Source organism: Allorhizobium sp. DMC15, from assembly GCF_056314065.1.
In genome coordinates this window covers 1,616,798-1,673,008 of record NZ_JBQUZB010000001.1, presented here as the reverse complement: position 1 = coordinate 1,673,008, position 56,211 = coordinate 1,616,798, and the positions used below count along the sequence as shown (strand labels likewise).

Genomic DNA, 56,211 nt, shown 5'->3' with positions numbered 1-56,211 from the left:
CGCGGCCCTGGCGGCCGCAACGGCTCTGCTGGTGATCTCGCCCAACATCTGGTGGAACGCGACCCATGGTGCAGCGACGCTGAAGCACACGTCGGACAATGCCGACTGGAACGGATTGAACTTCCACATCGGCAAAGCGCTCGAGTTTTTTGTCAGCCAGTTTGCTGTCGTCGGACCGGTGATCTTCGGTGCGATGATCCTCGTCTTTCTGCGGCTCGTTCAGGGCCGGATCACGACGACGGAACGTCACCTGTTCCTCCTCTCTTGGCCCATCGTGCTCGCGATCGTCTTCCAGGCCCTGATGTCGCGTGCCTATGCCAACTGGGCCGCCACGGCCTATGCCGCCGGAACCATGCTCGCGGTCGTGCATCTGCTGGCACATGCGCCGCGTGCGTTGCGCGCTTCGCTGCTCATTAACGGCACCGCATCTGTTGTCTTCGCCGTGCTCACGGTCTTTCCGCAGCAGATCCAACTGCCCGACGGCAAGCCGGTTCTGGCGCGCTACCTCGGGCGGGCGGAGCTGAGCCGGGAAATCGCGGCAGCAGCACGCGCTGCACAGATCGATATCATCGTGGCCGAAAGTCGAGACGTTCTGGCCGATCTCTTCTACACGCTGCGGGATGAGAACTTCATCGTTAGAGCGAAGCGTCGCACCGCCTCGCCGCGAAACTACTATGAGCAGATGTTTCCCCTGACGGAGGGCTGGGCAAGCCAACGGGTGCTGTACGTGACCGGACGCCAGCCAGACTGTGAGGGGGGCGAGGTCGCGCGGGTCGCAGATCTTTCTGCCGACAGCGGCTATTATGCCGGCGCAAGGCTTGCGGCCTATGCCCTACCCGGTCGTTGCCTGCTGCCCTGACGCTCAATGCGGGGCGTAGAGATCGTCTTGTTGCGGCACCAGGATTTTGCGCATCCCGACCGTCTCCAGATCCCGGTCGAGCTTCGGATTGTAGACGATCGACAGCCATTGCACGGCAAAGCCGCGCGCCCGGAAGAAATCGACCGCGTCCTGATTACGGGCATGGGTTTCCAGAACCGCTTCGCCGAAACCGGCGTCGCGGATTTCTGCCTCGACGGCGCCCAGCAAGGCCGTTCCCAGCCCTTGCCCTTCGCTGTCGGGATCGATCCAGAAGTCGGTGATCGCCTCGTCCAGCTCCTCGCGGGCCGCCCAGCCGGAAGGATGACCAGACTTCTCGATCACGGTGATGCAGATCCAACCGTCACGGGTAAACCGGAGAAAGGCGTTGCGGGCGTTGTCGGCCATATCCGCAGTCCCGCCGACCGGGATCATTGCCTTCTGCCAGGCACGCAGGCCGATCTCAGCCAGGATATCTGCCTCTTCCTGTCGCGCCTTGCGGATCGTGACCATTCGTCCCTCATCGTTGTCGGCAGTAAAACACCTGCAGTGATTCGTGGCCAGAGCACGCCGAGCCTGCGACATGGACCTGCCGGACGCGGCGTGTTACGATGACCAGTCTACAGGAGTTTTGATGTTCGGTTTGTCCGAGACCCGGTAAAGGCCCTGCCCCGCAATCCGTGATGGACATTGCGGCCAGGGCCAGAAAACGAAGCCCCGACGCCTAAGGCGCCGGACCCGTTTTCATGCGCGCTACAAAGCGCGTTTCTCCGGACATCATCTCATGGACATTTCACGCTCAGACCAGCGTATCCTTCACCTCATGGCCCAAGGCGGCTGGATCGAAATCCACCGCGACGAAAGACGCAAGATCGAGAAGGCGCTGTGCTTTTCCCGCGACGGCTGGCTTTATCCCGGCTTCGATGTCGAACTCTTCCGCAGGCTCAAACGGCTGAAGGCGATCAGTTCGCGGGAGGGCAAGCCCTACAGGATCACCGAGCGGGGCTTGAGGCTTGTGAGGGCGGAGCTGGACAACCGGTAAGGTTGAGGCCAGCATCGCTCAAAGCGGTGCTGGCTGAATACTCCACGCAGTTGGCGCCGACACGACTTTGCGGTATCCTACCGCCATGGTTGGACCGAGAACAAAACCTTCCGACGAGATTGACTACGCACCCCCGGCTGCGGATGCGTCACCGGCGGAGTACGATGCTTGGAAGATCGAAAAGGTTACCAAGGCACTGAAGCAGTGCGAGGATCGTGACGCCATGATCCCGGACGCTGAGGTGTGGGAGCGCTTTGGCTTTGAACGTTAAGTTCTCACCCCAAGCGATAGCCGATCTTATTGCCATTCACACATACATTTCCGATCAAGATACGTTCGCTGCGGGGCGGATCCTGTCACGGTTGAGGCAGGTCACCGAAACGCTGGGCCAGTTTCCGCTTCTGGGCAGGCCAGGTGCAGTTGCTGGTACGCGTGAATTTGCCGTCCCCGGCCTTCCCTACACTGTAATTTATCAGGTGGTCTCAACCGCAGAACTGGACATCCTAACTATCCTTCACCAGCGCAAACTTTATCCGCCATCAGAGGACTGAAGCCTTGGCGCCGGCGCGGACAGAGGCTCAAAGCGCCTGCTGCATCTTCACCTTGTCGACCATCATGCCCATGGACGGCGAGTGCTGCATGCCGCGCCAGACCACCGTGAAACCCAGTTCCTCATAGAGCCGGATCGCGCCTTCGTTCGCCGCATGGGTGTCGATCCTCGCGCGCTTCAGGCCCTCGGCGCGCATGGTGCGCAGCGTGGCAGACAGGAGAGCCGAGCCGATGCCGAGACCCTGGTGGGCCGGATCCACCCAAAGGTCGGAGATGTAATCGCGGTCGCCCTCGCGGGCCGTCCAGCCGGCGATCTCGCCGCCGAGTTCCCCGACAGTGATGAGGTTGAAGTGGTTCTTGGCGAAGTCGTGGAAGCTCGCGCGGATGCGGATCACCATGTCCGCGCCGAAGGCGTTCAGCACCGGATTGGCCGCCCAGGCCTCGAAACCGACACGGCCGACGCTGTCAGCATCGGCCGCTCTCATGTCACGAATGCGGAAGTCGCTTACCACCACTTGGCCGGCGTGAACTTGCCGGCAGCCTGTTCGATGACATGGGCCGTCTTGAAGAGGGTTTCTTCTTCGAAGGGCTTGCCGATGATCTGCAGGCCGAGCGGCAGGCCCTTGCTGTCGATGCCGGCCGGCACCGAGATGCCTGGCAGACCGGCCATGTTCAGCGTGATGGTGAAGACGTCCTGCAGGTACATCTTGACCGGATCGGCGGCCAGTTCCTTGTCGCCGATGGCAAAGGCCGAGGTCGGGGTGATCGGAGCGAGGATCGCCTCGACGCCGGCCTCAAAAGCCAGTTCGAAGTCGCGCTTGATCAGGGTGCGAACCTTCTGAGCCTTCAGGTAATAGGCGTCGTAATAGCCGGCCGAGAGCACATAGGTGCCGATCATGATGCGGCGCTGGACTTCCTTGCCGAAGCCTTCGGCGCGGGTCTTCTCGTACATGTCGGCAATGTCCTTGCCGTCGACGCGCAGGCCGTAGCGGACGCCGTCGTAGCGGGCAAGGTTCGACGAGGCTTCGGCGGGGGCGACGATGTAATAGGCCGGCAGCGCGTATTTGGTGTGCGGCAGGGAGATGTCGACGATCTCGGCACCGGCTTCCTTGAGCCAGGCGATGCCCTGCTGCCAGAGTGCCAGGATTTCTTCCGACATGCCCTCGACGCGGTATTCCTTGGGAATACCGATCTTCATGCCCTTCACGGAGCCGCCGATGGCCTTTTCGTAATCCGGAACCGGCAGATCGACGGAGGTCGTGTCCTTCGCGTCGGTGCTGGCCATGGACTTCAGAAGGATCGCCGCATCACGCACATCGCGGGCGATCGGGCCGGCCTGATCGAGCGACGAGGCAAAGGCGACGATGCCCCAGCGCGAGCAGCGGCCGTAAGTCGGCTTGATTCCGACGGTGCCGGTGAAGGCGGCCGGCTGACGGATCGAGCCGCCGGTGTCGGTGGCGGTTGCACCGGCGCAGAGATGGGCGGCAACGGCTGCGGCCGAACCGCCGGACGAGCCACCGGGCACCAGCTTCTCGTCGGAGCCCTTGGCCTTCCACGGGTTGACGGCGGGGCCGTAGTACGAGCTCTCGTTCGACGAACCCATGGCGAATTCGTCCATGTTGAGCTTGCCGAGCATGACGGCACCGGCGTTCCACAGGTTGCTCGTCACCGTCGATTCATATTCCGGCTTGAAGCCGTCGAGAATGTGGCTGCAGGCCTGGGTGTGCACGCCCTTGGTGGCGAAGAGGTCCTTGACGCCAAGCGGAATGCCTTCGAGCACGCCGGCCTTGCCTTCCGCAATGCGCGCGTCGGAGGCCTTGGCCATATCGCGGGCAATCTCAGGCGTGACAGCGACATAGGCGTTCAGCGCACCATTGGCGGCCTCGATCGCTGAGAGATAGGCATCCGTCAGTTCGACGGCCTTGATCTCCTTGGCGGCGAGTTTCGCGCGGGCGTCGGCGATGGTGAGGCTGGTCAGTTCGCTCATGGCAGGTTCACTTCAGACTGTCTGCGCCCGGATGGGCGGGAAATGCGGGACTCGGCGGAGAAAGCGTCGGATCTTATTCGACGACCTTCGGCACCTGGAAGAAGTTGCGATCGGTCGCGGGAGCATTGGCAACGATGGCCTCAGCCTTGTTGCCGTCAGTGACGACGTCGGCGCGCTTCTTCATGGCCATGGGGGTCACCGATGTCATCGGCTCCACGCCAGTCACATCGACCTCATCGAGCTGCTCGACGAAGCCGAGGATGCCGTTCAACTCACCGGTCATGCGCTCGGCCTGCTCGTCGCTGACGGCGAGACGGGCAAGACGGGCAACGCGCTTGACGGTGGCGAGATCGACAGACATGGGCATTCTCCGGATGGACTGTTTTCTTCGCTATAATGGCCGTCAAGCGCTGAGGCAACGGGGTTTTGTCAGACCTCGACGGAGGAACCCGGCTGCGGCGTGAGCACACGCGTGCGCGTGCCTTCCATGCCGGCCACAAATTTCTCCGGCGTCTGGTCGATGATCGGGAAGGTTCCGTAGTGGCAGGGAATTGCGGTCTTGAAATCGAAGAAGCGCTGGCAGGCGAGTGCTGCCACCGCACCGCCCATGGTGAAGCGGTCGCCGATCGGCACCAGGCCGATATCCGGCTTGTGCAATTCGTTGATCAGTTGCATGTCCGAGAAAATGTCGGTGTCGCCCATGTGCAGAAGCGAGGCTTCGTCGTCGAAATGCAGCATCAGGCCGTTGGCATTGCCAAGGGCATGGGAGACGCCGTCCTCGGTGATCTGGGCCGAGGAATGCAGGGCGTTGGTGAAGGTGACGGAGAAGCCTTCGAAACCGATGGTGCCACCGGTGTTGCCCATTTCGATCTTATCGAGACCCTTGGATCCGAGCCAAGCCGCGAGATCGGCATTGGCAAGGACGGTTGCGCCGGTCTCCTTGGCAAGTTGAACCGTGTCGCCGACATGGTCGCCGTGGCCGTGGGTGAGAAGGATATGCGTGACGCCCTTGGTCTGGTCCTTCAGGTCCAGCCCCGCGAAGCTCGGGTTGTAGGACAGAAACGGATCGATCAGGATTGAAGCGGTGGCGCTGTCAAGGCGGAAGGCGGAATGGCCGAGCCAGGTAATCTTCATAGTCTCTCTCCGGTTTGCGGTGTTGCGGGGCAATATATGGCAAATGCCAAGCCCGGCAACTGCTGGAAGGGTGCGTCAGTTGCGCAAGGGTCAGCGCTGGTCTATGCGACCATCATGGCAGCCGTATTGCTGCGTGACAGGAAGGACCGACCATGGCCGATGACGATTATGTATATGACGAGGCCACCGGCGAGTGGCTGTCTGCAGCCGAGGCTGCGGCGAAGAATGCCAAGCCGGAAGCCCGCGATGCATCCGGCAACGTGCTGGCCGATGGCGATTCCGTCGTGCTGGTCAAGGATCTGAAGGTGAAGGGCGCTGGCCAGACACTGAAGCAGGGCACCGTGATCCGCTCGATCCGTCTGACCGACAATCCGGAAGAGATCGACTGCCGGCACGATGCGATCAAGGGACTGGTGCTCAGGACAGAATTCGTCCGCAAGCGCTGAACCATTCAAGGGGTAGAGACGTGGCGACACTGACGATCGAGGAACTGGCCGAGCGGCTGCAGCCGAACCAGGCGATTGCCGGTCTCGATCTCGGGACCAAGACGATCGGGCTTTCCGTATCGGATCTCGGGCGGCGTTTCTCCACCCCTCGCCCGGTCCTGAAGCGGGTGAAATTCACTCAGGATGCCGAACTGCTGCTGGCCTTTGCAGCCAAGGAGAAAGTCGCGGCCTTCGTGATCGGCCTGCCCGTCAACATGGACGGATCCTCGGGACCACGCGTTCAGGCCACGCGGGCTTTCGTGCGCGCCATGTCTGATAAAACCGACATTCCCTTTGTCTACTGGGACGAGCGGCTGTCTACCGTTGCCGCCGAACGGGCCCTTCTCGAAATGGATGTGTCTCGCGCCAAGCGCAGCGAGCGGATCGATTCGGCCGCCGCAAGCTTCATCCTTCAGGGCGCGCTCGACAGGCTCTCCGGGCTCGCGCGCCTTTCGGCCACCTCTGACGACGCCTCCTGACGGGCAGCCCACCAGGCCTTGATCTTCTTGCGGCGCCGGAAGGCCATGATGGCAAACAGAACCAGGCTGTCGACGACGACCGCGCGCATGACCAGCGGCGGAATGGTTTCGGGCGGAATGCCGAGCACATTTCCGTAGATCTGGAAGACCAGATCATGAGCCTGACGCGTCAACATGAAAATGCCGAAGCTCACGTCGTAATAGGACAGGCTGTACCAGGCGCCGAGAAGCGCAATGGGCATGGCCCACAAGAGCAGAAATGTCTTCATGCCGTCTCTGCCTTTCGCATCAGCGGCGAATCATTCGCCACCGGCCAGATCTCCACCAGCCATCTCAGTCCCGCCATCGTGGTCAATACGAGGGCCGGCACGGCGATATCCAGTGCCAACCCCGCAAAGAAGACCATCATCATGATGGTTATCGCCGGCTTCGCCGGAGCCACGACTCGCACTGCTTACGCCTTTCAACGCCTGTCCCAGGCAAAAGTTGTCCTGTTCGGCCGGCCGGCGCAACGTAAACCCTTTGTTAAGGTTAACGGCGGCTGGGGATAAGCCAGATCAAGGATTTGAGGCACGCGCACGGCCGCGGGTCGTTTCTCGTTGCCTGCCAAGGCGCGGGGCGTTAACGATCGCCCCCTCACCTCCGCAGCCGGACCTCCCATGCTGATCATTTTCGAAAGCATCCTGCCGATCTTCCTGCTCGTCGTGATCGGGGTCGGGCTTCGTCGCGCACCCGTCATTCAGGAGAGTTTCTGGAGCGGGCTGGAGCAGTTCGGCTATTACGTACTGTTCCCGGCGCTTCTCTTTCACACCATGGTGAAGATCGATTTTGCTGCACTCGACGGCGGACGGGTGAGCCTCGTGTCGCTTCTGGCCGTGGCGATCATGACCGGTGTGTCGCTGGCGCTCTGGCCGGTTCTCAGCCGCTCCGGCATGTCGTCGGCCTCCTACACCTCCGTCTTTCAGACGGCGACCCGATGGAACGGCTTCATGGCGCTCGCGATCGGCGAAAAGCTTGCGGGGCACGAAGGCCTCGCCGTCATCGCGGTCATCATGGCGGCGATCATCATTCCGCTGAACCTGATCAATGTCGGGGTCATGGTCTGGTTTTCCGGCCAGAGCCGCAGCTTCAAGACCTTTGCCATCCGCATCATCACCAACCCGATCATCCTCGGATCGGGCCTGGGGGTTAGCCTCAATCTCGCCGGTGTGTCCGTCTACGAGCCGGTGCTGACGACCATTGGCCTGCTGGCGGCGGCTTCCCTGCCGCTCGGTCTGGTCAATGTCGGAGCAGGACTGCGCGTTGAAGATGCGCTGCGGCCAAGCGGCGCGGTGATCCTGTCGGTCGCGCTGAAACTGCTGCTGTTTCCGATCGTTTCGGTCGGGATCGCGCTCGCCGCCGGGCTTACCGGCCAGACGGTGGTCATGATTGCGCTCGGGGCGGCCGTACCGACGGCGATGAACGGCTATGTGCTGGCGCGCCAGATGGGCGGGGACGCCGAACTCTATGCGGCAGCGGCCACCGTGCAGACGGTCGCCGCCTTCTTCACCATTCCCGTGGTGCTCTATCTCGTGGCTCAGGTCGCCGGCGGATAGAGCAGGTCGAGCACGTAGCGCGAATCGAAACGGGCATCGAGCACGCCATAGGTATGGCGCCAGCCGCCGGCGAGGCGCGATTCGAGGAAGGCGTCGGCGATCTTGCCGGCACCGAGGCGATAGAGTTCGGCGGCACCGGCTGCGAGCGCCAATTGTTCGATCAGAAGGCGCCCTGCCCCCTCGTCTCTGTCGGCGAGTGCCGTCGCTGCCCGCAGAACCTCGACCGTCTTCTTACCCGAGGGTCCGAGATCGCGCTCAAGGCCGGCAAACAATGTTTCAAAGAGATCCTTGCCGCGGCTCAGCACGCGCAAGACGTCGAGCGCCATGACATTGCCGGAGCCTTCCCAGATCGCGTTGACCGGGGCTTCGCGATAGTGGCGGGCAATGGGGCGTTCCTCGACGTAACCGCTGCCGCCGATGCATTCCATCGCCTCATAGATGAGGCCCGGAGCGATCTTGCAGATCCAGTATTTGGCGACCGGCGTCATGACACGGGCATAGGCCGCATCGACCGGGTTTTCGCGCGCCTTGTCAAAACTATCGGCGAGGCGGAAGGCGAGTGCGGTGGCGGCAGCGACATCGAGCGCCATGTCGGCGAGCACGCGGGTCATCAACGGCTGGTCGATGAGGTTCTTGCCGAAAACGGCCCGTCCGCGCACGTGATGCACGGCTTCGGCCATCGAGGCGCGCATGATGCCGGCCGAGGCGAGTGCGCAGTCGAGACGGGTCAGGGTGACCATATCGAGAATGGTGCGCACGCCGTCGCCGGGGGAACCGAGCAAAAAGCCGAAGGATTCGCCAAATTCGACTTCGGAAGACGCGTTGGAGCGGTTGCCGACCTTGTCCTTCAGGCGTTGGAATTCCAAGCCGTTGGCCGAGCCATCCTCCAGGAGGCGCGGAACGAGGAAGCAGCCCATGCCGTCCTTGGTCTGGGCGAGCATGACGAAGGCGTCGCTCATCGGCGCGGACATGAACCACTTGTGGCCCGAGAGACGGTAGATCCCCTCGCCCACCCGCTCGCCGGTCGTGGTGTTGGCGCGGACATCCGTGCCGCCCTGCTTTTCGGTCATGCCCATGCCGATGGTCACGGCCGTCTTCTGCATCGGCGGCTTGTTGCTGCTGTCGTATTTGCGCGACAGGATGCGCGGCGTCCATTCCTTCTGGACGGCGGGCGAGGCGACGAGGGCCGCGACCGAAGCACTGGTCATCGTCAACGGGCAGAGATGACCGGATTCGAGCTGGGCCGTCAGGAAGAAGCGGACGGCGCGGGCCTTGTGTTCGTGGCCACGCGCTTCCGACTGGTCCTCCCAGACCGAGGAATGCAGGCCCGATGCCATCGAGCGGCGCATGAGCGCATGCCAGGCCGGGTGAAACTCCACCACATCGAGCCGTTCACCGCGCACACCATGCGTGCGCAGTTGCGGGGGGCTGGCATTGGCCATGCGGGCCAGTTCCTGTGCTTCCGGCGACGTCACGTATTTGCCGATGACATCATACTCTTCGCGCAAAGGACGCGACAGCGAAGACGAGAGATCGACGAGCAGCGGATCGGCGCGATAGGCATTGATGCCGGACCAGGGCTTGGGCTGGTTCAGGGCGGCGAGTTTTTCTTCAGTCCGGTTCATCTAATCTTGCCGATCTCGTAAGCAGACGCACGTTGGTCCGCCAACGGTTCGCCTTGTCAATTCCATATGGGGTCGCTCTCATCCGCAGAATGCGGCCGCGCATCCGGGACACTGCATACCCGCAGTCGCCTCCTATTACATGGGGACCGCGCCGCAATCCACATAGCATATGCTTGCTCCCATGCATGGCAATCATTATAGACCGCGTGACATCTCAGGAGGACGTCCATGGTCTTCTTTCCCCATCGCCATCTCATCGGCATCAAGGGCCTTACCGAGCAGGACATCACGTTCCTCCTCGACAAGGCGGACGAAGCCGTCAAAATCAGCCGCCAGCGGGAGAAGAAGACTTCCACGCTCCGCGGCCTCACCCAGATCAACCTGTTCTTCGAAGCCTCGACGCGGACGCAGTCCTCGTTCGAGCTCGCGGGCAAGCGCCTTGGCGCCGACGTGATGAACATGTCTGTCGGCAATTCATCCGTGAAGAAGGGCGAGACGCTGATCGATACGGCCATGACGCTGAACGCCATGCGGCCGGACGTGCTGGTCGTGCGTCATTCGTCCGCGGGTGCGGCAGCGCTTCTTGCACAGAAGGTCGCCTGCTCGGTGGTCAATGCCGGTGACGGTCAGCATGAGCATCCGACCCAGGCACTGCTCGACGCACTCACCATTCGGCGCGCCAAGGGTAAGCTTTCGCGCATCATCGTTGCGATCTGCGGCGACGTGCTGCATTCGCGCGTCGCGCGCTCCAACATCCTGCTGCTCAATGCCATGGGGGCGCGCGTTCGCGTCGTGGCGCCCGCCACCCTTCTGCCCGCCGGGATCGCGGACATGGGCTGCGAAGTCTTCCACGACATGAAGGAAGGGCTGAAAGACGCCGACGTCGTGATGATGCTGCGGCTGCAGCGCGAGCGCATGTCCGGCTCCTTCGTGCCGTCGGTGCGCGAATACTTCCATTTCTACGGCCTCGACGCCGAAAAGCTGAAGGCCGCCAAGGAGGATGCGCTCGTCATGCATCCGGGTCCGATGAACCGCGGCGTCGAAATCGCCTCCGAAGTGGCCGATGGACCGCAGAGCGTGATCGAAAGCCAGGTCGAGATGGGGGTCGCGGTTCGCATGGCCGTCATGGAGACGCTGCTGGTGTCGCAGAACCAGGGGCCGCGTTCGGAGGGAATGGGCGCATGAGAAAGCCTCTTGTTCTCAAGAATGTCCGGATCGTTGATCCCTCGCGTACGCTCGACGAGGTCGGCACCATCATTGTCGGCCATGACGGGCTGATCGTCGCCTCTGGTGCGGATGCGCAGAACCAGGGCGCGCCTGAGGGCGCCGAAATCCGCGATGCACAGGGCCTCACCGCCGTTCCGGGTCTCGTCGATGCCCGCGTCTTCGTCGGAGAGCCGGGCGCGGAACATCGCGAGACGATCGCATCCGCCAGCCGGGCGGCAGCGGCCGGAGGCATCACCTCTTTCATCATGATGCCGGAAACCGATCCCGTGATCGACGACATCGCGCTGGTCGAATTCGTCAAGAAGACCGCCCGCGATACGGCTGATGTCAACGTTTATCCGGCAGCGGCCCTAACCAAGGGCATGACCAGCGCCGAAATGACCGAGATGGGCCTCTTGCAGCAGGCTGGCGCGGTCGCCTTTACCAATGGCCGCTACGGGCTCAACGATACGCAGGTGCTGCGCCGTGCGATGACCTATGCGCGCGAGTTCGATGCGGTCATCGCCTTGGAAACCCGGGAAAAATATCTGGCGGCCAACGGCGTGATGAACGAGGGGCTGCTGGCGAGTTGGCTCGGTCTGGCCGGTGTTCCCAAGGAAACCGAGATCATTCCGCTCGAGCGCGACCTGCGCATTGCGGGCCTCACCCGCGCGAAGTATCACGCGTCGCAGATCTCGGTGCCGGAATCGGTCGAGGCGATCGAAGTCGCGCGCAAGCGTGGCGCGAAGGTCACCTGCGGCATCTCGATCAATCACCTGAGCCTCAACGAAAACGACATCGGCGAGTACCGGACCTTCTTCAAGCTCTATCCGCCGCTGCGCTCCGAAGACGATCGCATGGCGATGGTGGATGCGCTCGCCAAGGGGCAGATCGACATCATCGTTTCCTCGCACGACCCGCAGGATGTCGACACCAAGCGCCTGCCCTTCGGCGAGGCAGCGGACGGCGCGATCGGGCTTGAGACCATGCTGTCGGCCGCCCTTCGCCTGCACCATGCCGGCCAGGTGCCGCTGATGCGGCTGATCGACGCCATGTCGACGCGGACGGCTGAGATCTTCGGACTTCCGGGCGGCACGCTGAAGCCTGGCGCGCCTGGCGATATCGCGCTCATCGATCTCGACGAGCCGTGGCTGGTGTCGCGCGACAGCCTGCTGGCGCGTTCGAAAAACACGCCGTTCGAAGATGCCCGCTTCTCGGGACGCGCTGTTGCGACCTATGTCGCCGGCCAGTGCGTCCATAGCCTTTAACGAACAGGGACACGGACACCCATGATCGACTTTTCCGCTCTCGGCTGGGGCAATCTCGCCATCGTTCTCGTATTCGGCTACCTGCTGGGCTCTATCCCCTTCGGTCTGGTGCTGACAAAGATGGCCGGTCTCGGTGACCTTCGTTCGATCGGTTCGGGCAATATCGGCGCAACCAATGTTCTGCGGACCGGCAACAAGAAGCTGGCCGCCGCCACACTGCTTCTGGACGCGCTAAAGGCCACCGCGGCAGCCCTGATTGCGCATGCGGTCTTCGGCCACAATGCCGGCCTGTTCGGCGGCTTTGCTGCCTTCATCGGCCACCTCTTCCCTGTCTGGCTCGGATTCAAGGGCGGAAAAGGTGTCGCGACCTATATCGGCACGCTGCTCGGTGTCGCCCCGCTGATGGTTCTCGTCTTTGCTGCCGCCTGGCTCTCGGTGGCCTTCATCACCCGTTACTCGTCTTTGTCGGCCCTTGTTGCCACACTTGTCATTCCGGTTGCATTGTGGATACTCGGGGTTGAAGAAGCCGCCCTCGTCACTGCCATCATGACCGTCATCACCTATTGGCGGCACAAGGCGAATATCGAGCGCCTGATTGCGGGCACGGAAGGCAAAATCGGCCAAAAAGGCTAAAGGGGAGCCATGGGGTCAGTCGGTGCAGGACGAAAAGGGATTGCGCTGACGGATCGACAGAGGATCGCCTGGCTGCGGCTGATCCGCAGCGACAATGTCGGCCCCGCCACATTCCGCGATCTGATCAATCATTTCGGGACGGCCGAGGCCGCACTCGACGCCCTCCCGGAACTTTCGCGGCGGGGCGGATCCTCCCGCTCCATCCGTATTGCGTCCGTGGCCGACGCCGAACGCGAGATCGATATCGCCCGGCGATTTGGTGCGCGGTTCATCGGCATCGGCGAGCCCGACTATCCGCCGGCGCTCCGGCAAATCGACGCCGCTCCTCCCCTCCTCGCGGTCAAAGGTGATCTTGCGGTTGCAACGCTGCCCGCCGTGGGCATCGTCGGCTCACGCAATGCCTCAATCAGCGGCGCCAAATTCGCCGCGATGATGGCGCGGGAGATCGGCAACTCCGGTTATGGGATCGTCTCCGGCCTCGCCCGCGGGATCGATGCCGCCGCGCATCGGGCAAGTGTCGAGACGGGCACAATCGCCGCAATGGCCGGTGGGCTCGACCAACCATACCCGCCGGAGAATATCGATCTGCTGAGGGCGATCTGCGACGGGCGGGGGCTCGCCGTCTCCGAAATGCCGTTCGGCTGGGAACCGCGCGCGCGCGATTTTCCCAGACGCAACCGGCTTATCGCCGGGATTGCACTGGGAATTGTGGTGATCGAGGCGGCGGCGCGATCTGGTTCTCTGATCACGGCACGGCTGGCGGGTGAGTTCGGCCGGCTGGTCTTCGCGGTCCCCGGCTCGCCGCTCGATCCGCGCTGCGAAGGCACCAACGGACTGCTGAAGGACGGAGCGACGGTGACGACACGGGCTCTCGACGTATTGCAGGCCCTGGCGCCGATTTCCGAAGTCGATCTCTTCACTCAGCCTGAGGCGGACGAACCTTTCGACGATGGGGCAGAGCGCATGCTGGCACCGCCCCCGAACGAAGACGAGCGGATGACGATCGTGCAGGCACTCGGGCCGACGCCGGTCGAGATCGACGACATCATCCGCCACACCAGTCTGCCCGCCTCGACGGTCTATCTCGTGCTTCTGGAACTGGATCTGGCCGGCCGGTTAGAACGGCATACGGGGGGATTTGTGTCTCTCTCCATGCAATAGAGACAGGGCGCGTCTTCCGGCGTGAACGTCACCGGCTTCGACATAAGCCATTTCGATGAGGTAGCAGAGCATGTCCGCCCCCTCGTTCTCCGCAACCGCGCGCAACTCCCCCAGCATCTGGCGGATGTAGGCGATGTTCTCCATTGTGCGGTTGCCGCGACCGTTCGTCTCGCCGTTTTCTCGTGCCATTTTCTGCGCCCGTCGCTGTGCAAGCCCGTGTTTCTCGGCCTCACAGTTTCTTCGTAAAATACAATACATCATTTATTATAGATTGCAATCCAACCTAACTCCCCCTTTGGTTGTGTTACGTTGCATTTCCGGAAAATCGGCCATACCTCTTGACCGCAGGCGTTTCGCCCTCCATGTCGGAGCGTCGGTTTTCCAAGGCGGTGGCGCGGTGCCACCGGTTGTGAGAGCTGTAAAGGTGCAGTGAAGTATGAACGTCGTAGTCGTAGAATCTCCGGCAAAGGCCAAGACGATCAACAAGTATCTGGGATCCGGATACAAGGTGCTCGCCTCGTTCGGCCATGTGCGCGATCTTCCGGCCAAGGACGGCTCCGTGCTTCCGGACCAGGATTTCGAAATGCTGTGGGAGGTCGACACCGCCTCGCAGAAGCGGATGAAGGACATCGCGGACGCGGTGAAATCCTCCGACGGCGTGTTCCTCGCGACTGACCCGGATCGTGAAGGGGAAGCGATTTCCTGGCACGTGCTCGACCTTTTGAAGAAGAAAAGGGTGATCGGCGACAAGCCGGTCAAGCGGGTTGTCTTCAACGCCATCACCAAGAAGGCCGTGCTCGACGCCATGGCCAATCCGCGTGACATCGACACGCCGCTGGTCGACGCCTATCTCGCGCGCCGCGCCCTCGACTATCTCGTCGGCTTCAATCTCTCACCGGTTCTATGGCGCAAGCTGCCAGGTGCACGGTCTGCCGGGCGCGTGCAGTCTGTTGCGCTGCGTCTCGTCTGCGACCGCGAGACCGAGATCGAGCGTTTCGTCGCGGAAGAATACTGGAACATCTCGGCGCTCCTGAAGACACCGCGCGGCGACGAATTCGAGGCGAAGCTCGTTTCGCACCAGGGCAAGCGCATGCAGCGCAACTCGGTGACCAATGGCGAGCAGGCGGCCGGCATCAAGGCACTGCTCGAAGGTGCTGCCTTCGCCGTCGACAGCGTGGAGGCAAAGCCGGTCAAGCGCAATCCTGGCCCTCCGTTCACAACCTCCACCCTGCAGCAGGCTGCGTCGTCGAAGCTCGGCTTCTCGGCCTCGCGCACCATGCAGGTGGCGCAGAAGCTTTATGAAGGCATCGACATCGGCGGCGAGACCGTCGGTCTCATTACCTATATGCGTACCGATGGCGTGCAGATGGCTCCCGAAGCAATCGAGGCTGCGCGCGGCGCCGTCGCCGACCAGTTCGGCCCGCGCTACGTGCCGGAGAAGCCGCGCTTCTACTCGACCAAGGCGAAAAACGCCCAGGAAGCGCATGAAGCCATTCGCCCGACCGACTTCAACCGCTCACCGGACAAGGTTCGTCGCTTCCTCGACGCCGATCAGCAGCGCCTCTACGACCTGATCTGGAAGCGCGGCATCGCCAGCCAGATGGCATCGGCCGAAATCGAGCGCACAACGGTCGAGATCCTGGCCGACAACAAGGGCGAAAAGGCCGGCCTGCGCGCCGTCGGTTCCGTCATCCGCTTCGACGGCTTCATTGCCGCCTATACCGACCAGCGCGAAGACGGCGAACCGGCCGAGGACGGTGACGACGAGGATGGCCGCCTGCCGGAGATCAATGCCCGCGAAGCACTGGCCAAGCAGAAGGTGAATGCGAGCCAGCATTTCACCGAGCCCCCGCCGCGTTATTCGGAAGCCTCTCTGATCAAGAAGATGGAAGAGCTCGGCATCGGCCGTCCCTCGACTTATGCCGCGACGCTGAAGACGCTCAGCGACCGCGAATACGTCATCACCGACAAGCGCAAGCTGGTGCCGCATTCGAAGGGCCGTCTGGTGACGGCGTTCTTGGAAAACTTCTTCACGAAGTATGTCGAATACGATTTCACAGCCGATCTCGAAGAGAAGCTCGACAAGATCTCGGCCGGCGAGCTCAACTGGAAGGACGTGCTGCGCGACTTCTGGAACGATTTCTTCTCGCAGATCGAAGACACCAAGGAACTGCGCGTCACCAATGTGCTCGACGCGCTGAACGAGGCCCTGGCGCCGCTGGTCTTCCCGAAGCGCGAAGACGGCTCGGATCCGCGTATCTGCCAGGTCTGCGGCACGGGCAACCTGTCGCTCAAACTCGGCAAATACGGCGCCTTCGTCGGCTGCTCGAATTATCCCGAGTGCAATTACACCCGGCAGCTGACGTCCGAAGGTGGCGCTGAAGCCGAGGCCAATGGCAACAACGAGCCCCGGGCGCTCGGCAAGGATCCGGTGACGGACGAGGAGATCACGCTGCGTTCCGGCCGGTTCGGGCCTTACGTTCAGCGGGGCGACGGCAAGGACGCCAAGCGTTCGTCGCTGCCGAAAGGCTGGGCACCTGCCGACATCGATTTCGAGAAGGCGCTGTCGCTCTTGTCGCTGCCGCGCGATGTCGGCCCGCATCCGGAAACCGGCAAGATGATCTCGGCGGGTCTCGGACGCTACGGACCCTTCGTGCTGCACGACGGAACCTATGCCAATCTCGAAGGCATCGAGGACGTGCTGTCGATCGGCATCAACCGCGCCGTGACCGTGCTGGCAGAGAAGAAGGCCAATCCGGGCGGCCGGGGCCGCACGGCAGCGGTTGCTCTGAAGGAACTCGGGGAACATCCCGACGGCGGCGCGATAACTGTTCGTGACGGCCGCTTCGGCCCCTATGTCAACTGGGGCAAGGTGAATGCCACCCTGCCCAAGGGCAAGGATCCGCAGACGGTCAGCGTCGAGGAAGCCCTTGTGCTGATCGCCGAGCGCGCGGCCAAGGACGGCGGCAAGACGAAGGCGAAGAAGGCTCCGGCCAAGGCTGCCAAGGCGAAGGCCGGCGATGCAACCGAGGCGAAGCCGAAGAAGGCCGCAGCCAAACCGAAGGCGAAGACCGCTGCAAAGGCGCCGGCCAAGGCGAAGACAACAACGAAGAAGAGTGCGACTTGAGCAGAAAATTCCGCGACCCCTCCGAGATACCCGGCTCCGGCAACCGCAAGAGCCGGCGTGCGGAAGGCGCGGCCAAGGCGAAGGCCGAAAATAGCAACGCCATCATCCACGGCGAGGTGCCGTCGCGCGAGGTGCTGCTGCAGTTCATCACCGACAATCCCGACCGCGCTTCCAAGCGCGAGATCGCCAAGGCCTTCGGGCTGAAGGGCGATACGCGGGTGGAGCTGAAGCAGGCGCTGCGCGATCTGGAGAATGACGGGCTCGTCAACAAGACCCGCAAGTCGCTGGCGCGGCCGGGTGCCCTGCCCCCGGTCACCGTTCTCGACATCACCACGCGCGACAAGGACGGCGAGCTGATCGGTCGGCCGGCGGAGTGGCCCGAAGACGCCGGTGCGGCACCGGCCGTCCTGATCCGGCAATCGAGTTCGGACCGCTCGAAGGGCAAGGCGCCCGTCGGTGGTCTCGGCGATCGGGTTCTCGCCAAGATCTTCGCCAACAAGGACCGGTCCGGCCCGGCTTACACGGCGCGCGTAATCAAGGTGATCGACCGCCAGCGCGGCGCCGTGCTCGGCGTGCTCAGGATGATGGGCGACGGTGGCGCACGCCTGATGCCGATCGAGCGGCGCGGCGAGGAAATGCAGGTCGATGCCGCCGATATCGGCGAGGCCAAGGACGGCGATCTCGTCGAGGTCGAGGTTTCACGCGCGGCCCGCTTCGGGCTGACCCGCGCGCGGGTGCTGAACATCGTCGGCTCCGTCGCTTCGGAGAAGGCGATCTCGATGATCGCCATCCATGCGCACGGCATCCCCTACGTCTTCCCGCAGTCGGTGATCGCAGAGGCCGAAGCCGCGGAGGCCGCCAGCATGTCGCACCGCGAGGACTGGCGTCAGGTGCCGCTCATCACCATCGATCCGCATGATGCCAAGGACCATGACGACGCGGTCTATGCCGAACCCGACGCTTCGCAAGACAATCCGGGCGGTGTGATTGTGACCGTCGCCATCGCCGATGTTTCCTATTACGTCCGACCGAAATCGGCTCTGGATCGCGAGGCCCTGAAGCGCGGCAATTCGGTCTATTTCCCGGACCGCGTCGTGCCGATGCTGCCGGAGCGGATTTCCAACGATCTCTGCTCGCTGCGCGAAGGCGTCGACCGACCGGCGCTTGCCGTGCGCATGGTCTTCTCGGCCGAGGGGCGCAAGGTGCGCCATACTTTCCATCGCATCATGATGAAGAGTGCGGCCAAGCTCTCCTACCAGCAGGCACAGGCGGCGATCGACGGCCAGCCGGACGAGAAGGCCGGGCCGCTGCTCGAGCCGATCCTGAAGCCGCTCTGGGCGGCTTACGCCATCCTCAAGCGTGGCCGCGACCGGCGACAGCCGCTTGAGCTCGACATGCCCGAGCGCAAGATCATCCTCAAGGAGGACGGCACAGTTGACCGCGTCTTCGTGCCTGAGCGCCTCGATGCGCACAAGCTGATCGAAGAAATGATGATCCAGGCGAATGTCGCCGCCGCCGAGACGCTGGAGGCCAAGCGGCAGAAGCTGGTCTACCGCATCCATGATGCGCCGACACTCGCCAAGCAGGAGGTGCTGCGGGAGTTCCTCGCAACGCTCGGCATGTCGCTGGTCAAGGGCGGCAACATGCGGTCCAACTCGTTCAACGGGATCCTCGCAAAGGCCGAGGGCACACCGCACCAGATCATCGTCAACGAGATGGTGTTGCGCAGCCAGAGCCAGGCGATCTACAGCCCTGAGAATATCGGCCATTTCGGCCTCAACCTGATGAAATACGCGCATTTCACCTCGCCCATCCGGCGTTATGCCGACTTGATCGTGCACCGCGCGCTGGTCGGTGCGCTGGGGCTCGGTGAAGGCGGGATCACGCAGGAGGAAGAGGCGAGCCTCGAGGATATCGCCGCCGAGATCTCGACCTTCGAGCGGCGCGCAATGGCGGCCGAGCGCGATACCGTCAACCGACTGGTGGCGCATCATCTCGCCGGCCGCATCGGCGAGGATTTCCAGGGCCAGATCGGTGGCGTCACCAAGTCGGGGCTTTTCATCAGCCTGCCGCAATTTGGCGCAGATGGCTTTATCCCGGTTTCAACTCTCGGACGGGACTACTATATCTACGACGAAGCTCACCAGGCCTTGACGGGCGAGAAGTCTGGATTGGGTTATCAGCTCGGCGACACCGTCGAGGTGCGGCTCGTGGAAGCCGTGCCGCTTGCCGGTGCGCTACGCTTCGAAATGCTGAGCGAAGGGCGCAAGATGCCAGTTGGCGCGCGCTCCTTCCACAAGGCTGGCGGGCGGGGCAGGAAACAGCCCGGCACACGGCCACCGCGTTCGAGACGGTGATATCGATACGCCCCGGAGAAACACGATGACGGTCAACCAGACTAACCTGACAGCGAAATTCGGTGGCGCAAGTGACGTGGAGCGCCCGCTGGGGCGTTCGATCAAGCGTGGCATGCTGAACCGCTGCCCGAACTGTGGCGAGGGCAGACTTTTCGGTCGGTATCTGAAGGTCGTCGACAACTGCGCCGCCTGCGGGGAAGATTACCACCACCATCGGGCCGACGATCTTCCCGCCTATCTCGTCATCCTGATCCTCGGCCATGTGCTGGTCGGCGGCTTCATGGCGACCGATCTGGTCTTCGTGCTGCCGGGCTGGGTCCATTTCGCGATCTGGGCGCCGATCGGCATCGTGGCTTCGCTCCTGAGCCTCCAACCGATCAAGGGCGGCGTTGTCGGGCTGCAATGGGCCCTGCGGATGCATGGCTTCGGCGGCGTGCAGGACGAGATCGACGAGCACTGAACAACCGATCCGAGGCGCGGCGATCGTCATGCCGGTGTGGCCATTTACGCTTAACTATCACTCTTCCTGCTATGCGTGATTCGGGGTGAAACCCGCTGGACAGGTTGACAGCCAGGCGATTTCCGGTGTGAACATGCCGCGCCCTCAAAACACGGTCGGGAGCTCGTACACTTCGATGCCATTCAAGATGCCGAACTTCTGTCTGCTGCGGCCCCGCCCGGCCCCGGCGCGTGGTCATTTTCGGATGGTGCATGATGGCTGAGTCGAAGGACTGCCTGAACGGCGACCGGGAAGAGATCCATTGGCCGTCCCTAATCGCGGCGATCTCGGCCATTTCGGCTGTGGGGATTGCCATCGGTCTCGGCCTTCCGCTGCTCAGCATTATCTTGGAAAAGCGCGGCATTTCGTCGACACTGATCGGGTTGAACTCGGCCATGGCCGGGATCGCCGCCATGGCAGCGGCCCCCGTCACCACCAAGATCGCGCACAAGCTGGGCGTCGTACCGACCATGCTCTGGGCCGTACTGCTGTCGGCGATCAGCGCTGTCGGCTTTTATTACGCCACGCAGTTCTGGATGTGGTTTCCCCTGCGCATCGTCTTCCATGGCGCGACGACCACACTCTTCATCCTGTCTGAATTCTGGATCAATGCGGCCGCTCCCTCGCGCAAGCGCGGGCTGGTCATGGGGATCTATGCGACAATGCTCGCCGTCGGCTTTGCCTCCGGACCGCTGATCTTCTCGGCGATTGGCAGCGAAGGCGTGTTGCCTTTCGCCGTCGGTGCCGCAGCCATCCTGGCGGCCGCGATCCCGATCTATATCGCGCGCTTCGAAAGCCCCGTGCTGAACGAAAAGCCGGAGATGCATTTCTTCCGCTACATCTTCCTCGTTCCGACCGCGACTGTTGCCGTCTTCGTCTTCGGAGCGGTCGAGGCCGGCGGGCTCTCGCTCTTCCCGATCTATGCCACCCGTACCGGCTTCTCCGAGACACAGGCCGCCTTGCTGCTGACGGTGATGGGCATCGGCAATATGGTCTTCCAGATCCCGCTGGGGCTGCTCTCCGACCGCATGAAGGACCGCAGGCTGCTGTTGTCCATCCTCGCCTTCATCGGACTGTGCGGCTCGCTGGCGCTGCCGCTGCTCACCGACCACTGGCAGTTGATGGCGGTCGTGCTGCTGTTCTGGGGCGGATGTGTATCGGGTCTCTATACGATCGGGCTCAGCCATCTCGGAGCACGACTCACGGGGGCGGATCTCGCCGCCGCCAATGCCGCCTTCATCTTCTGCTATGCGGTCGGCACGGTGGCCGGTCCACAGGCAATCGGCGCGGCCATCGATCTCACCGGAAACAACGGTTTTGCCTGGGCAATTGCGGGCTTCTTCGCCCTCTATGTCGTGCTTTCCTTGGGTCGCCTGCTTTTTAACCCGAAACGCACTTGACTTTTCGGGCGCGATTTGTAGTTTCGCGCCAGATTTGCCGTGGGCCACGTTCGGTCGTCCACGGCTTCGTTTATTAGAGGCAGGACGACCATGGCCAAGGCTACAACCATCAAGATCAAGCTTCTGTCGACGGCCGACACGGGTTTCTTCTACGTTACCACGAAGAACAGCCGTACGATGACGGACAAGATGACGAAGACCAAGTATGACCCGATTGCGAAGAAGCATGTCGAGTTCAAGGAAACCAAGATCAAGTAAGATTTGGTCCCATCGGTTCCACAAAAAAGGCGTGTCACTCTGTGACGCGCCTTTTTCTTTGGCAAATCCGAGCCAGTGCCCCCTTGAGCCCTCCCCTTCGCGCAAACAAAAACACCGGCCTCCCACGGGGAGACCGGTGTTTCGCTGATAGGGGGTCGGTCGGCATGCAAACACGGCACGAGGAACCGTTTTGACGTTGCACACCAACCGACCGACCCCACGACCCAGGAGATGCGGCGGACCTGAGCATCATGGGGTATCCAGAACCTCTTGGAGAGGTCTTTTTCGATGTGGTCAAACTCTCTTAAGTAGAGAAAAAAATCAACAGTTTATTAACTGCCCTACGTTGCATGCTCTTGATATGGTTAAATTCGGGACAGAAGACTTGTTCGACCAGACTTGCTACGCGCCAGGTAAACATTGTTCCGTGAACAATCCCACAGTCTAAGTTGCAAGCAACAGATTTAGTCCCGCAAGCCGCAGCATTTTCCGCGACCCGCGGCACACGCGGAGATTAAAGATAAATCTAATATAAAGATACAGCTTTATGTCGGGAAGCAACACGCCTCGATCGACGCCAGCCAACGGATTCTATTGAACAGCAATAGTGTCACCGGCAAAACGATACAGTTGAAACTGCCCAAAATCGGTGCAAAATGCATGAAAGGCGCCAACTTAAGCGGCACCACAAAAAGCTGTGAATGGTTAGATCACGCTGCGGCGGCAACCACACGATTGCGACCGGAATTCTTGGCTTCGTATAGCGCCCTGTCGGCCTGCTTGAGCAATTGCTCCGGCGTGTCGATGCCTGGCCCCAGTGTGGCGATCCCCATGGAGGCGGTCAGCATCAGCGGTGTCTCGCCCGAACGCAGCTGGAAGGGTCGCGCCTCGATCATCAGGCGCAGGCGTTCCGCCACGTTGGCGGCCACTTCCGCCGGCGTGTCGGGCATGACCACCACGAACTCCTCGCCTCCGTAGCGGCAGGCCAGATCGGCGCCGCGCACGGTCGACCTGATCCGTCCGGAAAACTCCTTCAGGACCTCGTCGCCGGCATCGTGGCCGAACTGGTCGTTGACCAGCTTGAAGCGGTCGATATCGGTGATGCAGATGGTGAGCGGACGACCTCGAACCTTGGCGCGGGCAAAGAGTGTGCGCAGCTGGGTATCGAGATAACGACGATTGTGGAGACCGGTCAGGCCGTCGGTGACGGCAAGCTCGATCGTCTGGCGCACGCTGTTGCGGAGGCGATCATTGTAGCGCTTGCGGCGCACCTGGGTCAGCGCGCGGGCGACGAGTTCGTTCGGATCGAGCGGACGCACGATGTAATCGTTCACGCCGAGATCAAGCGCGCGGATGATCATCTGTTCGTCACCCTGCTCCGTAATCAGCAAGATCGGGATGAAGCGTGTGCGCTCCAGGGAACGGAGCTGGGAGCAGAAGCGAAGCGGATCGTAATCTGCAAGGTTGCTGTTGACGATGACGAGGTCGTAGCCGTTCTCTGCGGCTTCGAACACGGCAGCCTGGGGATCGGACAGCGCGCTGACTTCGGCGATCGGCTTCAATGCCTTGACGATGCGCTCCTGAGAAGCGCCCCGGCTGTCGACGAGCAGGACCTGGGCCTGCTCCTCGAGCCGGCCGTCGGTCAGGCGCAGGGCGTCCTCGACGCCGGCCTGACGCGTTCCATCGTGGCGCAGACGCAATTCGTCGCTCAGCGTCTTCAACCGGACCAGGCTCTTCACCCGCGAAATGAGCTGCAGGTCGTTGACCGGTTTGGTCAGAAAGTCGTCGGCACCGGCCTTCAGGCCGCGGACGCGGTCGGAGGGCTGGTCGAGCGCGGTGACCATGACGACGGGGATATGGGCTGTACGCGGGTTGGATTTCAGCCGCTCACAGACCTCAAAGCCGTCCATTTCCGGCATCATGATATCGAGCAGGATCACATCGACCTGGGTGCGGTCACAGATATCGAGGGCATCGAAACCGTTGTTCGCCGTCAGGACGTCGAAATACTCCGCCATCAGCCGCGCTTCGAGCAGCTTCACATTGGCGGGTATATCGTCGACGACCAGTATGCGCGCAGTCATGTCCCTTAATCCTCACGCATCTCCGAGATAGGTCTTGATGGTCTCGATGAACTTCGGCACCGAGATTGGCTTGGAAACATAGGCTTCGCAACCACCCTGACGAATTCGCTCTTCGTCGCCCTTCATGGCGAAGGCGGTTACCGCAATCACGGGGATCACATGCAGGTCGGGGTCATCCTTCAGCCATTTCGTCACTTCCAGTCCGGACACTTCCGGCAACTGAATGTCCATGAGAATCAGATCCGGCTTGTGACGCCGCGCAAGGTCCATGGCCTCCATGCCATTGCGGGTCTGCACCGTCTCATAGCCGGACGCCTCGATAAGATCGCGGAAGAGCTTCATGTTGAGCTCGTTGTCTTCGACAATCATTACCTTTTTCGGCATCCACCCGATCCCTTGTCTCGCATCTTGCGGGGTTCCATTGCCGGACCCAGGCGCGAGTTCGCATCTTCCGTCACTCTACATGCTAGTGCTATTTGGTTTCGAAATCGGTAATTTGCCAGGAAAACAGGAAAAGACTTTATGAAAAACAGAGATATACCTGCAAGTGCCGATGATACGGCCATCGCCGTTCTCGGCTGGCTTGCCAGCGAGCCGGACATGCTGTCGCGATTTCTCGCCTTGTCCGGGGTGCAGCCGGGGCAGATGCGCGACGCGGTCAATGATCCGGGTTTTCTCGCCGGCATGCTCGAATTCCTGATGCAGCATGAACCGACGCTCTTGGCATTCTGCGAGGCCACCGCGACGAAACCCGAGGTGGTCGTTGCAGCCTATCACCACTATGTGCGACCCGGCCTCGATTCGGGCGAGTTCTGATGCTGACCGATCTCGCCCATATCAAGCTTGCTGACCGGCCGCTGATCGTCTGCGACGTGGACGACGTGGTGTTGCAATTTGCTACCCCCTTCGAGGCGTTTCTCCTGGAACGCGGCCTCACCCTGCTGCCACGTTCGTTCAAGCTGACCGGCAATATTGTCGATGCGACCGCGCGAGCACTCGATGCGGTGGCGGTCAAGGACCTGATCCACGACTTCTTCGTCGAGCAGGAACGCTGGCAGACACCCTTCGCAGAAGCCGTCGACAGCCTGAATGCGCTGGCAGTTGAAGCAGATCTGGTCTTCCTGACCGCGATGCCGCCACGCCATGCGGAGATCCGACGCCGGCTTCTCGATCGGTTGACACTCTCCTATCCGATGATTTCCAGCGAGGACGCCAAGGGACCCATCGTCGCGGCCCTGCACGAGAACCGGCCCCTGCCCGTCGCCTTCATCGACGACATGGTCAGCAATCTGCATTCGGTCCGCGAGCATGTGGCAGAGTGTGCGCTCGTTTACATGCCGCCCGATGTTGCAATCTTCCGCCACGCCCCCGAGCCGGAGCCGCCGGTCCAGAAGGCGCAGGACTGGACTGAGGCGCGCCGTCTGATCGAAGCCCATTTTCACCGCTGACTGCCTTTTCGGCTGTGGCATCCGGCATGGCCAAACGGCGGTCAGATCCCTCTTGCCAGGCAAGAAGGGGCGGCTTAGGGTGCAAACGTTCAACCTTTGTTCCCACATGTCCTCGATAGACCAACCTCGACCCGGCTTTTGCCGTGACTGCCTTGAGGAGCAGCCCGATGGGCTGCGGCGTTGCCGCGCCTGTGGCAGCCCTCGTCTGGTCTATCATGCGGAATTGCGTGAGCTGACGCTCGCGCATGTCGACTGCGACGCGTTTTATGCGGCGGTCGAGAAACGCGACAATCCCGACCTGATCGACAAGCCCGTGATCATCGGAGGCGGCAAACGCGGCGTCGTTTCAACCGCCTGCTATGTCGCGCGCATCCACGGCGTGCGCTCGGCCATGCCAATGTTCAAGGCGCTTGAGGCCTGTCCGCAGGCGGTGGTGATCAGACCGGACATGGAGAAATATGTTCGGGTCGGGCGGCAGGTGCGGGCGTTAATGGAGGAATTGACGCCGCTGGTGCAGCCGATCTCGATCGATGAGGCGTTCCTCGAACTGCGCGGCACGGAACTTTTGCATCACGATCCGCCGGCACGGGTTCTGGCGCGCTTTGCACGGCGCGTGGAACAGGAGATCGGCATCACCATTTCCGTCGGCCTCTCCTACTGCAAGTTCCTCGCGAAGGTCGCTTCCGACCTGCAGAAGCCGCGTGGTTTCTCCGTCATCGGCGCGGCCGAGGCTGTCGATTTCCTGGCTGACAAGCCCGTGACACTGATCTGGGGTGTGGGAAAAGCGCTGGCGGCAACGCTTCAGGCCGACGGGATCCGGACCATCGGCCAGTTGCAGGTCATGGATGAAGCAGACCTGATGCGGCGCTATGGGGTGATGGGGCAGCGGCTCGCCAGGCTGTCGCGCGGCATCGACGATCGCAGCGTGCATCCCAATGATCCGGCCAAGAGCGTTTCGGCCGAAACGACATTTTTCGACGACATCAACAAGCCGGAAGACCTGATCGTCCATCTGCGGGAACTGTCGGAAAAGGTCGCCTGGCGACTGAAACGGCATGGAATTGCCGGGCAGACCGTCGTGCTCAAGCTCAAGACCGCCGATTTCAAGGCGCGCACACGCAACCGGCGGCTGGACGACCCGACGCAACTGGCGGACCGCATTTTCCGCACCGGCATGGCGCTTTTGGAAAAGGAGGCAGACGGCACGCGTTTCCGGCTGATCGGCATCGGCGTGAGCGACCTGAAGGATGCGGCAACGGCCGATCCGCCTGATCTCGTCGACGCGCAGGCGACGCGGCGTGCGGCAGCGGAGGCGGCGATGGACAAATTACGCGACAAGTTCGGCAAAGGTACGGTACAAACCGGATATACCTTCCCCGCAAAGCGGTCCTGACATCCACATGGCCCTGCCTCAGCCCCATCCGACGCACTCTCCATCGCTGCGCCCGTCGCGGGCGGATCGGCGCTGGCGGCACATCCGGGTGGCGGCCTCCTATCACCGCCGGCGGGGCAACGATCTGTTGCTCGGCCTGATCCTCGCCTTCGTCGCCGGCGCCATGAATGCCGGCGGGTTCCTCGCCGTCGGACGCTACACGTCCCATATGACAGGCGTGGTCTCGTCGATCGCCGACGATCTCGCGCTCGGGCTGTTCGGCCTGGTCGGGGCGGGTCTCACTCTGCTCATCTCCTTCCTCTGCGGTGCGGCCTGTTCGGCAATCCTGATCAACTGGGCGCGGCGGCATGCGAGACGCCAGCAATATGCCTATCCGTTGGCGCTCGAATCGGGCCTGCTGATCCTCTTTGCCGGCCTGGGAACGCTGCATGACGCAGCCGTGGCACCGGCAACCGCCATGCTGCTCTGCATCATCATGGGATTGCAGAACGCGACAATCACCAAGATCTCCGGCGCCCGCATCCGCACGACGCACCTGACCGGCATGGTCACCGATATCGGCATCGAACTCGGCAAGGTCGCCTATCTCGGCATCGCCCGCCTGCTCTCCCATCCACCTGTCCCCGTCGACCGGCGCAAGCTGTCGATCCTGCTGCCGATCGTTTCGATGTTCTTCTTCGGTGGACTGGTCGGTGCGCTCGGTTTCAAGCATCTCGGCCATGCCTTCGCCCTGCCGATCGCGGCCCTTTTGCTGGCCGTCGCCTCGCCGCAGCTGCAGGGGCGGCGCAGGGCGGCAACGCCGGGTTCGTGATCGAGCAAGACTGGGGACAACCGATCAAACATCCGTGTAGAGCGCGGCTGCACAGGCGATCGCGAAACTTTTCTTAAACTTCGCCGGGTAGCATGGCGCCATCCTGTTTTGCGTCATCCCGGTCGTATCATGTTCCAGCGTTTCGCCCTCGCCTTCAGCCTCGGCCTCATGGCCAGCAGTGCCCTTTCCACCCCCTCACTCGCCGCCGATCGCGGCCCCTTGCAGATCTACGTCTCCAAGGCGACCCAGACGCTGACCGTTTATGACGGCCAAGAGTTGCTGGTGACCTCGAAGGTGTCGACGGGCAAGCCGGGACACACGACGCCATCTGGTATCTTCTCGATCCTGGAAAAGCGTAAGTACCACGAATCCAACATCTATTCGAACGCGCCGATGCCGTTCATGCAGAGGCTGACTTGGTCGGGTATCGCATTGCACGAGGGCAAGGTGCCCAACTATCCCGCCTCGCATGGCTGCGTGCGATTGCCGAACGGCTTTGCCAAAACGCTGTTTTCGATGACGGAACGCGGCGCCCATGTGATCATCACCGATGACCCGGTGACACCGGCGGTCGTCACGCATGCCAACCTGTTCACCCCCCGTCAGCCCGTTCCGGAAGGTGGCCTGCTGTCGGACGCCGAACTGCGGCCGACCAAGATCGAGGCATCGCTGGCCCCTGTCGAGGTGGCGATGAACGAGGTGCTGCCGAAGATGGGTGCCCAGGCCCAGCTCGTGCTGGAAGACGAGCCGCCGCTTCGCATCCTCATCACCCGGCGCAGCCAGCGCGACGAGGTTCGCGACGTGCAGGAAATGCTCACCGAACTCGGCTTCGACGCTGGTGCTGCCGACGGCGTCATGGGAAGTCAGACGCTTGCTGCGATCCACGGCTACAAGCGCTGGAAATCGATCGAGAAGGACGGGGAGATCCTGTCACCTCGCTTCATCGCAGCGCTCTCGGCTTCGGCCGGGCGCGAAAAGCCGCTCGATGGCCAGATCATGGTGCGGCAGAAGTTCAAGCCGGTGTTCGAGGCGGCCATCGGTATTCGCGAACCGGAAAAAGGCCTCGGAACGCATTTCCTCGAGGCGAGCCATGTCGACCGCTTCAAGGGCAAGGTGGAATGGCAGAGCGTCAGCATTGACAACCATCTGCCCGCTCCGACGCTGAAGCGCCTCGGCATCACCGAACCCGCCGAGGATCGGGCGGTATTTACTGCGGAAGCAGCGCTCTCCCGTCTCGACATTCCCGGCGACGTCAGGGCGAAGATCGAGATGATGCTGAGCGAAGGCTCTTCAATCACCATCTCCGATAGCGGCATCGGGCCGGAAACGGGCGACGGCACGGATTTTATTACGGTGACGCGGACGAAGGGCTGAGCGCCCTTACACCAGTTCGACATCCAGGACGCCCGGCGTCGAGCGCATGGCGGCGGCGATTTCCGGGGAGATTCGGAAACGTTCGGTGAGCTCCACCTCGATCTCGCGCTTGCCCTCGTCCTTGATGACGATGAAGGAGACGAGGCCGTCGCCGCGGGCGTTGAGGTGGGCGGCCACCGCACGCAAGGGGCCGGAATCGCGGACATAGACGCGCATGGCCTTCTGCATGCGGATCGACTGCTCTTCCAGCGATTGCGCCGTCTGGATGCGTAGGCCGATGCCTTCGGGACGCTCTTCGGCGGCGACCGTGATGACGAGGGACTTTCCGGCCTCCAGGAGGTCGCGATACTGGTTGAGACCTTCGGAGAACAATACCGCCTCATACTGGCCGGAGGCATCGGAGAAGGTGACGATGCCCATCTTGTTGCCGGTGCGGGTCTTGCGTTCCTGCTTGGAAATCACGGTGCCGGCGAGACGGCCGGCGCTCGCGCCCTGTTTGACGGCAACGGAGAAGTCGGCGAAGTTCTGGACACGGAGCTTGTCGAGCAGTTGCCGATACGCGTCGAGCGGATGGGCCGACAGGTAGAAACCTAGGACCTGGAATTCGCGCATCAGCTTTTCCGAGGATAGCCACGGGGTATAGGGCGCAAAGGCAATCTTTTCCGGACCGCTGGCGCCACCCGCCCCGAACATGTCGGACTGTCCGCTGACGGCGTTTTCCTGGGCGCGCTGGGCATATCCCATGATGCGGTCGAGGCTGCCGATCAGTTCGGCGCGATCGCGGCCGAAGCAGTCGAAGGCACCGGCGGCAATCAGACTTTCGAAGACGCGACGGTTGATCTGCTTGGGATCGATCCGCAGGCAGAAGTCCTCCAAGCTTTCGAAAGGCTTGTCGCCGCGGACCTCGACGATGTGTTCGACGGCGTTTTCGCCGACGCCTTTGATCGCCGCGAGGGCGTAATAGATCCGGTTCGGACCCGTCTGGAAGTGGCGGTAAGAGGTCTGGACCGAAGGCGGCACCACTTCGATGCCAAGACGGCCGGCATCCTGGCGGAAGTCGACGAGCTTTTCCGTGTTCGCCATGTCGAGGGTCATCGACGCGGCGAGGAACTCGACCGGATAATGCGCCTTCATATAGGCGGTCTGATAGGAGACGATCGCGTAGGCGGCCGCATGCGACTTGTTGAAGCCGTAGTTGGCGAACTTCGCCAGCAGTTCAAAGATGTTCTCGGCCTGGGGCTTGGAGACGCCGTTCTTCATGGCGCCGTCGACGAAACGGGCCGACTGCTGGTCCATCTCCGCCTTGATCTTCTTACCCATGGCGCGGCGCAGAAGGTCGGCTTCGCCGAGCGAATAGCCCGAGAGCACCTGAGCGATCTGCATGACCTGCTCCTGGTAGACGATAACGCCTTGCGTTTCCTTGAGCAGGTAGTCGATCTTCGGATGGACGGAAGCGAGTTCTTCCTCGCCGTGCTTGCGGGCATTGTAGACCGGGATGTTCTCCATCGGGCCTGGGCGATAGAGGGCAACGAGCGCGATGATGTCCTCGATGCAGTCGGGACGCATGCCGATCAGGGCCTTGCGCATGCCCGCACTTTCCACCTGGAAGACGCCGACCGTTTCGCCGCGCGAAAGCATCTCGTAGGTAAGCTTGTCATCGAGCGGGATGGCCGCCAGATCCACCTTGTGGCCGCGTTGCTCGACGACGAAATCGACGGCGGTCTTCAGTACAGTCAGCGTCTTCAGGCCGAGGAAGTCGAACTTGACGAGGCCAGCCTGCTCCACCCATTTCATGTTGAACTGGGTGACCGGCATGTCAGAGCGCGGATCGCGGTACATCGGCACCAGCTTCGAGAGCGGCCGGTCGCCGATGACGATGCCGGCGGCATGGGTCGAGGCGTGGCGGTAGAGACCCTCGATCTTCTGGGCGATTTCGAGGAGGCGGGCGACGACCGGCTCTTCGGCCGCAGCCTCCTGCAGCTTCGGCTCCTCCTCGATCGCCTTGGAGAGCGGCGTCGGATTGGCGGGATTGTTCGGCACCAGCTTGCAGATCTTGTCGACCTGGCCATAGGACATTTCGAGCACGCGGCCAACGTCGCGCAAGGCGGCACGCGCCTGCAGCGATCCGAAGGTGATGATCTGCCCCACCTGCTCGCGGCCATATTTGCGCTGCACGTAGCGGATGACCTCTTCGCGGCGCTCCTGGCAGAAGTCGATGTCGAAGTCGGGCATCGAGACGCGTTCCGGATTGAGGAAGCGCTCGAAGAGCAGCGAGAAGCGCAACGGGTCTACGTCGGTGATGGTCAGCGCATAGGCGACCAGCGAGCCCGCGCCCGAGCCACGGCCCGGTCCGACCGGGATGTCATGCTGCTTGGCCCATTTGATGAAGTCCGAAACGATCAGGAAGTAGCCGGGGAACTTCATGCGCTCGATGACGGAGAGCTCGAATTCGAGCCGCTCGCGATAATCCTTCTCCTCGTAACCTGGCGCCATGCCGAGTGCCGCAAGGCGATTGTCGAGACCCTCGATCGCCTGGCGGCGCAGTTCCAGCGCCTCTTCGCGTTCTGCCTCTTCCGGATCGTCGCTGCCTCCGGTGAAGCGCGGCAGGATCGGCTTGCGGGTTGAGAGCACGAAGGAGCAGCGGCGGGCGATCTCGACGGAATTCTCAAGCGCCTCCGGCAGGTCAGCGAACAACGCCTGCATTTCGGCGCGGCTCTTGAGATAATGATCCGGCGTCAGGCGGAAGCGATCGTCATTCGAGACGATGGCATTGTGGGCGACCGCCATCAGGGCATCATGGGCGTCGTAGTCGTCGCGCGCCGGAAAGAAGGCCTCGTTGGTGGCGACCAGCGGCAGGTCGTGATCGTAGGCGAGCTGGACCATGCGGCGCTCATGGCTGCGGTCGTAAGCGCCATGACGCTGCAATTCGACATAGAGGCGATCGCCGAAGAGGTCCTTCAACGCCAGAAGACGCGTCTCAGCCTGGGCGGCGTGACCATCGCGCAGCGGACGATCCACAGGGCCACCGGACGCCCCGGTCAAGGCGATCAGGCCGTCTGTGCCACTTTCGCGCAGCCATGACAGTTTGACATGCACCGGCTGACCGGCATCCCCGCCAAGATAGGCGCGACTGACAAGGTCAACGAGCCGCTCGTAGCCTGCAGCATCAGACGCAAGCACGACTATGGCCGGAAGATCCGGCATATGGCCGTTGCCGCCTCGCTTTTCTCCCGTCGAATCTTCCATATCGATCGACAGCTGGCAGCCGATGATCGGCTGCACGCCGTCGCCGATCGCCTTCTGGGAGAATTCGAGCGCAACGAACAGATTGTTGGTGTCGGTAATCGCGATCGCCGGCTGGTCGTCGGCGACGGCCTTGCCGAGGATCTTCTTCAGCGGCAATGCGCCTTCCAGCAGAGAATAAGCCGAATGCACCCGAAGATGCACGAAACCCGGCCCGGTCGACAATCCCGTCGGCGTGTCGATCCCGCTCGTGCTCTCGCCCATACCGCCATATCCTCGCATTGCTTTGAATCACCGAGATTTTCGGTGTTCGCGCCTGCGAAGTCCAGTCACGTTTGTCGCGATCGGCAGGTGTCTACAGGTTTCGAAGGAGCTCTCAGAGAGCGAGCATCAAAAGGGTCATGCTGGCAACAAAGACGGCCATGGAGGTGAATGCAGCAACGTCGCGAATAATTTCGGTCATGTCTGTCTCCTATTTCCTCTATGTTTTTATTTTGTTCCCCTCTTGTTCTTTTGTCAACCCTAAAAAAGCCAGCATTCGCGCGGGAACAAAATCCCCGCTCGCACAATCAGAACGAATGATGAAAGAGGTTCAGGCCTGGATTTCGACGATCTTGCCGTCCACGAGAGTCACGCAGCGGTCCATCCGCCGGGCGATTTCGTGATTATGCGTGGCGATCATCGCGGAAAGCCCTGATTGGCGCACAAGGGCTTCCAGGGCAGAAAAGACATAGGACGCGGTCTCCGGATCGAGGTTGCCGGTCGGTTCGTCGGCCAGCAAAACGAGCGGCGCGTTGGCAACGGCCCGGGCGATTGCCACGCGCTGCTGTTCGCCGCCGGAGAGTTCGGCCGGCCGATGGTCGGCGCGGTGGCCCACACGCATGTAGTCGAGAAGCTGCTTTGCGCGCTCCGCGGCTTCCTTCCGGGTGAGACCCGCGATCAGTTGCGGCATCATCACGTTCTCAAGCGCGGAGAATTCCGGCAGCAGATGATGAAACTGATAGACGAAGCCGACCGAGTTGCGCCGGATCGCCGTGCGCTGCTCATCCGGGAGCTCCTGACAGGCGACGCCGCCGAGCGTGACTTCACCACCATCCGGATGCTCGAGGAGCCCGGCGACATGCAGAAGCGTCGACTTGCCCGTGCCGGAGGGCGCGACCAGCGCGACCGTCTCCCCGGCCCGCAGTGTAAAATCCGCCCCCTTCAAGATCGAGAGCAGGGTCTCGCCCTGACCATAATGGCGGTCGATGCCGGCGAGAGACAGAACGATGTCGTTGGCCATCGGGATCGGCATCCTTATTCGTAACGCAGGGCCTGGACCGGATCCAGGCGCGAAGCCCGCCAGGCCGGGAAAATGGTCGCCATGAAGGAGAGGCTGAGCGCCATGACCACGACGGAAACGGTCTCACTCACGTTCATCTCAGCGGGCAGCTGGCTGAGGAAATAGAGTTCGGGATCGAACAACACCGTACCGGAAACCCAGGAGAAGAACTGGCGGATGCTCTCGATGTTGAGACAGACCACGATGCCAAGCACGACGCCGGCAAAGGTGCCGGCCGTTCCGATTGCGGCGCCCGTCATGAAAAAGATGCGCATGATGGCACCGGAGGTCGCCCCCATGGTGCGAAGGATGGCAATATCGCTCGCCTTGTCCTTCACCAGCATGATCAGGCCGGAAATGATGTTAAGCGCGGCAACGAGCACGATCAGCGTCAGGATCATGAACATGACGTTGCGCTCGACCTGCAGGGCCGAGAAGAAGGTCTGGTTGCGCTGGCGCCAATCGGTGACGAAGATCTGTCGGCCGGCGGCCTGCTCGATCAGCGGCCGCAAACGGTCGACGTCATCCGGATTGTCGATGAAGAGTTCGATCGACTGAACGATACCCTCGACATTGAAATAGAGCTGCGCCTCTTCGAGCGGCATATAGATGATCGAGGCGTCATATTCCGACATGCCGATCTCAAAAATGCCGGACACCGGATAGGACTTGACCCGCGGATTGACGCCGAGCGGCGTGATGTCGCCTTCCGGCGAGACGAGCGTGATCGTGTCGCCGGCCGAAAGACCAAGCTGGGCCGCCATGCGAGAGCCGATCAGTACGCCCTGCCCTGCGGCAAAGCCCACCATGTCGCCCTGCCGAATGTTGGAAGAGACCACGGACAGCTTGGTCAGGTCATCGGGGCGGATGCCCCGCACCAGTGCGCCGGTTCCGGCACCTTCCCGACCAGAGGCCAGCGTCTGCCCCTCGACGAGCGGCAGCGCCATTTTCACCCCGGCGACCCCGCTGAACCGCGTCGCAAGATCGGCATAATCGTTGAGCGGCTGGTCGACAGGCTGCACGATCATGTGGCCGTTGATGCCGAGAATGCGGGAGACGAGTTCCGTTCGGAACCCGTTCATGACAGCCATCACGATGATGAGGGTCGCGACCCCCAACATGATGCCGATGAAGGAGAAACCGGCAATCACGGAGATGAAGGCTTCCTTGCGCCGGGCGCGCAGGTAGCGCCAGGCCACCATGCGCTCGAATCCTGAAAAGGCGCGCGCAGGCGAGCCCTTTCCGGATCCTGCCGTCTCGTTGCCAGCAGCCTTGCTCGCCATGCTCACTCCTTGCCTTCAGATCAGTCCGACAGCGTCACGCTGCCAAGGTCAGGCGGTCAACTTGTTGATCGCCGCCTCGATCGTCATCGTCTCGCGGGCGCCGGTGCGGCGGTCCTTGAGTTCGATTTCGCCCGATGCCACGGAGCGCGGCCCGGCGATGATCTGGACGGGAACGCCGATCAGATCGGCGGTCGCGAACTTCGTGCCTGCCCGGTCGTCCGTGTCGTCGTAGAGCACGTCCTTGCCGGCGGCCTGCAGCGCTGCGTAGAGCGTTTCGCATGCCGTGTCGCAGGCCTCGTCGCCGGCCTTCATGTTGATCACCACGGCATCGAAGGGCGCGACCGAGGCCGGCCAGATGATTCCGTTCTCGTCATGCGAGGCTTCGATGATGGCGGGAACAAGGCGTGTCGGGCCGATGCCATAGGAACCCATGTGGACAAGGTGCTCCTTGCCGTCGGGACCCTGGACCTTGGCGCCCATCGGCTCGGAATATTTCGTGCCGAAATAGAAGATGTGACCGACTTCGATGCCGCGGGCGGACAGGCGGTCGTTTTCGCCGATGGCGCCGAAGGCTGCCTCGTCGTGCATTTCAGACGTCGCGGCATAGACGGAGGTCCACTTGTCGAAGATCGTCTGCAGGCCGGCAACGTCATCAAAATCGGTATCAACCGAGGGGATGTCGAAGTCGACGAAGCTCTTGTGGCAGAAGACTTCCGATTCGCCGGTGTCGGCCAGAATGATGAACTCGTGGCTGTGATTGCCGCCGATCGGGCCGGTATCGGCGCGCATCGGGATGGCGCGCAGGCCGAGACGGTCGAAGGTACGCAGGTATGCGACGAACATCTTGTTGTAGGAGTGGATCGCATCGGCCTGGGTCAGGTCGAAGGAATAGGCGTCCTTCATCAGGAATTCGCGCGAACGCATGGTGCCGAAGCGCGGACGGATCTCGTCACGGAACTTCAGCTGGATGTGGTAGAGGTTGAGCGGCAGGCTCTTGTAGGACTTGACCGACGAGCGGAAGATGTCGGTGATCATTTCCTCGTTGGTCGGGCCGTAGAGCATCGGACGGTCCTGACGGTCCTTGATGCGCAGCATTTCCTTGCCGTAATCTTCGTAACGACCGCTTTCCTGCCAGAGCTCGGCCGACTGCAGTGTCGGCATGGAAAGCTCGATGGCGCCGGCGCGGTTCTGCTCCTCACGGATGATCGCGTTGACCTTGTCGAGCACACGCTTGCCGAGCGGCAGCCAGGAATAGATGCCCTGGCTCTGCTGGCGGATCATGCCCGTCCGCAGCATCAGGCGGTGGGACACGATTTCCGCTTCCTTGGGGTTTTCCTTGAGGATCGGCATGAAGTAGCGCGACAGACGCATAACGAATTCCAGACGGTTGACGACGCCGCGCATCCGCGCGGAATCAGCGATTGAAGACGGATATCAGGAAGCGTTCATAGCCGTTTGGTCTTCAGAAGAAAACCCGCAAGCCAGAGACTGCCCGCTCCCCCACAGACATGCGTGTATGAACCGCGTGTGGGGCACCAACCCGGCCCTTTCGAATTTTCGTGACGAAGATGCGACAGATTTGCACGCCCAAAATTTTTCCGGTCACTGTAACAATTCTGCAAGATTTGGGGGTGACAACGTCCATAGTTTGGGCTAGGTTCAGCCTACAAAAGAGGCAAGGAGTTCAAATCTTTGCCAATCTCGCGGTCAAGTCTTGGGAGGATCAGATCTTAGGCGCGCTTCGTCGCAGCCCCTTAATTGGTGAAGGATCACGCGAAGCTTCGAACAAGGTCTTTTGACCTTGTTTTTTTTTGCCCTGTTGAGGGCGATGCGACCGATCCGGCACAAATCAGGCCTGCAGCTGGAGAATGTCTCGATCTGGGCCCTGCCCTGGATCACTGTTCGGCAAGGCCTGGAACCAGAACCGGCAGATCCTTGAAACTCCAGCCGAAATAGGTTTCGGCGATGTACCATACCCCGTAGATGACAGCCGAGACGATCGTCGTCGTGAGGAAGATTCGCAAGGCGCGAAAACGGGCTGGCGCGCTCGCAACCGTGCCCGGAACGACATTCTGCTCTTCGTCCTGCGTGCGCAGCCCTATTGGCAGCACGGCAAAAAGCGTCAGCCACCAGATCACGAAGTACACCGCCAGTCCTGACAGGATCGCCATTTTCTCGCTCCAGACATCGTGGGCCCCGATATCGGCACCGCACCCGCGCTCTCTATAATGGTGGAGGGCTGCTGGCACAAAGGCAAAAGCGTCGCAGCCCTGCTCTGCCTGCGATCAACAAGAATTCATCGGCTCTTGAAACGGCGTTCAGACCTGCTCGAGTTCGATCAGTGTGCCGAAGAAGTCCTTCGGATGCAGGAAGAGAACCGGTTTGCCATGCGCTCCGATTTTCGGCTCTCCCGAACCGAGGACACGGGCGCCGGAGGCCGAGAGCTGGTCGCGTGCGGCGATTATGTCCTCTACCTCGTAGCAGATGTGGTGCATGCCACCCGCCGGGTTCTTCTCGAGGAAGGTCGCGATCGGCGAGCTTTCGCCGAGCGGTTCCAGCAGCTCGACCTTCGTGTTCTCAAGCTCAACGAAGACGACCGTTACACCATGTTCGGGCAGCGGCTGCGCCTGCGAAACCTTTGCACCCAGCCTGTCCCGATAGCTCGCGGTCGCGGCAGCGAGGTCGGGAACGGCGATGGCGATGTGGTTGACACGGCCCAGCATAAACTACCTCCGGCATGAATTCGACGGGTCGGTCGCCAGACTATGCGAGAGATCGCCCGCCGTCTGTCAGACTTTGGTCAGGAAGACCGTGACCACGGGTTTCTTGCCCCAGACTTCATTCGCTGTGGACCGGACAGCGCGGCGAATGGATTCCCGCACCGTCTCCAGATCCTTGCGGCGGCTGCGCGGAATGCTTTCGACCGCTCCGAGGACAGCGTCATAAAGCGTGTCCTCCATCGCCTCCCCTTCGAAATCGTATTCGGGCAGACCGACGGGCACCACATCGGGATCACCAAGGAAGTCAAAGCGGCTGTCGAGCACGACATTGACCGCGACATGGCCGACATAGGACAGCTTCTTGCGGTCGGAAATCCCCATTTCCTCAAGATCGCCGAGAAGGCGGCCGTCCTTGTAGACGCGCCCGAAAGGCGCCTGATCGATGACTTCAGCGGGGCCTGGCGCCAGCCGCAGGATATCGCCGTTGCGGACGCGCGGCACGGTCTTGATGCCGGCCTGGAGGCCGAGTTCCGTCTGTGCCACGAGATGGGCGGCCTCACCATGGACCGGGACGAGGATCTCCGGACGGGTCCACTCGTACATCTTCAAAAGTTCGTTGCGACGCGGGTGGCCGGACACATGAACCAGCGCTTCCGCGTCGGTGACGATGTGTACGCCCTGCTCCACCAAACCGTTCTTGATATCCTGGATCGCCTTTTCATTGCCGGGGATGGCACGCGAGGAGAAGACCACCGTATCGCCCTTGGTCAAGGCGACGTTGCGCATTTCGTCGCGGGAGAGCTTGGCAAGCGCTGCCCGTGGCTCGCCCTGGCTACCGGTCAGGATCACGACGACCTTGTCGCGTGGAATGAAACCATACTCATCTTCGGCGATAAAGGGTTTCAGGCCCTGCATGATGCCGATATCGTCGGCCACGGCCGTGACGCGCTTCAGCGAACTGCCAAGGAGCAGAACCTCGCGGCCTGCGGCTTCCGCCGCCTGGGCGATCGAGCGAATGCGGCCGACATTGGAGGAAAAGGTCGTAATCGCGACACGGCCTTCAGCAGCTTCGATGATCTTGCGCAGGCCTTCGGAGACCTCTTCTTCGGAGGGCGAGACGCCGTCGCGGAGCGCATTGGTGCTGTCGCAGAGAAGCGCCAGCACGCCCTCATCGCCAACGGCGCGGAACCGCGCCTCATCCGTCAGTGGTCCGAGTGACGGATTGTGATCGATCTTCCAGTCACCGGTGTGCACCACGTTGCCGAGCGGCGTGCGGATGACGAGCGACATGGGTTCGGGGATCGAGTGATTGACGCCGATCGCTTCAATCTCGAAGGGGCCGACATTGATGCGGTCGCCCTGCTTGAAGGGCGTGATCGGGATTTCAGCGCGCGAGCCTTCGTAATCCCGCTTTGCTTCCAGCATGCCGGCAGTAAAGGCCGATGCATAGACCGGCACGTTGAGCCCCGGCCACAGATCGTTCAGGGCGCCGTAATGGTCCTCGTGCGCATGGGTGATGATGATGCCCTTGAGGTTCTTCTTCTGCGATTTCAGGAAGCGCAGGTCTGGCAGAACGAGATCCACGCCGGGAAGATCAAGACCGGCAAAGGTCACACCGCAATCGACCATGATCCACTGGCGATTGGACGGCGGACCATAACCGTACAATGCGAGGTTCATTCCGATTTCCCCCACGCCACCCAGCGGCAGGAAAACCAGTTCGTCGTTCTTGGCCATTCGTTCTTTCCGTTCCGTCCTACCCGAAAAACACATCACCTGCGGCGATGGACAGGGTCCCATCCGCAGCGTCGAGCAATAGAAGTCCCTTATCATCAATTCCAGAAAAGATACCCGAAATCGAACGATCCGGCAGGTTCACCGTGATTTTCTCGCCGATCCCGCAGGCGACCCGTCGCCAGCGGCGGACGATTTCCGCAATTCCCCTACCCTGGTCCCAGACCCCGAGCACTTCTGCCATCTCCGCATAGAGATGGGCAAAGAGCTCTTGCGGTGATGTCGCCGCGCCTTGATCGGCTAGCGATGTCACCGGGTAGAGGGCCAGATCCGGGCGGGCCTTGATGTTGATGCCGATGCCGATGGCTAGCGCCATGCGGCCATCCGTCAGGCGTTCGGCCTCTATCAATATCCCCGACGTCTTCTTGCGCCCGATCAGAACGTCATTCGGCCACTTAATCTCGACCGCCTCGCTTCCGGCCGGAAGGGCCGTCTGGATAGCGGCATGCACAGCGAGAGCCACGGCAAGCGGCAGGGAGCCGAGCACTTCCGTCGGCGCAAAATCGATCAGGAGCAGTGTCGAATAAAGATTGCCCCGTTCCGACACCCATTCACGACCCCGGCGACCGCGCCCTCCCGTCTGGCGCCCGGCGGTGACCCATAAAAAACCGGCATCGCCCGCGCGAGCGCGGGCGAATGCTTCCGTATTCGTGGACGACACTTCGTCGAGGGCTTCGTGCCGGAAATCATCAATTGAGATCCGGCGCGTTCTTCCGAGGCTCGTCAATTAAACAACGTCTTTGCAGCAGCCTCTGCAGCGGTGCCGAGCGGACCACCAAAGAGGACATAACCGACCACGAAGAGACCCGAGAGACCGAAAACCAGGCGCAGTTCGACGGCGGTGCGCGCAAATTCGCCCTTAGCCTCGTCAAACCACATGACCTTCACGATGCGCAGATAGTAATAGGCACCGATGACCGAAGCGACGACGCCGATGATGGCCAGCGCGTAAAGCTTGGCTTCGATCGCCGCCACGAAGACGAAGTACTTGGCGAAGAAGCCGGCCAGCGGCGGAATACCGGCGAGCGAGAACATCAGCGCAGTCAATACGAAGGCCATGAAGGGACGCGTGGTCGAAAGGCCGGCGAGATCATCAATGTTCTCGACATTGCCGCCTTCCTTCTGGCGCATGGCCATGATGCAGGCGAAGGTGCCGAGCGTCATCACCAGATAGATCATCATGTAGAGCAGGACGCCGGCAACACCGGTGTCATTGCCGGCGGCGAGGCCGACCAGCGCGTAACCCATGTGACCGATGGAGGAATAAGCCATCAGTCGCTTGATGTTCTTCTGGCCAATGGCGGCGACAGAACCGAGCACCATCGAGGCAATCGAGATGAAGACCACGATCTGCTGCCATTCGGCGAAGATCGGCAGGAAGGCATCAATGACGATGCGGACCAGGATCGCCATGGCACCGACCTTCGGGGCAGCCGCCAGGAAGGCGGTGACGGGGGTCGGCGCACCTTCGTAGACGTCGGGCGTCCACATATGGAACGGCACAGCGGAAATCTTGAAGGCGAGGCCCGCGAGCACGAAGACGAGGCCGAAGATCAGGCCAAGACCAGGCTCACCCTGCGAGAGAACCGCTGCGATTTGCTCGAAGCCGGTGTTGCCCGTGAAGCCGTAGACGAGAGACATGCCGTAGAGCAGCATGCCCGACGAGAGAGCGCCGAGCACGAAGTACTTGAGGCCGGCTTCCGTCGAGCGCAGGCTGTCGCGGTTGATGGCGGCGACGACGTAGAGAGCGAGGGACTGGAGTTCCAGCGCCATGTAGAGCGTGATCAGGTTGTTGGCCGAGATCATCAGCATGACGCCGAGAGTTGCGAGCACCAGCAGAACCGGGAACTCGAACTTGTCGAGATGGTCGTAGCGCGCGTGGCCGACAGCCATGATCATCGCCGTAATCGAGCCGATCAAAGCGAGGATCTTCATGAAGCGGGAATAGCCATCGGCGATGTAAGCGCCGTTGAAGGCCTGACCCGAGGGATCCGAAAAGATCAGCCATGCGCCCGAGAAGACGAGCAGTGCAACCGCGAGGCCCGTGACGACGTTGGTCGACCGATCGCCGGAAAACACACCGATCATGAGCAGCACCATGGCGCCCACGGCCAGGATCAGTTCCGGCGTGACCAGATGCAGGCTTGCAATGAGAGTTTCAACGGTCATGTCCAAAGGATCCTGTCGTCAGTTCGCAGTCAGCGCCAGAGACTGGGCTGCTTGCAAGGCTGCGGAATAGTTGTTCACCAGGTGATCGACGGATGCAGCCGTCGCGTCGAGGATCGGCGCGGGGTAGACACCGAAGAAGATGGTGAGGGCAATCAGCGGGTAGAGCACGAGCTTTTCGCGGGCGGAAAGGTCGAGCAGGCTCTTCAGGCTTTCCTTTTCCAGTGCGCCGAAGACGACGCGGCGATAGAGCCACAGCGCATAGGCGGCCGAGAGAATGACGCCGGTCGCGGCAAACAGAGCCACCCAGGTGTTGGCGCGGAAGACGCCGATCAGGGTGAGGAATTCGCCGATGAAGCCAGACGTGCCCGGCAGGCCGACATTGGCCATGGTGAAGACCATGAAGGCCAGCGCATATTTCGGCATGTTGTTGACGAGGCCGCCATAGGCCGCGATGTCGCGGGTATGGAGACGGTCATAGATCACGCCGACGCAGAGGAAGAGCGCGCCGGAGACGAAGCCGTGGCTGATCATCTGGAAGATCGCACCCTGCACGCCCTGCGTATTGGCGGCGAAGATACCCATGGTGACGTAACCCATATGGGCGATCGACGAGTAGGCGATCAGCTTCTTGATGTCTTCCTGCATCATAGCGACCAGCGAGGTGTAGATGATGGCGATGACCGACAGCGAAAAGACGAAGGGCGCGAAGTAGTCGGAAGCCAGCGGGAACATCGGGAGCGAGAAGCGCAGGAAGCCGTAGCCACCGAGCTTCAGGAGGATACCCGCCAGAATGACGGAACCCGCTGTCGGCGCCTGGACGTGTGCGTCCGGGAGCCAGGTGTGGACGGGCCACATCGGCATCTTCACCGCAAAGGAGGCGAAGAAGGCCAGCCATAGCCAGGTCTGCATCTGCGGCGGGAAGTTGTACTGCAGCAGAGCCGCAATGTCGGTCGTGCCAGCTTCCCAGTACATCGCCATGATGGCGAGCAACATCAGCACCGAGCCGAGCAGCGTGTAGAGGAAGAACTTGTAGGAGGCGTAGACGCGATCCTTGCCACCCCAGACGCCGATGATGATGAACATCGGAATGAGGCCGGCTTCAAAGAAGACGTAGAAGAGCACGATGTCGAGCGAGACGAAGACGCCGAGCATCAGGGTCTCGAGGACGAGGAAGGCGATCATGTATTCCTTCAGCCGCTTCTCGACCGAATACCAGCTCGCGAGAATGCAGAAGGGCATGAGCAGCGTGGTCAGGACCACGAAGAGCACCGAGATGCCGTCCACACCGACGCGATAGGAAATGCCGGTCCCAAGCCAGGCGTGCTCTTCAACCATCTGGAAGCCGACATTGGAATTGTCGAAGTTCATCCAGACGAAGAGCGACACGACGAAGGTGAAGACCGTCGTCAGCAGCGAGACATTGAGGATGTTGCGGCGGCCGAGAGAAGTGTCACCACGGGTCAGCAGAAGCAGAGCGACGCCAACCAGAGGCAGGAAGGTGACCGTCGAGAGAATGGGCCAATCGGTCATCAGAAGGAGCTCCCGAGCATCATCCAGGTAACAAGGGCCGCGATACCGATCAGCATCGCGAAGGCATAATGGTAGAGGTAACCCGACTGCAGGCGCACGACCTTCTGGGTCAGGCCGCCGACGGCAGAGGCAACACCGTTCGGGCCATAGGCGTCGATGGTGGCGACGTCGCCCTTCTTCCACAGGAAGCGACCGAGCGCCTTGGCCGAGCGGACGAAGAGGAAGTCATAGATTTCGTCGAAGTACCACTTGTTGAGCAGGAACTGGTAGAGAAGCCACTGGCTCTCGGCCAACTTCTTCGGCGCCGACGGGTTCTTGATATACATGTACCAGGCAGTGACGAAGCCGACGACCATGGCGACGAAGGGGCTCAAAGCGACCCAAGCCGGTACGTGGTGGAATTCTTCCAGCAGTTCGTTTTCCGGCAGCGTGAAGAGCGCGGCCTTCCAGAACTCGGCATAGTGGTGGCCGTAGAAGTAGCCTTCGAAGACGACACCGGCAAAGACGGCGCCGATCGCCAGCAGGAAGAGCGGCAGCAGCATCACCATTGGCGATTCATGCACATGATGCATCACGTCTGCGGAAGCGCGCGGCTTGCCGAAGAAGGTGAGGAACATCAGGCGCCACGAGTAGAAGCTCGTGAACAGCGCCGCGATGACCAGCATCGAGAAGGCAAAGCCCGAGACAGCCGAATGCGAGGCATAAGTTGCTTCGATGATCACGTCCTTGGAGAAGAAACCGGCAAAGCCGAAGGAGGTGAACGGGATGCCGACGCCGGTGATGGCGAGCGTGCCGAGCAGCATCATGCGGAAGGTCCACTTGATGTGCGGACGCAGACCGCCCATGTGGCGCATGTCCTGCTCGCCATCGACGGCATGGATGACCGAGCCGGCGCACAAGAACAGCAGAGCCTTGAAGAAGGCGTGCGTGAAGAGGTGGAAGATGGCCGCGCCATAAGCGCCGACGCCGAGGGCCACGAACATATAGCCGAGCTGCGAACAGGTCGAATAGGCGATTACGCGCTTGATGTCGTTCTGAACCAGACCGACGGTTGCTGCGAAGAAGGCCGTGATCGCGCCGACGACGGTCACGACGGTGAGCGCATCATGCGACAGTTCGAACAGGGGCGACATGCGGGCAACGAGGAAGACGCCGGCGGTAACCATGGTCGCGGCATGGATCAGAGCCGAAACCGGGGTCGGGCCTTCCATAGCGTCCGGCAGCCAGGTGTGCAGCAGGAACTGCGCCGACTTGCCCATGGCGCCCATGAACAGCAGCAGGCAGGCGCCGGTCAGCGCATGGCTGCGGTCGAGCTGCATGCCGAAGAGGTTCAAGACAACTTCCGGCGAGCCTGCGCCTTCAGCCGGCAGATAGGACTGGGCGGAGGCGAAGATCGTCTCGAAGTTGATCGAGCCGAACATCACGAAGACTGCGCCGATACCGAGGATGAAGCCGAAGTCGCCGACGCGGTTGACGATGAAGGCCTTCATGGCAGCAGCCGATGCCGAGGGCTTCTTGAACCAGAAGCCGATCAGCAGATACGAGGCCAGACCAACGCCTTCCCAGCCGAAGAACATCTGCAGCAGGTTGTCCGAGGTCACCAGCATCAGCATGGCGAAGGTGAAGAGCGAGAGATAGGCGAAGAAGCGCGGCCGATGCGGATCGTGATGCATGTAGCCGATCGAATAGAGGTGAACCAGGCACGAGACCGAGTTCACGACGATCAGCATGACGGCCGTCAGCGTATCGACACGCAGCGCCCATTCGACGTCGATGCCGCCGGACTGGATCCAGCGCAGGACCGGAACCTTGATGACTTCATGCGCTTCATGGCTGAGCGCCACCTGGAAGAACACGACCCAGGAGAGAAGCGCCACGACGATCATCAGACCGGTGGTCACGTATTCCGATGCCTTGGCGCCGATCTGGCGTCCAGCGAGGCCGGCAATCAGCGCGCCAAGCAGAGGAAGAAAGACAATAGCCTTGTAGATGAGCATAGCCGTGTCAGCCCTTCATCATGTTGACGTCTTCGACGGCGATGGAGCCGCGATTACGATAGAAGACCACGAGGATCGCGAGACCGATCGCTGCCTCTGCTGCCGCAACCGTCAGAATGAACAGGGCAAAGACCTGTCCGACGAGGTCGCCGAGGAAATGCGAGAAGGCGATCATGTTGATGTTGACCGCGAGCAGGATCAGTTCGACCGACATCAGGATGACGATGACGTTCTTGCGGTTCACGAAGATGCCGAAGACGCCAAGAGTGAAGAGCAGTGCACTGACCGTCAGGTAGTGGGAAAGACCGATTTCCATGATTTACGTTCCTTGACCTCGTGCTCGCTTCAGATGCCCTGGCCGGACTTGACCTTGACCACCTTGACGGCAGTCTCGGGCGTGCGGGCGACCTGAGCGGAAATATCCTGGCGCTTGATGTTGGTGCGGTGACGCAGCGTCAGCACGATCGCGCCGATCATGGCGACGAACAGGACGAGGCCCGCGATCTGGAAGAAGAAGACATAATCCGTGTAGAGCACGTCACCCAGCGCCTGGGTGTTCTGGCGCTCGGCGATTGCCGGGATCGGCTGGGTAATGGCCAGCTTGGCCTCCGGGCTGATCGCACTGCCGCCAATGACGACAATCAGCTCGATGGCGACAATCAGACCGATCAGCGCTGCGATCGGTGCGTGTTTGGCCGCTCCCGCGCGCAGTTCGGTGAAGTCGATGTCGAGCATCATCACGACGAAGAGGAACAGAACCGCCACGGCGCCCACATAGACGACGAGAAGGATCATCGCGAGGAATTCAGCACCCGTGAGGAGCAGAAGGCCCGATGCGTTGATAAAGGTCAAAATCAGGAACAGGACCGAATGGACCGGGTTCCGTGCCGAAATCACCATGAAGGCCGAAGCCACGGCGATAAAGGCGAAGAGATAGAAAAAGAGAGCCTGAAGACCCATGGTGGTGCCTTTTCATCTTCCCCCGGACGTGGGCCCTGCCCCGTCGCCCGATAAGGCATGGCCGGTATCCCCACCGGCATGCCCGTTACAAAACTTCAATTGTCCTGGCGGGGTTGATTGCCCGCCAGAACGTGATCCGGAGGGATCAGCGATACGGTGCGTCCATCGCGATGTTGCGCGCGATTTCGCGTTCCCAGCGGTCGCCGTTGTCCAGCAGCCGTGCCTTGTCGAAATAGAGCTCTTCGCGGGTCTCGGTGGCGAACTCGAAGTTCGGTCCCTCGACGATCGCGTCGACCGGGCAGGCTTCCTGGCAGAAACCGCAATAGATGCACTTCACCATGTCGATGTCGTAACGCACCGTGCGGCGGGTGCCGTCATTGCGGCGCGGGCCGGCCTCGATGGTGATGGCCTGGGCAGGACAGATCGCTTCGCAGAGCTTGCAAGCGATGCAACGCTCCTCGCCGTTCGGATAGCGGCGCAGCGCGTGTTCGCCACGGAAGCGCGGCGAAACCGGCCCCTTCTCGAACGGATAGTTGATCGTGGCCTTCTGCTTGAAGAAGTAGCGCATCGACAGGAAAAACGCGCCGACAAACTCCTTCAGGAAGAGCGAATTGATAGCCTGGGTCAGAGCAGCCATCTTGTTCTCCTAATCAGCCGAACATCCGGGTGGGCATGATCATGCCCAACCCATCAGCTTCAGCACGAATGCAGTGATGACGACCATGGCGAGCGACAGCGGAAGGAAGACCTTCCAGCCGAGACGCATCAGCTGGTCATAGCGGTAGCGCGGAACGAAGGCCTTCACCATGGCGAACATGAAGAAGACGAAGCCGGCCTTGAGCAGGAACCAGATGATCCCCGGCACCCAGTTCAGGATCGCGATATCAACCGGCGGGAGCCAGCCTCCGAGGAAGAGGATGGTGGTGAGCGAGCACATCAGAACGATGGCCGCATATTCGCCCAGCATGAACATCATGTAGGGCGTCGAGCCATACTCGACCATGAAGCCGGCGACGAGTTCGGATTCCGCCTCCGGCAGGTCGAAGGGCGGACGGTTGGTTTCCGCCAATGCCGAGATGAAGAAGATCACGAACATCGGGAAGAGCGCCAGCCAGTGCCAGTCAAGGAAAGAGGCCGGCAGGCCGAGACGCGTGCCCAGACCATCGGTCTGCGCCATGACGATATCCGACAGGTTCAGCGAACCGACGCAGAGCAAAACGGTGACGATGATGAAGCCCATCGAGACTTCATAGGACACCATCTGCGCGGCAGAGCGCAGCGCGCCGAGGAAGGGATACTTCGAGTTCGAAGCCCAGCCACCCATGATGATGCCGTAGACTTCCAGCGACGACACGGCGAAGACGAAAAGGATGCCGACATTGATGTTGGCGATCACCCACCCGGAATTCACCGGGATCACGGCCCAGGTGGCGAGCGCCAGCGTCACGGCGACAAGCGGCGCCAAAAGGAAGACGCCCTTGTTGGCGCCAGCCGGAATGACCGGCTCCTTGAACACGAACTTCAGTAGGTCGGCGAAGGACTGGAACAGACCCCAAGGGCCGACGACGTTCGGGCCGCGGCGCAGCTGGACGGCTGCCCAGATCTTGCGGTCCGCCAGGAGGATATAAGCGATGAAAACCAGAAGGCAGACGAGCAGAAGCAGCGACTGGCCGACAATGATGGCCGCAGGCCATACATAGGTGGAAACGAAATTGTCCATGGTCCCCTGCCCTTACTCTGCCGCAGCCTTGAAATTGTTGCGGGCCAATGCCGAGCACTCGGCCATGACGGCCGAAGCGCGTGCGATCGGGTTCGTCAAATAGAAGTCTTTGACCGGCGACGCAAACACAGACTTGCCCATCTTCCCGGGTTTTTTCGCCAGTGCAGCAATGTCAGCCACTGCACCCGGTGCAACCTCGTCGATCTCAGCGAAATGCGGGTAGGCTTCGTAAAGCTTAGCACGCAGTTGCGACAGCGAATCGAAGGGCAGCTTCTTGCCGAGCACGTCAGAGAGGGCACGCAGGATCGCCCAGTCTTCGCGGGCCTCGCCCGGCGCGAAGCCGGCGCGGTTGCCCATCTGGACGCGGCCTTCGGTGTTGACCCAGGTGCCGGACTTCTCAGTGTAAGTCGCGCCCGGCAGGATGACGTCGGCATGGTGTGCGCCGTTGTCGCCATGGCTGCCGATATAGACGACGCACTTGGCGGTCTTGGCCGAGAAGTCGAGTTCATCGGCGCCAAGCAGGAAGACGACGTCGAGCGACGACAACATCTGGCCGGCAGCGACCGCACCTTCGCCCGGCACGAAGCCGAGATCGAGCGCGCCGACACGGGCGGCTGCGGTGTGCAGCACAGCGAAACCGTTCCACTCGTCGGAGATCGCGCCGACGTCGGCTGCGAGCTTGGCGGCGTTTGCCAGCACTGTCTTGCCTTCGGTGCCGGTCAGAGCGCCCTGACCGATGATGATCAGCGGGTTCTTCGCGGCCTTCAGCGTTTCGGCGAAGTTGTTCTTGCCGGAAACGAGGTCGGACAGGGTTTCGGTGCCAGCACCGAGATATTCATAGGGGTAACGCAGTTCGCCACCTTCGCCGATCACGCCGATCGGCAGGCCGCCACGGCGCCAGCGCTTGCGAATGCGGGCGTTCAACACGGCTGCTTCGTAGCGCGGGTTGGCGCCGACGATCAGGATTGCGTCAGCAGCTTCAATGCCTTCGATGCCGGCGTTGAAGAGATAGGTCGAGCGACCGAGCGACGGATCAAGTGCCGTCCCATCCTGGCGACAGTCGGTATTCGCAGACCCCAGAGCGTTGACCAGCGACTTCAGCGCGAAGATTTCTTCGACAGAAGCGAGGTCACCGGCGACGGCGCCGATCTTGTCGGCAGAGGTCGAGGAAACAGCCGACTTGATGGCGGCAAAAGCTTCCGCCCAGCTGGCGGGCTGCAGGCGGCCGTCCTTCTTGACGTAGGGGCGGTCAAGACGCTGGGTCTTCAGGCCATCCCAGACGAAGCGGCTCTTGTCGGAGATCCACTCTTCGTTGATCTGCTCGTTGACGCGCGGCATGATGCGCATGACTTCGCGACCACGGGTATCGACGCGGATGGCCGAACCGAGTGCGTCCATGACGTCGATCGATTCGGTCTTGTTCAGTTCCCAAGGACGGGCGGTGAAGGCGAAGGGCTTGGAGGTCAGCGCGCCGACCGGGCAGAGGTCGACGACATTGCCCTGGAGCTCAGACGTCATTGCCTGCTCGAGATAGGTCGTGATCTCGGCGTCTTCGCCACGGCCGATCAGGCCGAGTTCGGCAATGCCGGCGACTTCGGTGGTGAAGCGGACGCAGCGCGTGCAGTGAATGCAGCGGTTCATCACGGTCTTGACCAGTGGGCCAATATACTTGTCTTCGACGGCGCGCTTGTTTTCGGTGTAGCGCGACGAGTCGATACCGAAGGCCATGGCCTGGTCCTGCAGATCGCATTCGCCGCCCTGGTCGCAGATCGGGCAATCCAGCGGGTGGTTGATCAGCAGGAATTCCATCACGCCTTCGCGGGCCTTCTTGACCATCGGCGTGTTGGTGAAGACTTCCGGCAGTTCGCCGTTCGGGCCGCCACGGATGTCGCGCACGCCCATGGCGCAGGAGGCTGCCGGCTTCGGCGGGCCACCCTTCACCTCGACAAGGCACATGCGGCAATTGCCGGCGACCGACAGCCGCTCATGGAAACAAAACCGCGGAACCTCGGCGCCAGCTTCCTCACACGCCTGCAACAGCGTGAAATGATCCGGAACCTCGATCTCTTTGCCGTCGATCTTCAGCTTAGCCATATTCGCCTTCCTGCCTCACGCTTCCGCGCATCCTGCCGTGGCATTCCTGCCGCGACTGACAGCGCTCGTCCGCACCGGATGAACGCTGCCGGTTTTATCCCTCAAGCCCGGCGCATCGCCCCCGCGCGGCCGGACCATAGTCTCACTTTCGTGACCGAGCCTTGCCGCCCGCCAACCGGCGCGCCTGGCCTGCCCAGTCGTCTCGCAGCACGCGGCCGTCGAGACCCAATTCCTTGTCCAGCGCGACAAGCGCCGTCTCTTCCATCTCAGCCAGATCCTGGAAGCGGGTGATCCCCCTGCCCTTCAGGACCTGTTCGACCTTCGGCCCGATGCCATCGATCCTCTTCAGATCGTCGGCCTTGCCGGAAGCCTTCTTCGGCTTCGGTGCCGCAGCGGCAACCTCGACCTTGGGTTCAAGCTTCGCCTTCACCTTCGGTGCCGCCGCCGGCTTTTCCACCGTCCTGGCCTTCGGTGCCGCTTTCGGCTTTACAGCCTTGGCGACCGCCGGTTTTGCCGGGGTTGCAGCCTTGGCCTTGACCTGCGGCGCCGCCGGCTTTTCCGCCTTCCCCTTCGCCGGGGCCGGCACGGGTTCAACCTTCACGACCGGCGCCTCGGCCTTGACCTCGGGTTCGGCTGCCGGCTTGGCCTCCGCCGCCTTCCGTTCCTCTTCCAGCTGGCGCGCGATCTGGCCCGTCAAATCCATGGCGCCCTGGATGGAGCCGAGGAAGAGCTTGCTCATCTGCGCCGCCATGCCGAAGCCGAAGGCGGTGGCGGCGGCCATGACAGCCGCCGGGTTGGTCATCAGGTCGTCGAGGCCTTCGGAGGCGCGAGCGTCGGAAGCCGGTTCGTCCGGCCCCTTCTTCCCGCCCTTGTCCGAAGAGCTCGTCATACCCTTTGTCCCTTACTCTGCCGCTTCCATGACCACCCCATGGGCGATCGCGTTGCGGGTGTACTGGTCGATGCGCTTTTCCATCTCGGGACGGAAATGCTTGATCAGGCCCTGGATCGGCCATGCGGCGGCGTCACCGAGCGCACAGATCGTGTGGCCCTCGACCTGCTTCGTCACCTGGAAGAGCATATCGATTTCACGCTTCTGGGCATTGCCCTTCACCATGCGTTCCATCACGCGCATCATCCAGCCCGTGCCTTCACGGCACGGCGTGCACTGGCCGCAGCTCTCGTGCTTGTAGAAGGCCGAGAGGCGCCAGATCGCCTTCACGATGTCGGTCGACTTGTCCATGACGATGACAGCGGCGGTGCCGAGGCCGGAGCCCAGCTCGCGCAGACCGTCATAATCCATGATGGCGTCCTTCATCTGGGCGCCCGGTACGCAAGGTACCGACGAGCCGCCCGGGATGACGGCGAGCAGGTTGTCCCAGCCGCCGCGAATACCGCCACAGTGCTTTTCGATCAGCTCCTGGAAGGTGATCGACATGGCTTCTTCGACCGTGCACGGCTTGTTGACGTGACCGGAGATCGAAAACAGCTTGGTGCCGGCATTGTTCGGGCGGCCGAAGCTCGAATACCAGGCCGCACCGCGACGCAGGATGGTCGGGGCAACAGCGATCGACTCGACGTTGTTGACGGTCGTCGGGCAGCCATAGAGACCCATGTTGGCCGGGAATGGCGGCTTCAGACGCGGCTGGCCCTTCTTGCCCTCGAGGCTTTCGAGAAGGGCTGTTTCTTCACCGCAGATATAAGCGCCAGCGCCGTGATGGACGACGATGTCGATATCGTAGCCGAGCTTGTTGTTCTTGCCGAGCAGACCGTAGTCATAGCACTCGTCGATCGCGGCCTGCAGGGCTTCGCGCTCGCGCATGAACTCGCCGCGGACATAGATGAAGGCATGATGCGCGCCCATGGCGAAGGAGGCGATGACGCAGCCTTCGATCAGGGTGTGCGGATCATGGCGCATGATCTCGCGGTCCTTGCAGGTGCCGGGTTCCGACTCATCCGCATTGACGACGAGGTAGTGCGGACGGCCATCCGATTCCTTCGGCATGAAGGACCACTTGAGACCGGTGGGGAAGCCTGCGCCGCCGCGACCGCGAAGGCCGGAGGCCTTCATCTCGTTGATGATCCAGTCCCGGCCCTTTTCGAGGATTTGCTTGGTGCCATCCCAGTGGCCGCGCGACATCGCGCCCTTCAGGGACTTGTCCTTGAGGCCGTAGATATTGGTAAAGATGCGATCCTGATCTCTCAACATAACCTAACCTCTCAGCGCGGCTTCTTGCCGAAGACCTTGATGTATTCCGCTTCGCCACCCTTGGCGAGCGCCTTGGCCTGCTTGACCCAGTCGTCCCGCTCGATGCGGCCGGAGAACTTGAGATAGGTGTCCACCCACTCGCGCTCCGCCTTCTTCCACTTGGCGATCTGCTCAAACTTGTAGATACCGAGGCCGTTCAGCGTCGCTTCGATCTTCGGACCGACGCCGGAAATCATCTTCAGATCGTCGGGCGTTTCCGGGCGCTCAATACCGGCAGGACGGTTCTTCTCGTCCATGACCGGAGCGGGTGCTGCTACGGCAGCCTTTTCGACCGGACGGGCCGTATCGGCATTGTCGCCCTTCTGCTTGACGTTTTCGGCGGCTGCCTTCTTGGCAGTTGCGGGCGTCTTCAGGGTCTTGTCCGTTTCCGGCGCATCGGTCACAGGCTTCGCGGCATTCGCCGGCGGGACCGAGGCTTCTTCCGTCTTTGCCGGAGCCGGCGTGTCGCTAAAGCGGATCGGCTGGATGTCATCGGTGAGCGTCGTCGGGCCACCGACAGGTGCCGAGAAGATGCGATCGACCTGCGGACCCGGCTTGATGTCAGCGCCGCGGCCAGCGGAGAAGCGATCAATGATGTGCTCGAGCTGCGTCGGCGTCAGGTCTTCATAGGCATCCTTGAAGATCATCACCATCGGCGCATTGACGCAGGCGCCCTGACACTCGACCTCTTCCCAGGACAAAGTACCCTCGGCATTGCGCTCGAAGGGCTCGGGATGGATCTTCGACTTGCAGACATGGATCAGGTCTTCCGCGCCGCGCAGCATGCAGGGCGTGGTGCCGCAGACCTGAATATGGGCGCGGGTTCCGACCGGCTTCAGCTGGAACTGGGTGTAGAAGGTCGCGACTTCGAGCACGCGGATATAGGGCATGTCGAGCTTTTCAGCGATATACTCGATCGCAGCCTTGGTGACCCAGCCTTCCTGCTCCTGCGCCCGCATCAAAAGCGGAATGACTGCCGATTGCTGGCGGCCCGCCGGATATTTGCGGATGGTGGCTTCAGCCCAGGTCGCGTTCTCCGGGTTGAAGGAGAATGCTGCGGGCTGGAATTGCTCTTCGGCTAGTCGACGAACGGACATACTTCCTCACGCCTTGTCTCAGTTTATGGAACCACACCGCGTATTCGTCACATTGGCGAATTCGCAGGCATAGGCCGAATTGTCTTTCTGAAGGAATACGAAGAGCTTCGAGCCGGTCCAGGACGAAGACTTGATTTCATATCCCTGCTCGATGAGCTTGGCCATCGATACAGTTGCCTTGGTTGCAACGACATCGCTTTCCTGCGCCGCCACGGAGGTGACGGCAGCGAGACAGAGCAGTGTTGCGACGACGGCTTTCAGCATCAGCGGTCAACTTCTCCGAACACGATGTCGAGCGAGCCGAGGACGGCCGAGACGTCGGCCAGCTGGTGGCCGCGGCACAGGAAATCCATGGCCTGCAGATGTGCATAACCCGGAGCGCGGATCTTGCAGCGGTAAGGCTTGTTGGTGCCGTCGGAGACGAGGAAGACGCCGAACTCGCCCTTGGGGGCTTCAACGGCGGCATAAACCTCACCGGCGGGCACGTGATAGCCTTCGGTGTAGAGCTTGAAGTGGTGGATGAGCCCTTCCATCGAACGCTTCATCTCGCCGCGCTTCGGCGGCACGACCTTGCCGTCCAGCGACGAGACCGGGCCGGTCTTGGCGTCGCCCAGCAGGCGATTCACGCACTGCTTCATGATCTTCACCGACTCGCGCATTTCGAACATGCGGATCAGGTAACGGTCGTAGCAGTCGCCGTTCTTGCCGACCATGATGTCGAAGTCGAGATCGGCATAACATTCGTAAGGCTGCGACTTGCGCAGGTCCCAGGCAGCGCCGGAACCGCGGACCATGACGCCGGAGAAGCCCCAGGCCCAGCAATCATCGAGGCTAACGACGCCGATATCGACGTTGCGCTGCTTGAAGATACGATTGCCGGTCAGAAGGTCGTCGATGTCGTCGAGCTTTTCCGGGAACTGGTCGCACCACTTGCCGATATCCTCGACGAGCTGGTGCGGCAGATCCTGATGGATGCCGCCCGGACGGAAATAGGCAGAGTGCATGCGGGCGCCGGATGCGCGCTCGTAGAACACCATCAGCTTTTCGCGCTCTTCGAAGCCCCAGAGCGGCGGCGTCAGTGCACCGACGTCCATGGCCTGGGTCGTCACGTTCAGAAGATGCGAGAGGATACGGCCGATTTCCGAATAGAGGACGCGGATCAGCTGACCACGGATCGGGATCTGAATGTCGAGAAGCTTTTCGACGGCCAGCGAATAGGCATGTTCCTGGTTCATCGGCGCGACATAGTCGAGACGATCGAAATAGGGCAGCGCCTGCAGATAGGTCTTGCTCTCGATCAGCTTCTCGGTGCCGCGATGCAGCAGGCCGATATGCGGATCGACGCGCTCGACGATTTCGCCGTCAAGCTCGAGAACAAGGCGGAGAACGCCGTGCGCCGCAGGGTGCTGCGGGCCGAAGTTGATGTTGAAGTTGCGGACGTTGTGTTCAGTCATGGTCCCTGCCCTTCCCCTCACTTCGCCGCTTTTTCATCGCCGGGCAGCACGTAGTCCGTGCCTTCCCAGGGCGAGAGGAAGTCGAAATTGCGGAATTCCTGCTTCAGCTCAACCGGCTCATACACAACGCGCTTGGCCGAGTCGTCGTAGCGAACTTCGACGAAACCGGTCGTCGGGAAGTCCTTGCGCAGCGGGTGCCCCTCGAAACCGTAGTCGGTGAGAATGCGGCGCAGGTCCGGGTGATCGGTGAACAGGATGCCGTACATGTCCCAGGCTTCGCGCTCGAACCAGTCGGCGCCGGGGAAAACCTGACAGGCCGAGGGGACCGGCTTGAACTCGCCGGTCGCGACCTTGATGCGGATGCGCAAATTCTGGCGCGGCGACAACAGGTGGTAAACCACGTCGAAACGGTCTTCGCGCTTCGGGTAGTCCACGCCGCAGATGTCGATCAGGTTGACGAAGCCGCACTGGACGTCGTCGCGCAAGAAGGTCAACAGCGGGATCAGGTTTTCCGACTTCGCCGTCAGCGTCAGTTCTCCGAAGCGGATCTCGCTCGACGCGATCAACGCACCACGGACCTCTGCGAGGTAGGAAGCGAGCTCGTTCAGGGCTTCACTCATGTTATCAGTCCCTTCGCCTTACCGCTCGATCGTGCCCGTGCGCCGGATCTTCTTCTGCAGGAGCATCACGCCGTAAAGCAGAGCTTCTGCCGTGGGGGGACAGCCCGGCACGTAGATATCGACCGGCACGACGCGATCGCAGCCGCGCACGACGGAATAGGAATAATGGTAGTAGCCGCCGCCATTGGCGCAGGAGCCCATCGAAATGACATAACGCGGCTCCGGCATCTGGTCATAGACCTTGCGGAGCGCGGGCGCCATCTTGTTGGTCAGCGTGCCGGCGACGATCATGACGTCGGACTGTCGTGGGCTCGCGCGCGGCGCAAAACCGAAGCGCTCGGCGTCGTAGCGCGGCATCGACAGCTGCATCATTTCAACGGCACAGCAGGCCAGACCAAAGGTCATCCACATCAGCGAGCCGGTGCGGGCCCAGTTGATCAGCTCGTCGGTCGAGGTGACCAGGAAACCCTTGTCGGCGAGTTCGTTGTTGATCTCGCCGAAGAAACGGTCATCGGCGCCGATCGGCTTGCCGGTGTTGGGATCGATGATGCCCTTCGCCTGCGGCGCGATCATCGTCGTATCGGACTGGATCACTCCCATTCGAGCGCCCCCTTCTTCCATTCATAGATAAAGCCGACGGTGAGAACACCGAGGAACACCATCATCGACCAGAAACCAAACCAGCCGACCTCGCTGAACGATACAGCCCAGGGGAACAGGAAGGCGACCTCGAGGTCGAAGATGATGAAGAGAATCGACACCAGATAGAAGCGGATGTCGAACTTCATGCGCGCATCGTCGAAGGCGTTGAAGCCGCACTCATAGGCCGACAGCTTCTCGGAATCGGGCGCCTTGTAAGCAACGGCGAAAGGCGCCACGAGAAGCGCGATGCCGATAACAAGGGAAATACCGATAAAGATGGCGATCGGAAGGTAGGAACCGAGCAGTTCAGTCATCATATCACCCTGCTTGTCCCGAATGCCGTGGAAGCATTTAGCGCTAAGCGGACAAGCCGAAAGAGAGTTGCAACGAGCCGTGGTTAGCGCAGGCGGACAGTCAGCGCAAGTCCAACGGAAGGCTTTTCACCCGATACCCAAGCGCACCTTACCAGCGGGTAAAAAGCCTGTCTTGTGCAAACCGCATCGCAGCGCACAAAGATCGATACAAGTTATCATTGATGGAAAGAAATGGCG

At 61.7% G+C, this 56,211-nt stretch carries 55 protein-coding genes (1 of these 55 running past the window's edge); 20 read left to right on the top strand and 35 right to left on the bottom strand.

Going from position 1 to position 56,211, the window contains the following annotated elements; translation table 11 throughout:
• A protein-coding gene (locus ACT53S_RS08270; RefSeq protein WP_476066563.1) for an ArnT family glycosyltransferase crosses the window boundary here: on the top strand, positions 1–859 show its 3' portion. 575 nt of this gene lie to the left of the window's left edge; 859 of the gene's 1,434 nt are visible here — the last part of the coding sequence; its start codon lies beyond the left edge, outside the window; its stop codon occupies positions 857–859.
• A 3-nt stretch (positions 860–862) separates the two neighbouring features.
• Here the strand turns inward: ACT53S_RS08270 and ACT53S_RS08265 are convergent, their stop codons facing one another.
• A complete protein-coding gene (locus ACT53S_RS08265; RefSeq protein ID WP_113379373.1) occupies positions 863–1,369 on the bottom strand; it encodes a GNAT family N-acetyltransferase in 507 nt (168 codons plus the stop codon).
• A gap of 271 nt (positions 1,370–1,640) precedes the next feature.
• Here ACT53S_RS08265 and ACT53S_RS08260 point away from each other — a divergent pair, with 271 nt between their 5' ends.
• Positions 1,641–1,898, top strand: a complete 258-nt coding sequence (locus ACT53S_RS08260) for a YjhX family toxin (RefSeq protein ID WP_113379374.1) — start codon at positions 1,641–1,643, stop codon at positions 1,896–1,898.
• Positions 1,899–2,152: 254 nt separating this feature from the next.
• The gene (locus tag ACT53S_RS08255; protein WP_476066562.1) at positions 2,153–2,449 is read left to right on the top strand and encodes a type II toxin-antitoxin system RelE/ParE family toxin; all 297 of its coding nucleotides are present in this window, start codon (positions 2,153–2,155) and stop codon (positions 2,447–2,449) included.
• A gap of 27 nt (positions 2,450–2,476) precedes the next feature.
• Here the strand turns inward: ACT53S_RS08255 and ACT53S_RS08250 are convergent, their stop codons facing one another.
• The 4 genes from ACT53S_RS08250 to ACT53S_RS08235 all read right to left on the bottom strand — a co-directional run bounded on the left by ACT53S_RS08250 (position 2,477) and on the right by ACT53S_RS08235 (position 5,568).
• Positions 2,477–2,932, bottom strand: coding sequence for a GNAT family N-acetyltransferase (locus ACT53S_RS08250; protein ID WP_476066561.1), 456 nt, complete (start codon positions 2,930–2,932; stop codon positions 2,477–2,479).
• A 20-nt stretch (positions 2,933–2,952) separates the two neighbouring features.
• The gene (gene gatA, locus ACT53S_RS08245; RefSeq protein ID WP_476066560.1) at positions 2,953–4,434 is read right to left on the bottom strand and encodes an Asp-tRNA(Asn)/Glu-tRNA(Gln) amidotransferase subunit GatA; all 1,482 of its coding nucleotides are present in this window, start codon (positions 4,432–4,434) and stop codon (positions 2,953–2,955) included.
• A 73-nt stretch (positions 4,435–4,507) separates the two neighbouring features.
• Entirely contained in the window at positions 4,508–4,795 is a 288-nt protein-coding gene (gene gatC, locus ACT53S_RS08240) for an Asp-tRNA(Asn)/Glu-tRNA(Gln) amidotransferase subunit GatC (RefSeq protein WP_113379379.1), read from the bottom strand.
• Positions 4,796–4,863: 68 nt separating this feature from the next.
• A complete protein-coding gene (locus ACT53S_RS08235; protein ID WP_113379380.1) occupies positions 4,864–5,568 on the bottom strand; it encodes a metal-dependent hydrolase in 705 nt (234 codons plus the stop codon).
• A gap of 152 nt (positions 5,569–5,720) precedes the next feature.
• On the opposite strand from ACT53S_RS08235, the gene ACT53S_RS08230 reads away from it, so the two are divergent.
• Both ACT53S_RS08230 and ruvX read left to right on the top strand, forming a co-directional pair.
• A complete protein-coding gene (locus ACT53S_RS08230; RefSeq protein WP_113379381.1) occupies positions 5,721–6,014 on the top strand; it encodes an alkylphosphonate utilization protein in 294 nt (97 codons plus the stop codon).
• A 20-nt stretch (positions 6,015–6,034) separates the two neighbouring features.
• Positions 6,035–6,532, top strand: a complete 498-nt coding sequence (gene ruvX, locus ACT53S_RS08225) for a Holliday junction resolvase RuvX (protein WP_476066559.1) — start codon at positions 6,035–6,037, stop codon at positions 6,530–6,532.
• Here ruvX and ACT53S_RS08220 read toward each other — a convergent pair.
• Positions 6,466–6,801, bottom strand: coding sequence for a DUF6105 family protein (locus ACT53S_RS08220; protein ID WP_476066558.1), 336 nt, complete (start codon positions 6,799–6,801; stop codon positions 6,466–6,468). The genes ruvX and ACT53S_RS08220 overlap by 67 nt on opposite strands.
• The gene (locus ACT53S_RS08215; protein ID WP_476066557.1) at positions 6,798–6,983 is read right to left on the bottom strand and encodes a hypothetical protein; all 186 of its coding nucleotides are present in this window, start codon (positions 6,981–6,983) and stop codon (positions 6,798–6,800) included. The genes ACT53S_RS08220 and ACT53S_RS08215 overlap by 4 nt, the downstream gene beginning before the upstream one ends.
• A 208-nt stretch (positions 6,984–7,191) precedes the next feature.
• Between ACT53S_RS08215 and ACT53S_RS08210 the strand changes: the two genes are divergently transcribed.
• Entirely contained in the window at positions 7,192–8,127 is a 936-nt protein-coding gene (locus ACT53S_RS08210) for an AEC family transporter (RefSeq protein ID WP_476066556.1), read from the top strand.
• Here ACT53S_RS08210 and ACT53S_RS08205 read toward each other — a convergent pair.
• Positions 8,109–9,752 (bottom strand): acyl-CoA dehydrogenase family protein, encoded by a 1,644-nt coding sequence (locus ACT53S_RS08205; protein ID WP_476066555.1) that lies wholly within the window; start codon positions 9,750–9,752, stop codon positions 8,109–8,111. The genes ACT53S_RS08210 and ACT53S_RS08205 overlap by 19 nt on opposite strands.
• Positions 9,753–9,980: 228 nt before the next feature.
• On the opposite strand from ACT53S_RS08205, the gene ACT53S_RS08200 reads away from it, so the two are divergent.
• From ACT53S_RS08200 to dprA, 4 genes are read left to right on the top strand one after another with little or no spacing between them, the layout of a single operon-like run.
• The gene (locus ACT53S_RS08200) at positions 9,981–10,937 is read left to right on the top strand and encodes an aspartate carbamoyltransferase catalytic subunit (protein WP_113379386.1); all 957 of its coding nucleotides are present in this window, start codon (positions 9,981–9,983) and stop codon (positions 10,935–10,937) included.
• Entirely contained in the window at positions 10,934–12,226 is a 1,293-nt protein-coding gene (locus ACT53S_RS08195; protein ID WP_476066554.1) for a dihydroorotase, read from the top strand. The genes ACT53S_RS08200 and ACT53S_RS08195 overlap by 4 nt, the downstream gene beginning before the upstream one ends.
• Before the next feature lie 21 nt (positions 12,227–12,247).
• On the top strand, positions 12,248–12,859 hold the full coding sequence (gene plsY, locus ACT53S_RS08190; RefSeq protein ID WP_113379388.1) for a glycerol-3-phosphate 1-O-acyltransferase PlsY: 612 nt from the start codon (positions 12,248–12,250) through the stop codon (positions 12,857–12,859).
• A 9-nt stretch (positions 12,860–12,868) separates the two neighbouring features.
• Complete coding sequence (dprA, locus tag ACT53S_RS08185; protein WP_476066553.1) at positions 12,869–14,020, top strand: DNA-processing protein DprA; 1,152 nt, start codon at positions 12,869–12,871, stop codon at positions 14,018–14,020.
• On the opposite strand, the gene ACT53S_RS08180 is transcribed toward dprA, so the two are convergent.
• Positions 13,976–14,209, bottom strand: a complete 234-nt coding sequence (locus tag ACT53S_RS08180; protein ID WP_113379416.1) for a hypothetical protein — start codon at positions 14,207–14,209, stop codon at positions 13,976–13,978. The two genes, dprA and ACT53S_RS08180, sit on opposite strands and share 45 nt — an antisense overlap.
• A 247-nt stretch (positions 14,210–14,456) precedes the next feature.
• Here ACT53S_RS08180 and topA point away from each other — a divergent pair, with 247 nt between their 5' ends.
• From topA to rpmG, 5 genes are all read left to right on the top strand, one after another.
• On the top strand, positions 14,457–17,147 hold the full coding sequence (gene topA, locus ACT53S_RS08175; RefSeq protein ID WP_476066552.1) for a type I DNA topoisomerase: 2,691 nt from the start codon (positions 14,457–14,459) through the stop codon (positions 17,145–17,147).
• Positions 17,148–17,248: 101 nt separating this feature from the next.
• Positions 17,249–19,504 carry a ribonuclease R gene (gene rnr, locus ACT53S_RS08170; RefSeq protein ID WP_476066662.1) on the top strand — a complete coding sequence of 752 codons (2,256 nt, stop codon included), beginning with the start codon at positions 17,249–17,251 and terminating at the stop codon, positions 19,502–19,504.
• Positions 19,505–19,529: 25 nt separating this feature from the next.
• On the top strand, positions 19,530–19,964 hold the full coding sequence (locus ACT53S_RS08165; protein WP_476066551.1) for a DUF983 domain-containing protein: 435 nt from the start codon (positions 19,530–19,532) through the stop codon (positions 19,962–19,964).
• Positions 19,965–20,218: 254 nt separating this feature from the next.
• Complete coding sequence (locus ACT53S_RS08160) at positions 20,219–21,403, top strand: MFS transporter (RefSeq protein WP_113379418.1); 1,185 nt, start codon at positions 20,219–20,221, stop codon at positions 21,401–21,403.
• A 90-nt stretch (positions 21,404–21,493) separates the two neighbouring features.
• Positions 21,494–21,661 carry a 50S ribosomal protein L33 gene (gene rpmG, locus ACT53S_RS08155; protein WP_003587245.1) on the top strand — a complete coding sequence of 56 codons (168 nt, stop codon included), beginning with the start codon at positions 21,494–21,496 and terminating at the stop codon, positions 21,659–21,661.
• Positions 21,662–22,371: 710 nt separating this feature from the next.
• Here rpmG and ACT53S_RS08150 read toward each other — a convergent pair.
• Both ACT53S_RS08150 and ACT53S_RS08145 read right to left on the bottom strand, forming a co-directional pair.
• A complete protein-coding gene (locus ACT53S_RS08150; RefSeq protein ID WP_142069501.1) occupies positions 22,372–23,745 on the bottom strand; it encodes a PleD family two-component system response regulator in 1,374 nt (457 codons plus the stop codon).
• 12 nt (positions 23,746–23,757) lie between these two features.
• The gene (locus ACT53S_RS08145) at positions 23,758–24,129 is read right to left on the bottom strand and encodes a response regulator (RefSeq protein ID WP_062274548.1); all 372 of its coding nucleotides are present in this window, start codon (positions 24,127–24,129) and stop codon (positions 23,758–23,760) included.
• A gap of 138 nt (positions 24,130–24,267) precedes the next feature.
• Here ACT53S_RS08145 and ACT53S_RS08140 point away from each other — a divergent pair, with 138 nt between their 5' ends.
• The 5 genes from ACT53S_RS08140 (at position 24,268) to ACT53S_RS08120 (ending at position 28,771) form a co-directional block, all read left to right on the top strand.
• On the top strand, positions 24,268–24,561 hold the full coding sequence (locus ACT53S_RS08140; RefSeq protein ID WP_476066550.1) for a DUF3572 domain-containing protein: 294 nt from the start codon (positions 24,268–24,270) through the stop codon (positions 24,559–24,561).
• Positions 24,561–25,193, top strand: a complete 633-nt coding sequence (locus ACT53S_RS08135; protein WP_476066549.1) for a hypothetical protein — start codon at positions 24,561–24,563, stop codon at positions 25,191–25,193. The genes ACT53S_RS08140 and ACT53S_RS08135 overlap by 1 nt, the downstream gene beginning before the upstream one ends.
• 106 nt (positions 25,194–25,299) lie before the next feature.
• Positions 25,300–26,586 (top strand): DNA polymerase IV, encoded by a 1,287-nt coding sequence (locus ACT53S_RS08130; RefSeq protein ID WP_142070897.1) that lies wholly within the window; start codon positions 25,300–25,302, stop codon positions 26,584–26,586.
• A gap of 7 nt (positions 26,587–26,593) precedes the next feature.
• Complete coding sequence (locus tag ACT53S_RS08125; protein WP_476066548.1) at positions 26,594–27,397, top strand: YoaK family protein; 804 nt, start codon at positions 26,594–26,596, stop codon at positions 27,395–27,397.
• A 129-nt stretch (positions 27,398–27,526) separates the two neighbouring features.
• Positions 27,527–28,771: a L,D-transpeptidase family protein gene (locus tag ACT53S_RS08120; RefSeq protein ID WP_476066547.1), complete on the top strand. Its 1,245-nt coding sequence runs from the start codon at positions 27,527–27,529 to the stop codon at positions 28,769–28,771.
• A 6-nt stretch (positions 28,772–28,777) separates the two neighbouring features.
• Here the strand turns inward: ACT53S_RS08120 and dnaE are convergent, their stop codons facing one another.
• The 24 genes from dnaE to ACT53S_RS08000 all read right to left on the bottom strand — a co-directional run bounded on the left by dnaE (position 28,778) and on the right by ACT53S_RS08000 (position 55,974).
• On the bottom strand, positions 28,778–32,278 hold the full coding sequence (gene dnaE, locus ACT53S_RS08115; RefSeq protein ID WP_476066546.1) for a DNA polymerase III subunit alpha: 3,501 nt from the start codon (positions 32,276–32,278) through the stop codon (positions 28,778–28,780).
• Positions 32,279–32,606: 328 nt separating this feature from the next.
• Positions 32,607–33,296 carry an ABC transporter ATP-binding protein gene (locus ACT53S_RS08110; RefSeq protein WP_113379419.1) on the bottom strand — a complete coding sequence of 230 codons (690 nt, stop codon included), beginning with the start codon at positions 33,294–33,296 and terminating at the stop codon, positions 32,607–32,609.
• Positions 33,297–33,310: 14 nt separating this feature from the next.
• Positions 33,311–34,618 carry a lipoprotein-releasing ABC transporter permease subunit gene (locus ACT53S_RS08105; protein ID WP_476066545.1) on the bottom strand — a complete coding sequence of 436 codons (1,308 nt, stop codon included), beginning with the start codon at positions 34,616–34,618 and terminating at the stop codon, positions 33,311–33,313.
• A gap of 48 nt (positions 34,619–34,666) precedes the next feature.
• Positions 34,667–35,989, bottom strand: a complete 1,323-nt coding sequence (gene proS / locus ACT53S_RS08100) for a proline--tRNA ligase (protein ID WP_113379420.1) — start codon at positions 35,987–35,989, stop codon at positions 34,667–34,669.
• A gap of 524 nt (positions 35,990–36,513) precedes the next feature.
• Positions 36,514–36,789, bottom strand: a complete 276-nt coding sequence (locus ACT53S_RS08095; RefSeq protein ID WP_113379400.1) for a DUF1467 family protein — start codon at positions 36,787–36,789, stop codon at positions 36,514–36,516.
• Positions 36,790–36,936: 147 nt separating this feature from the next.
• On the bottom strand, positions 36,937–37,341 hold the full coding sequence (mce, locus tag ACT53S_RS08090) for a methylmalonyl-CoA epimerase (RefSeq protein ID WP_476066544.1): 405 nt from the start codon (positions 37,339–37,341) through the stop codon (positions 36,937–36,939).
• Positions 37,342–37,407: 66 nt separating this feature from the next.
• Entirely contained in the window at positions 37,408–39,075 is a 1,668-nt protein-coding gene (locus tag ACT53S_RS08085) for a ribonuclease J (RefSeq protein WP_113379402.1), read from the bottom strand.
• 19 nt (positions 39,076–39,094) lie between these two features.
• Positions 39,095–39,859 (bottom strand): biotin--[acetyl-CoA-carboxylase] ligase, encoded by a 765-nt coding sequence (locus ACT53S_RS08080; protein ID WP_476066543.1) that lies wholly within the window; start codon positions 39,857–39,859, stop codon positions 39,095–39,097.
• Positions 39,856–41,301 (bottom strand): NADH-quinone oxidoreductase subunit NuoN, encoded by a 1,446-nt coding sequence (gene nuoN, locus ACT53S_RS08075; protein ID WP_113379404.1) that lies wholly within the window; start codon positions 41,299–41,301, stop codon positions 39,856–39,858. The genes ACT53S_RS08080 and nuoN overlap by 4 nt, the downstream gene beginning before the upstream one ends.
• Before the next feature lie 18 nt (positions 41,302–41,319).
• Entirely contained in the window at positions 41,320–42,831 is a 1,512-nt protein-coding gene (locus tag ACT53S_RS08070; protein ID WP_142069525.1) for an NADH-quinone oxidoreductase subunit M, read from the bottom strand.
• Positions 42,831–44,828 (bottom strand): NADH-quinone oxidoreductase subunit L, encoded by a 1,998-nt coding sequence (gene nuoL, locus ACT53S_RS08065; RefSeq protein ID WP_113379406.1) that lies wholly within the window; start codon positions 44,826–44,828, stop codon positions 42,831–42,833. Before nuoL ends, ACT53S_RS08070 begins: the two co-directional genes overlap by 1 nt.
• Positions 44,829–44,835: 7 nt before the next feature.
• Positions 44,836–45,144, bottom strand: coding sequence for an NADH-quinone oxidoreductase subunit NuoK (gene nuoK, locus ACT53S_RS08060; protein WP_476066542.1), 309 nt, complete (start codon positions 45,142–45,144; stop codon positions 44,836–44,838).
• A gap of 29 nt (positions 45,145–45,173) precedes the next feature.
• Positions 45,174–45,788, bottom strand: coding sequence for an NADH-quinone oxidoreductase subunit J (locus tag ACT53S_RS08055; RefSeq protein ID WP_113379407.1), 615 nt, complete (start codon positions 45,786–45,788; stop codon positions 45,174–45,176).
• Positions 45,789–45,933: 145 nt separating this feature from the next.
• Positions 45,934–46,425 (bottom strand): NADH-quinone oxidoreductase subunit NuoI, encoded by a 492-nt coding sequence (gene nuoI / locus ACT53S_RS08050; protein ID WP_110793355.1) that lies wholly within the window; start codon positions 46,423–46,425, stop codon positions 45,934–45,936.
• Between the two features lie 39 nt (positions 46,426–46,464).
• Positions 46,465–47,508 (bottom strand): NADH-quinone oxidoreductase subunit NuoH, encoded by a 1,044-nt coding sequence (gene nuoH / locus ACT53S_RS08045; RefSeq protein WP_142069529.1) that lies wholly within the window; start codon positions 47,506–47,508, stop codon positions 46,465–46,467.
• A gap of 12 nt (positions 47,509–47,520) precedes the next feature.
• Positions 47,521–49,602: an NADH-quinone oxidoreductase subunit NuoG gene (gene nuoG, locus ACT53S_RS08040; protein ID WP_476066541.1), complete on the bottom strand. Its 2,082-nt coding sequence runs from the start codon at positions 49,600–49,602 to the stop codon at positions 47,521–47,523.
• A 142-nt stretch (positions 49,603–49,744) separates the two neighbouring features.
• On the bottom strand, positions 49,745–50,491 hold the full coding sequence (locus tag ACT53S_RS08035) for a 5' DNA nuclease (RefSeq protein ID WP_476066540.1): 747 nt from the start codon (positions 50,489–50,491) through the stop codon (positions 49,745–49,747).
• Between the two features lie 12 nt (positions 50,492–50,503).
• Positions 50,504–51,808 (bottom strand): NADH-quinone oxidoreductase subunit NuoF, encoded by a 1,305-nt coding sequence (gene nuoF, locus ACT53S_RS08030; protein WP_113379411.1) that lies wholly within the window; start codon positions 51,806–51,808, stop codon positions 50,504–50,506.
• A gap of 11 nt (positions 51,809–51,819) precedes the next feature.
• The gene (nuoE, locus tag ACT53S_RS08025; protein WP_476066539.1) at positions 51,820–52,944 is read right to left on the bottom strand and encodes an NADH-quinone oxidoreductase subunit NuoE; all 1,125 of its coding nucleotides are present in this window, start codon (positions 52,942–52,944) and stop codon (positions 51,820–51,822) included.
• A gap of 18 nt (positions 52,945–52,962) precedes the next feature.
• Positions 52,963–53,208 (bottom strand): hypothetical protein, encoded by a 246-nt coding sequence (locus ACT53S_RS08020; RefSeq protein ID WP_113379413.1) that lies wholly within the window; start codon positions 53,206–53,208, stop codon positions 52,963–52,965.
• Positions 53,208–54,398, bottom strand: a complete 1,191-nt coding sequence (locus ACT53S_RS08015) for an NADH-quinone oxidoreductase subunit D (protein ID WP_142069541.1) — start codon at positions 54,396–54,398, stop codon at positions 53,208–53,210. The genes ACT53S_RS08020 and ACT53S_RS08015 overlap by 1 nt, the downstream gene beginning before the upstream one ends.
• A gap of 17 nt (positions 54,399–54,415) precedes the next feature.
• A complete protein-coding gene (locus ACT53S_RS08010; protein WP_298462408.1) occupies positions 54,416–55,018 on the bottom strand; it encodes an NADH-quinone oxidoreductase subunit C in 603 nt (200 codons plus the stop codon).
• Positions 55,019–55,036: 18 nt separating this feature from the next.
• Positions 55,037–55,618 (bottom strand): NuoB/complex I 20 kDa subunit family protein, encoded by a 582-nt coding sequence (locus ACT53S_RS08005; protein ID WP_054150616.1) that lies wholly within the window; start codon positions 55,616–55,618, stop codon positions 55,037–55,039.
• Complete coding sequence (locus ACT53S_RS08000) at positions 55,609–55,974, bottom strand: NADH-quinone oxidoreductase subunit A (protein ID WP_113379421.1); 366 nt, start codon at positions 55,972–55,974, stop codon at positions 55,609–55,611. The genes ACT53S_RS08005 and ACT53S_RS08000 overlap by 10 nt, the downstream gene beginning before the upstream one ends.
• Positions 55,975–56,211: the final 237 nt, after the last annotated feature.

Coding starts and splice junctions, on each gene's coding strand:
- ACT53S_RS08095 (WP_113379400.1), bottom strand. CDS start 36,789: ATGGCGATCCTGTCAGGACTGGCGGTGTACTTCGTGATCTGGTGGCTG.
- ACT53S_RS08010 (WP_298462408.1), bottom strand. CDS start 55,018: ATGAGTGAAGCCCTGAACGAGCTCGCTTCCTACCTCGCAGAGGTCCGT.
- ACT53S_RS08235 (WP_113379380.1), bottom strand. CDS start 5,568: ATGAAGATTACCTGGCTCGGCCATTCCGCCTTCCGCCTTGACAGCGCC.
- topA (WP_476066552.1), top strand. CDS start 14,457: ATGAACGTCGTAGTCGTAGAATCTCCGGCAAAGGCCAAGACGATCAAC.
- mce (WP_476066544.1), bottom strand. CDS start 37,341: ATGCTGGGCCGTGTCAACCACATCGCCATCGCCGTTCCCGACCTCGCT.
- nuoH (WP_142069529.1), bottom strand. CDS start 47,508: ATGGACAATTTCGTTTCCACCTATGTATGGCCTGCGGCCATCATTGTC.
- ACT53S_RS08200 (WP_113379386.1), top strand. CDS start 9,981: ATGGTCTTCTTTCCCCATCGCCATCTCATCGGCATCAAGGGCCTTACC.
- gatA (WP_476066560.1), bottom strand. CDS start 4,434: ATGAGCGAACTGACCAGCCTCACCATCGCCGACGCCCGCGCGAAACTC.
- ACT53S_RS08145 (WP_062274548.1), bottom strand. CDS start 24,129: ATGCCGAAAAAGGTAATGATTGTCGAAGACAACGAGCTCAACATGAAG.
- ACT53S_RS08220 (WP_476066558.1), bottom strand. CDS start 6,801: ATGAAGACATTTCTGCTCTTGTGGGCCATGCCCATTGCGCTTCTCGGC.
- ACT53S_RS08150 (WP_142069501.1), bottom strand. CDS start 23,745: ATGACTGCGCGCATACTGGTCGTCGACGATATACCCGCCAATGTGAAG.
- ACT53S_RS08180 (WP_113379416.1), bottom strand. CDS start 14,209: ATGGCACGAGAAAACGGCGAGACGAACGGTCGCGGCAACCGCACAATG.
- ACT53S_RS08250 (WP_476066561.1), bottom strand. CDS start 2,932: ATGAGAGCGGCCGATGCTGACAGCGTCGGCCGTGTCGGTTTCGAGGCC.
- ACT53S_RS08195 (WP_476066554.1), top strand. CDS start 10,934: ATGAGAAAGCCTCTTGTTCTCAAGAATGTCCGGATCGTTGATCCCTCG.
- nuoG (WP_476066541.1), bottom strand. CDS start 49,602: ATGGCTAAGCTGAAGATCGACGGCAAAGAGATCGAGGTTCCGGATCAT.
- ACT53S_RS08020 (WP_113379413.1), bottom strand. CDS start 53,208: ATGCTGAAAGCCGTCGTCGCAACACTGCTCTGTCTCGCTGCCGTCACC.
- ACT53S_RS08265 (WP_113379373.1), bottom strand. CDS start 1,369: ATGGTCACGATCCGCAAGGCGCGACAGGAAGAGGCAGATATCCTGGCT.
- ACT53S_RS08205 (WP_476066555.1), bottom strand. CDS start 9,752: ATGAACCGGACTGAAGAAAAACTCGCCGCCCTGAACCAGCCCAAGCCC.
- rpmG (WP_003587245.1), top strand. CDS start 21,494: ATGGCCAAGGCTACAACCATCAAGATCAAGCTTCTGTCGACGGCCGAC.
- nuoL (WP_113379406.1), bottom strand. CDS start 44,828: ATGCTCATCTACAAGGCTATTGTCTTTCTTCCTCTGCTTGGCGCGCTG.
- nuoI (WP_110793355.1), bottom strand. CDS start 46,425: ATGGCTGCTCTGACCCAGGCTATCAATTCGCTCTTCCTGAAGGAGTTT.
- ACT53S_RS08110 (WP_113379419.1), bottom strand. CDS start 33,296: ATGGCCAACGACATCGTTCTGTCTCTCGCCGGCATCGACCGCCATTAT.
- ACT53S_RS08160 (WP_113379418.1), top strand. CDS start 20,219: ATGGCTGAGTCGAAGGACTGCCTGAACGGCGACCGGGAAGAGATCCAT.
- ACT53S_RS08105 (WP_476066545.1), bottom strand. CDS start 34,618: ATGGCGAGCAAGGCTGCTGGCAACGAGACGGCAGGATCCGGAAAGGGC.
- ACT53S_RS08130 (WP_142070897.1), top strand. CDS start 25,300: ATGTCCTCGATAGACCAACCTCGACCCGGCTTTTGCCGTGACTGCCTT.
- dprA (WP_476066553.1), top strand. CDS start 12,869: ATGGGGTCAGTCGGTGCAGGACGAAAAGGGATTGCGCTGACGGATCGA.
- ACT53S_RS08140 (WP_476066550.1), top strand. CDS start 24,268: ATGAAAAACAGAGATATACCTGCAAGTGCCGATGATACGGCCATCGCC.
- ACT53S_RS08055 (WP_113379407.1), bottom strand. CDS start 45,788: ATGGGTCTTCAGGCTCTCTTTTTCTATCTCTTCGCCTTTATCGCCGTG.
- ACT53S_RS08085 (WP_113379402.1), bottom strand. CDS start 39,075: ATGGCCAAGAACGACGAACTGGTTTTCCTGCCGCTGGGTGGCGTGGGG.
- dnaE (WP_476066546.1), bottom strand. CDS start 32,278: ATGGGCGAGAGCACGAGCGGGATCGACACGCCGACGGGATTGTCGACC.
- ACT53S_RS08135 (WP_476066549.1), top strand. CDS start 24,561: ATGCTGACCGATCTCGCCCATATCAAGCTTGCTGACCGGCCGCTGATC.
- ACT53S_RS08260 (WP_113379374.1), top strand. CDS start 1,641: ATGGACATTTCACGCTCAGACCAGCGTATCCTTCACCTCATGGCCCAA.
- nuoE (WP_476066539.1), bottom strand. CDS start 52,944: ATGTCCGTTCGTCGACTAGCCGAAGAGCAATTCCAGCCCGCAGCATTC.
- ACT53S_RS08000 (WP_113379421.1), bottom strand. CDS start 55,974: ATGACTGAACTGCTCGGTTCCTACCTTCCGATCGCCATCTTTATCGGT.
- ACT53S_RS08125 (WP_476066548.1), top strand. CDS start 26,594: ATGGCCCTGCCTCAGCCCCATCCGACGCACTCTCCATCGCTGCGCCCG.
- plsY (WP_113379388.1), top strand. CDS start 12,248: ATGATCGACTTTTCCGCTCTCGGCTGGGGCAATCTCGCCATCGTTCTC.
- ACT53S_RS08210 (WP_476066556.1), top strand. CDS start 7,192: ATGCTGATCATTTTCGAAAGCATCCTGCCGATCTTCCTGCTCGTCGTG.
- ACT53S_RS08230 (WP_113379381.1), top strand. CDS start 5,721: ATGGCCGATGACGATTATGTATATGACGAGGCCACCGGCGAGTGGCTG.
- gatC (WP_113379379.1), bottom strand. CDS start 4,795: ATGTCTGTCGATCTCGCCACCGTCAAGCGCGTTGCCCGTCTTGCCCGT.
- ACT53S_RS08015 (WP_142069541.1), bottom strand. CDS start 54,398: ATGACTGAACACAACGTCCGCAACTTCAACATCAACTTCGGCCCGCAG.
- ACT53S_RS08070 (WP_142069525.1), bottom strand. CDS start 42,831: ATGACCGATTGGCCCATTCTCTCGACGGTCACCTTCCTGCCTCTGGTT.
- ACT53S_RS08120 (WP_476066547.1), top strand. CDS start 27,527: ATGTTCCAGCGTTTCGCCCTCGCCTTCAGCCTCGGCCTCATGGCCAGC.
- ACT53S_RS08035 (WP_476066540.1), bottom strand. CDS start 50,491: ATGACGAGCTCTTCGGACAAGGGCGGGAAGAAGGGGCCGGACGAACCG.
- ACT53S_RS08005 (WP_054150616.1), bottom strand. CDS start 55,618: ATGGGAGTGATCCAGTCCGATACGACGATGATCGCGCCGCAGGCGAAG.
- nuoK (WP_476066542.1), bottom strand. CDS start 45,144: ATGGAAATCGGTCTTTCCCACTACCTGACGGTCAGTGCACTGCTCTTC.
- ACT53S_RS08165 (WP_476066551.1), top strand. CDS start 19,530: ATGACGGTCAACCAGACTAACCTGACAGCGAAATTCGGTGGCGCAAGT.
- nuoF (WP_113379411.1), bottom strand. CDS start 51,808: ATGTTGAGAGATCAGGATCGCATCTTTACCAATATCTACGGCCTCAAG.
- proS (WP_113379420.1), bottom strand. CDS start 35,989: ATGCGTCTGTCGCGCTACTTCATGCCGATCCTCAAGGAAAACCCCAAG.
- nuoN (WP_113379404.1), bottom strand. CDS start 41,301: ATGACCGTTGAAACTCTCATTGCAAGCCTGCATCTGGTCACGCCGGAA.